At 37.5% G+C, this 56,952-nt stretch carries 55 protein-coding genes, 1 other RNA gene and 1 pseudogene (1 of these 57 cut by a window edge); 45 read left to right on the top strand and 12 right to left on the bottom strand.

What is annotated here, in order from left to right; all coding sequences use genetic code 11:
* Both ISS83_01405 and ISS83_01400 read left to right on the top strand, forming a co-directional pair.
* On the top strand, positions 1-521 hold a 521-nt coding region (locus ISS83_01405), incomplete at its 5' end, for a peptidoglycan-binding protein (protein MBL7142310.1).
* 78 nt (positions 522-599) lie between these two features.
* Positions 600-1,778 (top strand): tyrosine--tRNA ligase, encoded by a 1,179-nt coding sequence (locus ISS83_01400; protein MBL7142309.1) that lies wholly within the window; start codon positions 600-602, stop codon positions 1,776-1,778.
* Between the two features lie 322 nt (positions 1,779-2,100).
* Here ISS83_01400 and ISS83_01395 read toward each other — a convergent pair whose 3' ends face one another.
* The 4 genes from ISS83_01395 to ISS83_01380 all read right to left on the bottom strand — a co-directional run bounded on the left by ISS83_01395 (position 2,101) and on the right by ISS83_01380 (position 5,620).
* The gene (locus tag ISS83_01395) at positions 2,101-2,424 is read right to left on the bottom strand and encodes a hypothetical protein (GenBank protein ID MBL7142308.1); all 324 of its coding nucleotides are present in this window, start codon (positions 2,422-2,424) and stop codon (positions 2,101-2,103) included.
* Positions 2,425-2,482: 58 nt separating this feature from the next.
* Positions 2,483-3,220, bottom strand: a complete 738-nt coding sequence (locus ISS83_01390) for a YebC/PmpR family DNA-binding transcriptional regulator (protein MBL7142307.1) — start codon at positions 3,218-3,220, stop codon at positions 2,483-2,485.
* A 4-nt stretch (positions 3,221-3,224) separates the two neighbouring features.
* Entirely contained in the window at positions 3,225-4,148 is a 924-nt protein-coding gene (locus tag ISS83_01385; protein MBL7142306.1) for a lamin tail domain-containing protein, read from the bottom strand.
* Positions 4,149-4,312: 164 nt separating this feature from the next.
* On the bottom strand, positions 4,313-5,620 hold the full coding sequence (locus ISS83_01380) for a type II/IV secretion system protein (GenBank protein ID MBL7142305.1): 1,308 nt from the start codon (positions 5,618-5,620) through the stop codon (positions 4,313-4,315).
* A 216-nt stretch (positions 5,621-5,836) separates the two neighbouring features.
* Here ISS83_01380 and tsaE point away from each other — a divergent pair, with 216 nt between their 5' ends.
* The 11 genes and pseudogenes from tsaE to holA all read left to right on the top strand — a co-directional run bounded on the left by tsaE (position 5,837) and on the right by holA (position 13,317).
* A complete protein-coding gene (gene tsaE / locus ISS83_01375) occupies positions 5,837-6,289 on the top strand; it encodes a tRNA (adenosine(37)-N6)-threonylcarbamoyltransferase complex ATPase subunit type 1 TsaE (GenBank protein ID MBL7142304.1) in 453 nt (150 codons plus the stop codon).
* A gap of 113 nt (positions 6,290-6,402) precedes the next feature.
* Positions 6,403-7,380: a hypothetical protein gene (locus tag ISS83_01370; GenBank protein MBL7142303.1), complete on the top strand. Its 978-nt coding sequence runs from the start codon at positions 6,403-6,405 to the stop codon at positions 7,378-7,380.
* A gap of 23 nt (positions 7,381-7,403) precedes the next feature.
* Positions 7,404-8,264 (top strand): hypothetical protein, encoded by an 861-nt coding sequence (locus ISS83_01365; protein ID MBL7142302.1) that lies wholly within the window; start codon positions 7,404-7,406, stop codon positions 8,262-8,264.
* 56 nt (positions 8,265-8,320) lie between these two features.
* Entirely contained in the window at positions 8,321-8,929 is a 609-nt protein-coding gene (locus ISS83_01360; protein MBL7142301.1) for a hypothetical protein, read from the top strand.
* Entirely contained in the window at positions 8,920-9,525 is a 606-nt protein-coding gene (locus ISS83_01355) for a hypothetical protein (GenBank protein MBL7142300.1), read from the top strand. Before ISS83_01360 ends, ISS83_01355 begins: the two co-directional genes overlap by 10 nt.
* The gene (locus ISS83_01350) at positions 9,516-11,042 is read left to right on the top strand and encodes a PAS domain S-box protein (GenBank protein MBL7142299.1); all 1,527 of its coding nucleotides are present in this window, start codon (positions 9,516-9,518) and stop codon (positions 11,040-11,042) included. The genes ISS83_01355 and ISS83_01350 overlap by 10 nt, the downstream gene beginning before the upstream one ends.
* 39 nt (positions 11,043-11,081) lie before the next feature.
* Positions 11,082-11,450, top strand: coding sequence for a response regulator (locus ISS83_01345; GenBank protein ID MBL7142298.1), 369 nt, complete (start codon positions 11,082-11,084; stop codon positions 11,448-11,450).
* A gap of 3 nt (positions 11,451-11,453) precedes the next feature.
* Positions 11,454-11,822 (top strand): response regulator, encoded by a 369-nt coding sequence (locus tag ISS83_01340; GenBank protein MBL7142297.1) that lies wholly within the window; start codon positions 11,454-11,456, stop codon positions 11,820-11,822.
* A 6-nt stretch (positions 11,823-11,828) separates the two neighbouring features.
* The gene (locus ISS83_01335) at positions 11,829-12,281 is read left to right on the top strand and encodes a hypothetical protein (GenBank protein ID MBL7142296.1); all 453 of its coding nucleotides are present in this window, start codon (positions 11,829-11,831) and stop codon (positions 12,279-12,281) included.
* A gap of 12 nt (positions 12,282-12,293) precedes the next feature.
* Positions 12,294-12,380 (top strand): annotated as a pseudogene (locus ISS83_01330) (DNA-formamidopyrimidine glycosylase).
* A 1-nt stretch (position 12,381) separates the two neighbouring features.
* Positions 12,382-13,317: a DNA polymerase III subunit delta gene (gene holA, locus ISS83_01325; GenBank protein MBL7142295.1), complete on the top strand. Its 936-nt coding sequence runs from the start codon at positions 12,382-12,384 to the stop codon at positions 13,315-13,317.
* Here holA and rpsT read toward each other — a convergent pair.
* Positions 13,304-13,567 carry a 30S ribosomal protein S20 gene (gene rpsT / locus ISS83_01320; GenBank protein MBL7142294.1) on the bottom strand — a complete coding sequence of 88 codons (264 nt, stop codon included), beginning with the start codon at positions 13,565-13,567 and terminating at the stop codon, positions 13,304-13,306. The genes holA and rpsT overlap by 14 nt on opposite strands.
* Positions 13,568-13,648: 81 nt before the next feature.
* Here rpsT and ISS83_01315 point away from each other — a divergent pair, with 81 nt between their 5' ends.
* The 3 genes from ISS83_01315 (at position 13,649) to ISS83_01305 (ending at position 18,120) form a co-directional block, all read left to right on the top strand.
* Complete coding sequence (locus tag ISS83_01315) at positions 13,649-14,059, top strand: hypothetical protein (GenBank protein ID MBL7142293.1); 411 nt, start codon at positions 13,649-13,651, stop codon at positions 14,057-14,059.
* A 10-nt stretch (positions 14,060-14,069) separates the two neighbouring features.
* Positions 14,070-16,535, top strand: coding sequence for a type IV secretion system DNA-binding domain-containing protein (locus ISS83_01310; protein ID MBL7142292.1), 2,466 nt, complete (start codon positions 14,070-14,072; stop codon positions 16,533-16,535).
* 76 nt (positions 16,536-16,611) lie between these two features.
* The gene (locus tag ISS83_01305) at positions 16,612-18,120 is read left to right on the top strand and encodes a hypothetical protein (protein ID MBL7142291.1); all 1,509 of its coding nucleotides are present in this window, start codon (positions 16,612-16,614) and stop codon (positions 18,118-18,120) included.
* 33 nt (positions 18,121-18,153) lie between these two features.
* Here ISS83_01305 and uvrB read toward each other — a convergent pair whose 3' ends face one another.
* Positions 18,154-20,112, bottom strand: coding sequence for an excinuclease ABC subunit UvrB (gene uvrB, locus ISS83_01300; GenBank protein ID MBL7142290.1), 1,959 nt, complete (start codon positions 20,110-20,112; stop codon positions 18,154-18,156).
* 158 nt (positions 20,113-20,270) lie between these two features.
* Between uvrB and ISS83_01295 the strand changes: the two genes are divergently transcribed.
* On the top strand, positions 20,271-21,542 hold the full coding sequence (locus ISS83_01295; GenBank protein MBL7142289.1) for a UDP-N-acetylmuramoyl-L-alanyl-D-glutamate--2,6-diaminopimelate ligase: 1,272 nt from the start codon (positions 20,271-20,273) through the stop codon (positions 21,540-21,542).
* Between the two features lie 13 nt (positions 21,543-21,555).
* Positions 21,556-21,750: a hypothetical protein gene (locus ISS83_01290; GenBank protein MBL7142288.1), complete on the top strand. Its 195-nt coding sequence runs from the start codon at positions 21,556-21,558 to the stop codon at positions 21,748-21,750.
* Between the two features lie 44 nt (positions 21,751-21,794).
* Here the strand turns inward: ISS83_01290 and ISS83_01285 are convergent, their stop codons facing one another.
* Positions 21,795-23,327, bottom strand: a complete 1,533-nt coding sequence (locus ISS83_01285) for a tRNA uridine(34) 5-carboxymethylaminomethyl modification radical SAM/GNAT enzyme Elp3 (protein ID MBL7142287.1) — start codon at positions 23,325-23,327, stop codon at positions 21,795-21,797.
* On the opposite strand from ISS83_01285, the gene ISS83_01280 reads away from it, so the two are divergent.
* The 14 genes from ISS83_01280 (at position 23,326) to ISS83_01215 (ending at position 37,256) form a co-directional block, all read left to right on the top strand.
* Positions 23,326-24,048 carry a methyltransferase domain-containing protein gene (locus ISS83_01280; GenBank protein ID MBL7142286.1) on the top strand — a complete coding sequence of 241 codons (723 nt, stop codon included), beginning with the start codon at positions 23,326-23,328 and terminating at the stop codon, positions 24,046-24,048. The genes ISS83_01285 and ISS83_01280 overlap by 2 nt on opposite strands.
* 233 nt (positions 24,049-24,281) lie before the next feature.
* Positions 24,282-24,971 (top strand): class I SAM-dependent methyltransferase, encoded by a 690-nt coding sequence (locus tag ISS83_01275; GenBank protein ID MBL7142285.1) that lies wholly within the window; start codon positions 24,282-24,284, stop codon positions 24,969-24,971.
* A gap of 141 nt (positions 24,972-25,112) precedes the next feature.
* Positions 25,113-25,343 carry a hypothetical protein gene (locus tag ISS83_01270; protein MBL7142284.1) on the top strand — a complete coding sequence of 77 codons (231 nt, stop codon included), beginning with the start codon at positions 25,113-25,115 and terminating at the stop codon, positions 25,341-25,343.
* A gap of 709 nt (positions 25,344-26,052) precedes the next feature.
* The gene (locus ISS83_01265) at positions 26,053-26,619 is read left to right on the top strand and encodes a hypothetical protein (protein MBL7142283.1); all 567 of its coding nucleotides are present in this window, start codon (positions 26,053-26,055) and stop codon (positions 26,617-26,619) included.
* A gap of 39 nt (positions 26,620-26,658) precedes the next feature.
* Positions 26,659-26,922 (top strand): hypothetical protein, encoded by a 264-nt coding sequence (locus ISS83_01260; GenBank protein MBL7142282.1) that lies wholly within the window; start codon positions 26,659-26,661, stop codon positions 26,920-26,922.
* Positions 26,923-28,378: 1,456 nt separating this feature from the next.
* Complete coding sequence (locus ISS83_01255; GenBank protein ID MBL7142281.1) at positions 28,379-29,539, top strand: DNA helicase UvrD; 1,161 nt, start codon at positions 28,379-28,381, stop codon at positions 29,537-29,539.
* Positions 29,540-29,865: 326 nt separating this feature from the next.
* On the top strand, positions 29,866-30,342 hold the full coding sequence (locus ISS83_01250; protein MBL7142280.1) for a GreA/GreB family elongation factor: 477 nt from the start codon (positions 29,866-29,868) through the stop codon (positions 30,340-30,342).
* 62 nt (positions 30,343-30,404) lie between these two features.
* Positions 30,405-31,055: an HD domain-containing protein gene (locus ISS83_01245; GenBank protein ID MBL7142279.1), complete on the top strand. Its 651-nt coding sequence runs from the start codon at positions 30,405-30,407 to the stop codon at positions 31,053-31,055.
* Positions 31,052-31,795, top strand: a complete 744-nt coding sequence (locus ISS83_01240; protein MBL7142278.1) for a hypothetical protein — start codon at positions 31,052-31,054, stop codon at positions 31,793-31,795. The genes ISS83_01245 and ISS83_01240 overlap by 4 nt, the downstream gene beginning before the upstream one ends.
* Positions 31,796-31,800: 5 nt before the next feature.
* Complete coding sequence (locus ISS83_01235) at positions 31,801-32,814, top strand: flippase-like domain-containing protein (GenBank protein ID MBL7142277.1); 1,014 nt, start codon at positions 31,801-31,803, stop codon at positions 32,812-32,814.
* Positions 32,801-33,424, top strand: a complete 624-nt coding sequence (locus ISS83_01230; GenBank protein ID MBL7142276.1) for an MFS transporter — start codon at positions 32,801-32,803, stop codon at positions 33,422-33,424. Before ISS83_01235 ends, ISS83_01230 begins: the two co-directional genes overlap by 14 nt.
* A 136-nt stretch (positions 33,425-33,560) precedes the next feature.
* A complete protein-coding gene (gene polX / locus ISS83_01225; GenBank protein ID MBL7142275.1) occupies positions 33,561-35,333 on the top strand; it encodes a DNA polymerase/3'-5' exonuclease PolX in 1,773 nt (590 codons plus the stop codon).
* Positions 35,334-35,336: 3 nt separating this feature from the next.
* Positions 35,337-35,771, top strand: a complete 435-nt coding sequence (locus ISS83_01220) for an NUDIX domain-containing protein (GenBank protein ID MBL7142274.1) — start codon at positions 35,337-35,339, stop codon at positions 35,769-35,771.
* Between the two features lie 108 nt (positions 35,772-35,879).
* Positions 35,880-37,256, top strand: coding sequence for a hypothetical protein (locus ISS83_01215; GenBank protein MBL7142273.1), 1,377 nt, complete (start codon positions 35,880-35,882; stop codon positions 37,254-37,256).
* Between the two features lie 66 nt (positions 37,257-37,322).
* Here the strand turns inward: ISS83_01215 and rplT are convergent, their stop codons facing one another.
* The 5 genes from rplT to smpB all read right to left on the bottom strand — a co-directional run bounded on the left by rplT (position 37,323) and on the right by smpB (position 39,183).
* On the bottom strand, positions 37,323-37,670 hold the full coding sequence (gene rplT, locus ISS83_01210; GenBank protein MBL7142272.1) for a 50S ribosomal protein L20: 348 nt from the start codon (positions 37,668-37,670) through the stop codon (positions 37,323-37,325).
* 4 nt (positions 37,671-37,674) lie between these two features.
* The gene (gene rpmI, locus ISS83_01205; protein MBL7142271.1) at positions 37,675-37,860 is read right to left on the bottom strand and encodes a 50S ribosomal protein L35; all 186 of its coding nucleotides are present in this window, start codon (positions 37,858-37,860) and stop codon (positions 37,675-37,677) included.
* Positions 37,857-38,366, bottom strand: coding sequence for a translation initiation factor IF-3 (infC, locus tag ISS83_01200; protein ID MBL7142270.1), 510 nt, complete (start codon positions 38,364-38,366; stop codon positions 37,857-37,859). Before infC ends, rpmI begins: the two co-directional genes overlap by 4 nt.
* Before the next feature lie 17 nt (positions 38,367-38,383).
* Positions 38,384-38,741, bottom strand: a transfer-messenger RNA (tmRNA) gene (gene ssrA, locus ISS83_01195).
* Positions 38,734-39,183, bottom strand: a complete 450-nt coding sequence (gene smpB / locus ISS83_01190; protein ID MBL7142269.1) for an SsrA-binding protein SmpB — start codon at positions 39,181-39,183, stop codon at positions 38,734-38,736. The genes ssrA and smpB overlap by 8 nt, the downstream gene beginning before the upstream one ends.
* A 203-nt stretch (positions 39,184-39,386) precedes the next feature.
* Between smpB and ISS83_01185 the strand changes: the two genes are divergently transcribed.
* The 13 genes from ISS83_01185 to ISS83_01125 form a co-directional block, all read left to right on the top strand.
* Complete coding sequence (locus tag ISS83_01185) at positions 39,387-40,940, top strand: arginine--tRNA ligase (protein MBL7142268.1); 1,554 nt, start codon at positions 39,387-39,389, stop codon at positions 40,938-40,940.
* Positions 40,941-40,944: 4 nt separating this feature from the next.
* Entirely contained in the window at positions 40,945-41,520 is a 576-nt protein-coding gene (locus tag ISS83_01180) for a histidine phosphatase family protein (protein MBL7142267.1), read from the top strand.
* A gap of 116 nt (positions 41,521-41,636) precedes the next feature.
* Positions 41,637-44,531, top strand: coding sequence for an isoleucine--tRNA ligase (locus tag ISS83_01175; GenBank protein MBL7142266.1), 2,895 nt, complete (start codon positions 41,637-41,639; stop codon positions 44,529-44,531).
* A gap of 1 nt (position 44,532) precedes the next feature.
* The gene (locus tag ISS83_01170; protein ID MBL7142265.1) at positions 44,533-45,384 is read left to right on the top strand and encodes a hypothetical protein; all 852 of its coding nucleotides are present in this window, start codon (positions 44,533-44,535) and stop codon (positions 45,382-45,384) included.
* Positions 45,385-46,113, top strand: a complete 729-nt coding sequence (recO, locus tag ISS83_01165) for a DNA repair protein RecO (GenBank protein ID MBL7142264.1) — start codon at positions 45,385-45,387, stop codon at positions 46,111-46,113. It begins immediately after the preceding gene.
* A gap of 156 nt (positions 46,114-46,269) precedes the next feature.
* Positions 46,270-47,946, top strand: a complete 1,677-nt coding sequence (locus tag ISS83_01160) for a hypothetical protein (protein ID MBL7142263.1) — start codon at positions 46,270-46,272, stop codon at positions 47,944-47,946.
* Between the two features lies 1 nt (position 47,947).
* Complete coding sequence (locus tag ISS83_01155) at positions 47,948-49,312, top strand: glycine--tRNA ligase (GenBank protein MBL7142262.1); 1,365 nt, start codon at positions 47,948-47,950, stop codon at positions 49,310-49,312.
* 6 nt (positions 49,313-49,318) lie between these two features.
* On the top strand, positions 49,319-50,587 hold the full coding sequence (locus tag ISS83_01150) for an insulinase family protein (protein MBL7142261.1): 1,269 nt from the start codon (positions 49,319-49,321) through the stop codon (positions 50,585-50,587).
* A 132-nt stretch (positions 50,588-50,719) separates the two neighbouring features.
* Entirely contained in the window at positions 50,720-51,757 is a 1,038-nt protein-coding gene (locus tag ISS83_01145) for an AI-2E family transporter (GenBank protein MBL7142260.1), read from the top strand.
* Between the two features lies 1 nt (position 51,758).
* The gene (gene rsmI, locus ISS83_01140) at positions 51,759-52,427 is read left to right on the top strand and encodes a 16S rRNA (cytidine(1402)-2'-O)-methyltransferase (GenBank protein MBL7142259.1); all 669 of its coding nucleotides are present in this window, start codon (positions 51,759-51,761) and stop codon (positions 52,425-52,427) included.
* Positions 52,424-53,824, top strand: coding sequence for a methionine--tRNA ligase (locus ISS83_01135; protein ID MBL7142258.1), 1,401 nt, complete (start codon positions 52,424-52,426; stop codon positions 53,822-53,824). The genes rsmI and ISS83_01135 overlap by 4 nt, the downstream gene beginning before the upstream one ends.
* Positions 53,824-54,675 carry a TatD family hydrolase gene (locus ISS83_01130; protein ID MBL7142257.1) on the top strand — a complete coding sequence of 284 codons (852 nt, stop codon included), beginning with the start codon at positions 53,824-53,826 and terminating at the stop codon, positions 54,673-54,675. The genes ISS83_01135 and ISS83_01130 overlap by 1 nt, the downstream gene beginning before the upstream one ends.
* Before the next feature lie 2 nt (positions 54,676-54,677).
* Positions 54,678-56,952: the 5' portion of a leucine--tRNA ligase gene (locus ISS83_01125; protein ID MBL7142256.1), read on the top strand. The gene runs 146 nt beyond the window's last position; only the first 2,275 of its 2,421 coding nucleotides appear in the window; its start codon is at positions 54,678-54,680; the stop codon falls past the right edge of the window.

Genomic DNA, 56,952 nt, shown 5'->3' with positions numbered 1-56,952 from the left:
CAGGAACGTACAGCACAGGCAGTTTTACTAAATATCTTAGCGGCTTGACTCCGGGAGCCAAATACTACTACAAGGCCAAAGCCAGGAATTCAGCTGGCTGGGCATACGGCAGCCAATTAAGCTTTACGGCTGGGACAGCTAATATTGAAGATGAAGATGAAGTTATCCAGCAGCTATTATTGCAAATTCAGCTAATTATGGCACAAATTGCCCAACTACAAGCTCAAATAGCAGCGCTCACAGGAACTCCAATCTCTTGGTGCCATACTTTTAATACAAACTTAGCGATAGGAGTTTCCGGCCCAGAGGTTGAGGCTTTACAGAGTGCGCTAGAAAAGCAAGGATTTTATATAAAAGGAACAAAGCCTTCTTACTTTAATGAATCTCTTGCTTCAGCAGTGGTTGGGTTTCAGCAAAAATACAGCAGTGAAATTCTGACCCCCTGGAGGTTGAAGTACGGAACAGGTTTTGTCGGTAATACGACCAGAACCAAGCTGAATGCCTTGTATGGATGCAGATAAAAGATAATGATTTAAAAACGCGCCTTGCCGGGCGCGTTTTTAGTTGTTTTTTTGCTTTTTATATAGTAAATTAGAAGAATGAAAACTACTTCGCAAAAAATCAATGAAATTTTAGAAAGAGGGATAGAACAGATTATTGAAAAAGATAGTCTGTTGAAAAATCTGAAATCCGGCAAAAAGCTCCGTATAAAACACGGCATTGATCCGACCGGCCCCAAAATACATATAGGAAGAGCAATTCAATTCAGAAAACTGAAAAACTTTCAGGATTTAGGGCATAAGATAGTTCTGATTATCGGCGACTTTACAGCTTTAATCGGCGATGCTTCTGACAAACAGGCTATGAGAAAACCCTTATCAGAAAAAGAGATCAAAGAGAATATGAAAGATTATGAAAGGCAGATCGGAAAGATGTTAGATATGAAAAAGACTGAAATTCGCTATAACAGCGAATGGCTAAATAAGATAACCGTAAAAGAATTATTGTCTCTGGCAATGCATTTTTCCGCGCAGCAAATGATCCAAAGAAGAAACTTTAAAGAAAGATGGGAACAGGAAAAACCGATTGGCATTCATGAGTTAGTTTACCCTTTGTTCCAAGGATATGATTCATTTGCCGTGAAAGCAGACGTGGAAATCGGCGGCGCTGACCAGCTGTTTAATTTGAAGGTTGGAAGGGAAATACAAAAGATGTTCGGCCAGCCGCCTCAAGACATAATAACCTCAAAAATGCTTTCCGGCTTAGACGGCAGAAAAATGTCAACCAGCTGGGGAAATATGGTAACGATAGTCGACAAGCCGAACGAAATGTACGGGAAGATTATGTCGATGAAAGACGAGTTTATCTTTGAATATTTCGAGCTTTGCACGGACATTCCGCTATCAGAGATAAAAAATATGTCTTTTAAAAAAGCCAATCCCCGCGACCTGAAAGCAAAGCTGGCCAGGGAAATAGTTTCTATTTATCACGGCAAGGAATTGGTTCTAACTGCTGAAAAAGAATTTAATAAAGTCTTCAGAGAGAAAAAGTTGCCATCGTCAGTGTCTTCGATCAGAATCTCTCAAAAATCTCTGAATATTTTGGAATTATTATTTAAAGCAAAGTTGGTTTCATCAAAAGCTGAAGCCAAGAGGTTGATTAACCAAAAGGGGGTTAAGATCGGCGATGAGGTCCAGACTGATTGGCAGAAGCAAATTAAGATAAAAAAAGGCCTGGTTATCCAGGTCGGTAAAAGAAAATTCGCAAAGATAGCTTAAATGAAAATCCCGCTGAAAGCGGGATTCTCATTTTACTACTCAGAAGCTTCTTCTGTAGCTTCTGGAGTTTTTTCTGTAGCGTCTGGAGTTTCCTCTGCAGGAGCTTCAGTTGTTCCTTCGTCTTCGCTGACGAAAGGTTTTAAAGTTTTGTCTTCCATAGTATTTTTTGCCTTGTTATTTAATTACTTTACTCCGCTTGTGGCGGAGTAGTCTGTTATCTAAGGAATTCGACCTTTTCCAAACACGAAATCAAATTTCATGCTTAGTTGGTTCTACTCAGTATTATATTTTTTTTAAAAATGTTGTCAAGGGTAATCTTTTATCAAACGCTTTCTCTTATGCAATTATTTATTCCAATTTTTTCCTTTTTAAAGCATCTTTTTTTTTGGTTCCAGGCCCAGATTTCCACAATTAATTCAACTTTATGTTTTTTTATGAAACTTGCTATTTTTTTTCTTCTGGCTGAAACGTTTGACAATGTGGTAAGCTGTATGTTTTTTTTACTTTTTCCCCTTAGGGCCAGCAAATCTATTATTCCGAAAACATCAGTTTGCAGAAATTTAACCTTCGGGGCGAACCATGTTATCCAGCCATCAGCTTGAAGCTGTTCAATCGCTTTTTTTCTGATATCGGCTTCTTTTGCCATAGTGTTTTAATTCTTTTAAGCAAAGAGAACTACGTTCTCTTTTTTATTCGTTTTCATTTCATGAAAGCTTCATATTAGAATAGATTTCTTGAATCGCATCATTTTCGTCCAAAGCGTCAAAAAGCTTCTGGCAGGACTCTTTTATTTGTTCCTCTGCTTCAATATCTTCTTTCGCCAGCCAGTCCAGGGAAGCGGAATCTATTTTAATGTTTTTATCTTCTAATTCTTTTTTTGTCGTTTCTAAGGATTCGGGATTGGTATAAATGTTTAGAACATTATCTTGCCAGTTAACGTCTTTTGCCCCTGCTTCAATTGCTGCCATTTCCAGCTTTTCTTTGTTTTTTAATTCTTCATTCTGAGACGCCAAGTCAGCTGTGATAGCCCCATTTTTCTCAAAAAGCCATTTAACGGCGCCTTCGCCGACCAGTTTCCCGTTGTACTGGTTCAAAATCTGTTTTACTTCGCCTAGCGTTCTGTTTCTATTATCAGTAATGCCAGTAATAATTATGGCAATGTTGCCAGGACCATAAGCTTCAAATGAAACTTCTTCCAGAGTTTCTCCGGCTGGCTCGTTTGTCCCTCGCTTGATAGCTCTTTCAACGTTTTCTTTGGGCATATTCAGTTTTTTTGCCATTTCAAAAGCCAGTTTGAGCTTTGAGTTGGTTTCAACCTTAGTCCCTCCTTCTTTGACAGCAACCGAAATCAGCCTGGACATTTTTGAAAACATCTGGCCTCTTTTTTTATCAGTTATTTCTTTTTGGTGCTTGATTGTTTTAGCGTGGGAATGGCCTGACATATTTTTAAATTAATTTCTTCTTAGTAAGGACGATTATTGCTCCGGAAAGAACGGCAAAGCCCAAAGCAGTTAAGAAAACAGAGAAAGGAGTTTTTGGCATTTGCTGGCTGATAGCGGCCATCTGTCGGGTTTTAATTTGTTCTTCTTCTTGTTCGCTTTTATCTTGGCTGGTCGGCAATGAAACCATATTATCTTCACCCGGAGTTAAAACAGTGCTCCAAGTCCAGCTATTTTCCATTTTGCTGTACGATTGACCCTGCGGCGCTTTTTCGTAATTTACACTGTCTATTATGTTTCCGTTCGGCTGAATCAATGATAACCCATCTTGGCTGTTATTCAAAGTAATTTTAGTGGTTGGCCGATTAAACACTAAAAATCCTTTGGCTTTGATCATCGTATTAACAGGAAAAGTGTAAGTTTTTGTTTGGCCAATAGCATCGGTTATTTTCCAAAAAGAAAGATCTGTTGCAAAGTCATTCTGATTGAATATTTCAATCCATTCTTCTTTTTCGTCTTGGCCTTCAGGAGAGGGAAGGATCTCATTGATAATAATGCCGGAAGCATAGCTTTCTTGAGGCTGCTGCTTTGCGTTATTAACAACCGGCTCATATTCTTGAGCAATTGACTCAGTTTGTATTTCTCCCGATACCCAGGCTAGCCCTTGATCTATTATTTTTTGCAAAGTTATTTCGCCAATTCCCTTCACCTTTATTAAATCTTGGACAGAAATAAAGGGTCTTGCCTCTATTATCCTTTGGCCTATCACCGGCCCAACGCCGGTTATCTTTTGCAGCTCTTCTAGAGAAGCAGTATTGAGATCTATCTTTTCTGCGGTTTCGGCAGCTTGTACGCAAAATGCCGCCAAAGTAAACAAAAAGACTAAAAAGAATAGTCCGGGTTTTGCCTCAGCTCTTGACAAAAATAACATAATCTGTTACAATATATTTATTGGAAAATAGCTCTTGGGCTGGGGGACGGAACCTTTCTTCCTGACGGACCTCCTGGTTTCACTGGGAGAATCCTCAAAAAGGTTTCAAACTTTAGTCCCTAGTACTCTAGTCCCCCCAGCCCTGGGGCTATTTTTTTATCTTATTATTCAATTGATACTCTTTCCACTTCTTCAATTGTTGTCAGACCTTCCAAGACCTTGATCAGGCCGTCCTGGCGCATGGGAATCATGCCTCTTTTTATGGCTTCTTCTTTAAAAGCGGCTATTGACGGGTTTTTTAAAATAAAACCTTCCATTTCATCGTCAATCAGGATTGCTTCGAATATGCCAAGCCTTCCTTTATAGCCGGTGGAATTGCATTCTTTACATCCTTTGGCCTGGGGGATTTTTAACCCTTTGCTGATTGAGGGAATTTTTACGGTTTTCGGCAGGCTTTTCAGTTCTTTTTTGAATTTTTCCAAAATATGCGGAGAGGGAGTTATTAATTTGTTGCATTTTTTGCAGACTTTTCTGACCAATCTCTGGGCAACAGCCATATTAACAGCTGGTCCGATATTGGACAAAGATCCTTCTAAACTGGTAAGTCTGGCAATAGTGCCGGCTGCATCGTTTGTGTGCAGGGTTGAGAAAACTAAGTGGCCGGTCAAAGCAGCTTGCAGGGCTATTTGGCAGGTTTTCGGATCTCTGATTTCACCGACCAGGATGACGTCAGGGTCCTGTCTGACAATGGATTGGAGGCCTGAGGCAAAATCATATCCCTTTGACGGATTTACTTGGGTCTGGGAAATGCCATTGACATGGTATTCAATCGGGTCTTCAATGGTGATTATTTTTATTTCGGGCTTATTGATTTTTTTCAAAAAAGCGTAAAGAGTGGTCGTTTTACCGGAACCAGTGGGGCCGGTTACGATAATCATGCCGTTTGGTTTTTCAATTTCTTTTTTAAAAAGATTTAATAAGTCGCTTCTTAATCCCAGGGCTTCCAAATCAACCAGGGATTTTGGATTTAAAATTCTCAAAACAATTGATTCTCCGTGTTCGGCCGGCAAAGTGGATGTTCTTATTTCAATGGGCAGAGTCTCCAATAAAACACTAAATCGGCCGTCTTGTGGCCGATCGCTAATATTCATCTTGATTTCAGACAGGAGCTTTGTTCTTGAAAGCAGGCTTTCATACAGTTCGTATTCAATTACGGTTACGTCCTGCAGAAGACCATCAACCCTTGTTCTGATTTTAGCTTGGTCCTTTTCCGGTTCAACGTGGATGTCAGAGGCGCCCAAGTTGATGGCGCCAACCATAATTGTTTCTATGAGTTCGGAAACGTTCTCGATTGTCGCTTTTTCAATTTCCGTTTTTAAATCAGAAATATTTTTAATATTCTTTTTGAATTCACTGTTTTTTTCCGAAGAAATTTTCAATCCTTTGGTACTGTCTTTGAAGTTTTCTCCCATAAGGTTTACCAAGTGGTAGAATTTTGACTCGCTACGCGGTTTTTACAGCTTTTCTTTAGAAAAGCTCTGTCAAAATTTCACTACTTGGTTTAAAATTAAGTAAGTTAGTTTAATTTAGTTTAAAATCGCCCAAAAGTCAATGACCGAACCCCGCAGACAGCGGGGTGAAGGTGAAGATGAGGGAAATCTTTTCCATCATCGCCTATTGAAACATCAATGGAATCCATATTCATTACAAAAAGTCCGGCTCAGACAAAAAAGCTTGGACAAAGTTTGGCAAAGAGAATTTTAAAATCAAAAGCCTATGGAAAAGCAACTGTTTTAGGATTGGTGGGAGATTTGGGCGGAGGAAAAACCACTTTTTTGCAGGGCCTTGCCAAAGGCCTTGAGATAAAGGAAAGAGTTCTCAGTCCTACTTTCGTCCTGATTAAAAAGTTTTCCACTTCCCGAAGGTCGTTTATCCATATTGATTGTTATAGGATTAAAAAAGCTGGAGAATTGCTTGGTTTAGGATTCAAGGAGTTTGTTTCCGATCCCCGGAACATTATCGCTGTTGAATGGTCAGACAGAGTCAAAAAGATAATACCGAAGAACGCCATTCTGCTGAGGTTCGAATTCGTAAATAAAAATACGAGAAAAATCGTGATAGAATTAAAAAATGCCCCGTAATACAACTTCCAGTAAGGTGCGTTCTAAACAAACGCCGGGCATAACTCAAATGGTTGTAAATATGAAATTATTATTAAATAACCGCTTACAGGCTAAAACGCACCTAAAGGCGTTTGGTTCTGGAAGTTGATATACGGGGAATGGAAAAAGAACATAAAAGAATTTTAATCATTGACGCCAATTCCATAATCCACCGGGCTTTTCACGCTTTGCCCATTTTAACAACGGAAAAAGGCGAGACAACAAACGCTGTTTACGGATTTCTGCTGGTTTTTTTCAAAGCGATAAAGGATTTCCATCCTGATTACATGGCCGCCTGCTTTGATTTGCCTTCACCGACCTTCAGGCATAAAAAATACAAGCTATACAAGGCAAAAAGGCCGAAAGCTCCGGAGGAACTGTACCAGCAGATTCCGAGGATAAAAGAAGTTTTAAAATTATTCAATGTACCCATTTTTGAAAAGCAGGGGTTTGAAGCAGACGATATTATCGGAACCATTGCTGCTTTATCGCCGAGAAAGCAAATAGTTCCGCCGATTGAAACAATTATTGTCAGTGGCGACTTGGACGCTTTGCAGTTGGTTGATAAACAGACAAAGCTCTTCGCTTTAAGAAAGGGAGTGAAAGACGTTGTTCTGTATGACGAAAGCCTGGTTAAAGAAAAATTACAAGGTCTTTTACCCGAGCAAGTATTGGATTTTAAGGCGTTGAGGGGAGATGCTTCCGACAATATCCCGGGAGTTACCGGAATCGGAGAAAAAACAGCCATTGAGCTTCTTTTGAAGTTCAGCACTCTGGATAATTTGTATAAAGAACTTGAGGAAAATTCTGGAAAAGCCAAAAACCTTAAACCGAAGCAGAGAGAAACGCTTCTCAAATACAGGGAGCAGGCTTTTCTTTCCAGAGATTTGGCTCAAATTGAAAAAAACGTTCCTATAGATTTCAATTTGGAAAAATGCTCTTGGATAAATTACGATAAAGCAAAAGCAGCTGACATATTAAAAGAACTTGAATTTTACACCCTAGTCGGGAGGCTGCCCGATTTTGATAAGCCGCAGGAAAAAATTAAAGAAAACCTTAAATTGTGGTAGAATAATAAAAACGGTTGAAAATAATGGCAAACAAAGAAAAAACAAACTCGAAAGACATTCTATTCAAAGAATCTCTAAGGGGCGTCAAAAACGACATTCGTTTGACCTTGGCGGTTCTGGCTGCCTGTATGCTTTTGGCGTTGACTGCTAGATTTATTTTTGGCGTTCCTTTGTCTAACTTTATCTTTCTACTCTTTTCTGTTTGGATACTGTTTTATCTTTCTCATGGCTATTTCATAAAGCGCAAAAAAAACCATGAAGATTTATACAGTTTTCACTTTAAAAACAACATTTTTGACGTTTTATTTTTGACCGTTGTTATTCATCATCTTGGGGGAGTAGAGTGGATAGGAGCGGTTTTCTATTTATGTATTTTGGCTTGGGCCAGCAGCGTTTTGTCGAAAAAGAAGGTTTTTGTTCTTTGTCTCGCCTCCCTTTTCTGTTATTTTCAACTGGCCACCTTGGAATATTTTGGAATCTTGCCCCATAGAGAGGTATTCAGTATTTCCCAGGGCGCTTACCAAGATCCTGTTTTTATTCTGATTCAGACTTTGACGCTGACAATCGCTTTCCTTTTTATCGCCGAGAACTACGGGACTCTGTCAGAGAACCTTCGTAAAAAACAGGAAAAATTGATAAAGGCTCAAGAAGAAATTGAAGAGGCCAAAGACGTTCTGGAAATAAAAGTCGATGCCAGAACCAGAGAACTGCAAGAATTGACCAAGGAACAAGAAGGAACTATTCAAGAAAGAACCAGGGAAATTCAAGAAAAGCTAGAAGACATGGAAAGATTCCAAAAATTGTCTGTCGGCCGGGAATTGAAAATGATAGAGCTTAAAAAAGAAATTAAAAGGCTGGAAGAAAAGTTAAAAGAAATTCATTAAGTAAGATTTTTGGTTTCAAAAGGTCGTCAATTAAATATTAAATTACATTATTAAATATGAACCAGGCATCGATAAAAGAAACAGCAAAAAAGCTATTCGAAACCAAAGGCGAAGCAAGGGGCGTTGCTTTGAAAACCGACCTAGAGTTTATTCTAAAAGAAAAAGGAGAAAAGGGCCTTAAGCAGGTTGAGGATTACTTGAAGGAGATAGGCTTCCCTATCAAATACAAGGAAGTCAAAGTCATGAATTTTTACCCTATTGGATTAAGAATTATTTCTTTGTTAGCGATAAAAGAAGTTTTTAATTTTGACGATGAGAAAATAAAAAGTATTGGCGTTTTTGCCACAAAGGTCTCTTTAATAATCAAACTTTTCATCAAATACTTTTTTTCCACCCAAAGGGTGTTTTTAAAAGAAGCCCCGAAGATTTGGGACAAGCATTATACAATCAGTAAATTGCTGCCGGCTGAACTTAACGAAGAAAAGAAATACGCCATTGTTAAAATAGAGGATTTGGCTTTGGATCCTATCTTCTGTACGTATTTGGGCGGATATTTTTGTGGAATTTTAAAAATGCTTATTAAAACACAGAGTATAGACTTTGAAGAGACAGACTGTCCTTTTAGAGGAGGCAAATACCATGAATTTTTAATAAAATGGCAGTAGAACTGACGAAAGAGATTGCCCAAAAAATCATGGAAACCAAAGGAGAGGCGAGGGGGATCCATTTTAAAAACGATGCAGAATTTGTTTTAAGAGAAAAAGGGAAAGAAGGGTTGGCAATGATTGAAAAAGAATTAGAAGGACTGGGATATCCGATCAATTATAAAAAGATAAGTCAATTTGACTTTTATCCGATAGGCTTGAGAGCCCTTTCTTTATTAGCAATCAAAAAAACATTTGATTGGTCGGACGCAAAGATAAAAGAACTTTGTAAATACGCAATGAATTTTTCTTGGGTCATCAAGCTTCTAATGAAATATTTATCTTCAGTTGAAAAAGTCGCCAAAGAAACTCCAAAAACCTGGTCGCAGTATTTTACTGTCGGCCAGGCTGCAGTCCAAGAGTACGATTTGAAGAAAAAGTACGCAATTATAACTATAAAAGATTTCAGACTCCACCCGGTTTATTGCCGCTGCTTTGAAGGGGTGGTGCCCGGAGTTTTAAAGATGGTAATAGCCTCCAAGAAGATAGTTTGCGAAGAAATAGAATGCGTTTTTAATGGAGGGAAAGAACATAAATTTTTAATAAAATGGCAATAGAAAACAAAGAAACAGAGAAAATTTCTACCCTACTTGAGGATTTAGACTCTTTAGAAAATTATATAAGAGATCTTTTTAACTTTTTGCCTTTGCCGGTTTTTCTTTTGAGTCCGGCCAAGATTATTTTGGAAGTTAATCCTGCTTTTGAGAAAATTACTGGCTATGGGATAGAAGAAAGCATTGGCAAATCAATAGAAGACATATTTAATGCAGAAGAAATTGAGTATTTGGTAAAAGAAACTTTGGGCAAAGGATTCATCAAGGCAAAGGCGATTTCTCTTACGACAAAATCAGGAATAAAAGTTTCGGTCAGCGCTGCCACTATGCTGCGAAAAGGGGAAGAAGGAGACGTTGTCGGATATTTTTTCAGTCTTTTTGATTTGACCGATATCAAAAAGCAGGAGAATGAGCTGATCGATACCCAAAAGTCTCTTTTAAATATTCTTGAGGATACTGAGGGAGCAAGGAAAGAAGTTGAGACAGAGAGAAATAAAACCTTGTCAATCGTGAATAATTTTACTGACGGACTGCTAGTTTTTGACGGAAAAGGAAAACTTTCCCTGATTAATCTCCAGGCAGAAAAGTTTTTTAGCGTCAAAAAAAATGATGTTATCGGTTGTTCAGTGGCAGAGCTAATCTCTTTTCCGGAATTTCTTCCCTTGACTGAAATTTTAGGCGAAGAGATAAAAGAAGTTTTCAGGAAGGAACTGATAATCAAAGAGTATCTGAATTTAGAGGTGTCTTCTGTTTTAATGATGAGCGGGGAGAAGAGAATTGAAACTTTGATTATTTTGCATGATATCACTCGCGAAAAGATAGTAGAGAGGATGAAAACGGAATTTGTTTCTTTGGCTGCCCATCAGCTGAGAACTCCTTTGTCTGCCATAAAATGGACATTAAGAATGTTGTTGGACGGCGACCTCGGCCAAATCACCAAAGAACAAAGGGAATTTATCGATAAATCTTACGTAAGCAACGAGAGAATGATCAGTTTGATCAATGATCTTCTGGACGTAACCAGAATTGAAGAGGGAAGATATCTTTACAATCCTGTTTTGGCTGATATTGGGGGAATGGTCCAATTTGTGGTAAAATCATATAAGGAAGAGATAGCAAAGAAAAAGATTAAATTCAGCTTTGAGAAACCGGCTGGTAAGATGCCTAAAGTTTTGGTGGATGAAGAAAAGATAAAAGTGGCGATTGAAAACCTTCTTAATAATTCCATAAGGTATACTCCTTCTGGCGGCGAGGTAAGTATCAACCTTAAAAGTGATAAAAAGGAAGTGCAGCTTTCAGTAAAGGATTCTGGCGTAGGCGTTCCGAAAGACCAAACGGACAGGATTTTTACCAAGTTTTTCCGAGCGCCCAACGTGATAAGACTGGAGACAGAAGGCTCCGGGCTCGGACTTTTCATCACTAAAAACATTATCGAAGCTCACGGCGGCAAAATCTGGTTTGAATCAGAACTAAACAAAGGTAGCGTCTTTCACTTCACTTTGCCGGTGAAAGAAAATTAAAGGTTTTAGCATATTAAATAAAGTAGTATAATAAATTATATGGCACAAAAAATCGCAATCATGGAAGATGAGGAACTTATTCTTAATCTTCTGGAAAAAAAATTAATCAAAGAAGGGTATGAGCTTTTAGTTGCCAGGAACGGTGAAGAAGGGTTAAAGTTAATAAAAGAGAAAAAGCCAGACCTTCTTTTGCTGGATATCATCATGCCTTTAAAAGGAGGATTCGAAGTATTGGAGGAAATGCAGCAAGATGCGACCTTAAAGGATGTTCCGGTAATTATTATTTCAAATTCCGGACAACCCGTGGAAATTGACAGAGCCCAGAAGCTGGGAGCAAAAGACTGGCTGATTAAGACTGATTTTGACCCGCAAGAAGTAGTTGATAAAATAAAAAAACAAATCGGTTAATTTATGGCAAAGAAAATTTTAATAATTGAAGACGATAAATTCCTGAGGGATTTGATCAGCCAAAAACTGCTTAAAGAAGGTTTTGACATAGCCCAAGCAGTAGATGGGGAAGACGGAATCAAAAAAATCAAGGAAGAAAATCCAGATTTGATTTTATTGGACCTTATTCTGCCCGGTATTGACGGTTTTGAGGTTTTGACCCAGATGAAAGCAGACCAGAATCTAGCTTCGATTCCGGTAATTATTCTTTCCAATCTTGGCCAGAAAGAAGACATAGAAAAAGGATTAAAGCTGGGAGCGAATGATTTCTTGATCAAGGCGCATTTCACTCCCGGCGAGATTATCGAAAAGATAAAGAATGTTTTAAAATAGGAGAGTATGCCCGAACTCTCCGAAGTAGAAACCATCAGGCTTCAGTTGTCTCGCAAGATTGTCGGCAAAAGATTATCAGGGAAGGAAATTACTAAAGTACGGAGAAGGGCCAAGCTTTTAATAATTGATTTCAAAGACGGCAGCAGCCTGATTTTTCACTTGAAACTGACCGATCAATTGATTTTTAACGGAGAACCTTCGCGCCATACCCGCAAGGTTTTTAATTTTCAGGACGGTTCTCGCTTAGTTTTTAACGACCTGCGTAAATTCGGCTGGTTTAAAAACGTGAAAGAAAGTAAGATAATGGAAAAAGAGTTTGGTCCAGAGCCATTAACAATGGATTTGAAGACTTTTGAATCGCTTTTGAATAAAAGACCGAATGCTAAGATAAAGCCATTATTAATGGACCAGAAGATTATCGCTGGTATCGGAAATATTTATTCAGATGAAATTCTTTAAGCTTACCATAAGAAAAAGTGTTCTTCTTGTGGCGGGCAAATCACTAAAATGAAGATCAATAGCCGGTCAGCCCATTTTTGTCTCAAGTACCAGAAATAATATGATTATTTTGCTTTACGGCCCAAATACATACAGCAGCCGCCAGAAATTGCAAGAGATTATTGATAGTTATAAAAAAATCCACAAAAGCGGATTGAGTTTGATATATTTTGACGCCGGAAACTTGAAATTTGAAGAATTTAAAGACGCATTACAGCAAACTTCAATGTTTGACGAAAAAAAGATGATAGTTCTGTCAAATTCTTTTTCCAATAAAGATTTCAAAGAAGAATTATTGGAGAGCCTCAGCTTTTTCCTTGATACAAAAGACATTATTTTGCTTTATGAGGAAGTTAAGATTTTGGAAAGAGATAAGCTGTTAAAAACCCTGGAAAAACAAGCTAAAGTACAGGAATTCCAATTTTTGGAGGGAGCAAAGCTGAAGAACTGGATAAAACAGGAGTTTGCCAAGTTAAAAGCGGAAATCAGTCCGGAGGCCTTGGATAAAATCATTGATTTTGCCGGCAATGATCTTTGGCAGATATCCAATGAAGTGAAGAAATTAGCTGCTTTTAAAAAAGGCAAAAGAATTAATGTTGAAGACGTGGAGTTACTGGTAAAGCCGAAGATTGAAAGCGATATTTTTAAAACGATTGACGCTATCGCTGCTAAAAACAAAAAACAGGCTTTATTGTTAATCCACGAGCATTTGGAGAAGGGCGACAATCCTGTTTATCTTCTTTCAATGATTAATTTCCAATTTAGAAATCTTTTGATGGTAAAAGAGCTTATCGAAAAAGGCATGCCATATTACGCTATTTCAAAGGCAACGAAATTACATCCTTTTGTAGTTAGAAAAAGCTACCAGCAGGCAGCCAGGTTTTCTTTTGCTGAATTAAAAAAAATCTACCAGCAGTTATTTGAGGCAGATTTGGCGATAAAGACAGGCAAAATCGGTTCAGAAGTGGCTCTTGATTTATTCCTTAGCGGGATTTAGCGATCAATTTTGAGATTCTTGATTTTTTCCTGGAAGCAGTATTCTTTTTAATCAGTTTGGTTTTAGCTGCTTTATCTAAAGTTTTATAGATTTGCGGTAGAAGCTTTTTCGCTTCTTCAATTTTCTTTTCTGCTACCAAAACCCTCACCTCTTTTAAGAGGCTTTTTAGTTTTCTAGTTTTCGCGGCATTGATTGCTCTTCTTTTCTGGCTTTTGCGAAGAGCTTTTTTAGCTGATTTGATAATAGGCATAATGGTTTAATATAATATAAAAGGATAAAAAAAGCAAATCTGAAGCTTTGTTTTACGTTGTTGACGTGATAAGATAAAAAAATGACAGAAAAAGAATACAATTTTAATCCTGACGTTTCCAGAGAAAAGTTGCCTGAGATCGAGGGGCTAAGGGAAAGGGTTTCAGAGAGAGAGACTGAACTTGGTAATGAGGCGCCAGAACTCAGGAAGAGAATTATTAAAGAAGATGTTAAAGGGAAACTACGGGAATTACATTCTCTTTCGCCTTCTGACGTTCCTTTGTCGGGTAGAGACGAGGTCAAGGAGATAATAAAGCTTTCTTTTGAAAAACAGATAGAAGCTTTGGTATCTTTAGTTTTTGAAAAAGGATTAGAAGGAGCTGTTTCAGTTTCTAAAAGGATTGATAACCCCGCTGTTATTGATGGTTTCCATGATACTTTGGCTGATAAGTATTATGAAATGATGGTCAGCCAGGGCGTGATAAAAATTTAGTTTAAAACAGATGGAAATATTTTTAAATCCGCAAATCTTAGTTCTCATCTTGGCGGGAATCGCTTTCTTGGTGCTACTTTTGATTTTTAATTCTTTGCTCGGCAGAAAAAGGGAAAGATTTTTCCTTAATCAGGGCATGAATCTTTCTTTATTTTTGATTACCTTGCCTTATGAGGGGAAAATAGACAAAGAAAAAGAGATGCCTTTGCAGGATTATTTAAAACTCGGCGAACAGTTTTTTTCATCTTTGGCAGGCATTCGGGAGGAAAATGCATTCTCCCGTTTTTTGTTCGGCAACCCATATTTCGTTTTTGAAATTGCCGTTCATCACGCCAAAGAAGAAATATTCTTTTATGTTGCCTGCCCGCGCAAGTTTTCCCAAATAATGGAAAAGCAGATTCTCGGTTTTTGGCCGAGAGCCCAGGTCCAGTCGATTGAAGATTACAATATTTTTAATCCGGAGGGCGCTTCTGTCGGCAGCAAAGCTTCTTTGAGCAATTTAGCCATTTTGCCGATTAAAAGCTACAAGGACTTCCAGGTTGATCCTTTGTCATCAATAACCAGTACGCTTACCAAATTAAAGAAAGAAGGGGAGGGAGCGGCTGTCCAGATTCTTTTCAGGTCGAGTAAAAAATCAATCAAAAAGCAGGCTTTTGAAGCGGTACAATCTTTGCAATCGGGAAAAAACTTCGATACAGCTATGGCTGAGGCTAAAAAATCTGGATTTTTTGCTGACATGAGTAAAACTTTTGCTCCGAAAAACGATAAAAAACCGGAAGATGCCTTTAATAGAACGGAGATAGGTCCGGCCCAGCAGGAAGCCATTGCTTCAATTTCAACAAAAGCTTCCCAGTCTTTATTTGACGTCAATTTAAGGATTTTAGTTTCAGCCGAAAATGAGATAAGGGCTAAAAGCATGCTCGGAGAAATAGAAAGTTCTTTTGAACAATTCAACGCCCCTCTTTTAAATCAGTTTAAATTCAAGCACGCAGCTAAAAGAGAATTGAAAAAGCTTTTTTATAAATTTTCTTTCAGGCTTTTCAATGAGAGCGAAGCCATGGTTTTTTCTTCCGGAGAGTTGGCGACGATTTTTCATTTGCCTGCTTCAAGCCTTCATACTCCGAATATCAAATGGATTAAAATGAAGCAGGTAGCGCCTCCGGTCAACCTTCCAGAGCAAGGAATAAATATCGGAAAGAGCGCTTTCCGGGCAGAGGAAAGAATAGTAAGGGGTACAGACGAAGACAGACAAAGGCATTTTTACATTGTCGGTCAGACAGGTACGGGTAAATCCGTATTAATTCAGGAAATGCTTAGGCAGGATATTGAAGGCGGTCAGGGAGTAGCCCTGATTGATCCCCACGGGGATTTAGCTGAGCGCGTTTTAGGCCTAATTCCTGCTTCTAGGGCAGAAGACGTAATTTATTTTAATCCGGGAGATGTTGCCAAGCCTCTTGGTCTTAACATACTTGAATACGACCGGAATTACCCGGAATCAAAAACGTTCGTTGTCAATGAAATTCTGGAGATTTTTGAAAAGTTATATAATATGAAAGCCCAGGGGTTTGGCGGTCCTATATTCGAGCAGTATATGAGAAATGCTCTTTTACTGGTTATGGAAGATCCGGATTCAGGCACCACTTTAATCGAGGTGCCAAGGGTTTTAGCTGATACCAATTTCAGAAAGTACAAACTGTCCCGTTGCAAGAATATAGTGGTCAAGAATTTCTGGGAGCAGGAAGCGGAAAAAGCAGGGGGCGAGGCAGCCTTGGTGAATATGGTGCCTTACATTACCAGTAAAATGAACGTTTTTACGGCCAATGACCTTGTTCGTCCTATTATTTCCCAGCAGCAATCATCAATAAACTTCAGAGAAATTATGGACCAGGGCAAGATTCTTATCGTTAATCTTTCCAAGGGAAAATTAGGAGACATTAATTCGTACTTATTGGGTATGATTATCGTCGGCAAAATACTTATTGCTGCCATGTCCAGAGCTGATTTGAAAGAAGAGAAAAGAAAGCCTTTTTATCTGTATATAGACGAGTTTCATAACGTCACTACTGGCAGTATTGCTTCTGCTTTGGCTGAAGCAAGAAAATACAAGCTGGCCATGGTTTTGGCCCACCAGTTTATCGGCCAGATTGACGAGGACACTAGAAAGGCGATTTTCGGCAATGTCGGCTCCATTATCTGCTTCAGAGTGGGACCGGAAGACGCCAAATACTTGGTTACTCAGTTTGAGCCGGTTTTCGATGAGAATGATCTGGTTAATATTGATAACCGCAATGCCGCTATCAGGCTATTGATTGGCGGAGAAACTTCCAATCCTTTCAATATTGTTACTTTTCCTCCTAGCCAATCAAACGAAAAAGTGGCAGAATTGATTAAAGAGTTATCCAGGGTAAAATATGGAAGAGATTTGTCTGTCGTGGAAGACGAGCTTTCAAAAAGAATGCAGGAAGGGTTTTTCTAATATATTGACAAAATCAATTAATTTTGGTATAATTCAACAGAGAAATTATATTAATAATCATTAAATTTTTAAAAATATGGGAGAAAGAATAAAAAATAGGCCAGACCCAACAGAGGAAGAACCAATTGGAAAAAGGAAAAAAGTAGAGGAAGAAAAAAGAAAGAAAAAAATAACACCAGGAGATGAATCCCCTGATAATATTTCTACAACAGAACAAGTGGAACGAAAGCAACCAGGGGATAAAAGAATATTTAGCAAAGAAGGGGTAGAAGTAGACGCTTCTAGTTTAGGTCCAAAAGAAATAGCGGACCTCAAAAAGAATGGCTATAAAGAGAAAAGTGCTGTTGAAGAACCTAAACCCGACAGAAAACCTGAAAAAAGTATTGGTACAAAAAAAGCAGTTAAATCCCAGAAGGCGGAGACAATTACCAAGGCTAGTCCAGCCGAAGAAAAAAAAGAACAGAAGACTGAAACCAAAGAAAAAATTGAATTACATGCCCCCAAAAAGGAAGACATCTCATTTTATAAAGAAAGAATAAGGATAGGTAAAGAGAAAATTGAATATCTTAGAAGAAGATTGGCTGCAGTAAAAAAACCAGATGCAGGTATTGAGAAAAGACTTCACATGGAAGAAGCTGCAGTTAAAACAATTGAAGCAAAGTTAAAAATAGCTGAAGCAGGAGTGGAGACTATAAAGAAAAAAATAGAACAAAAGTTTTCTTCTCAAGAATGGGGAAAGAAGCGTCCAAAAAACGAAGAGTTCAAAAAAGCTGAGTCAATGTTGGCTAGACGCTATTTAGAAAAAGGATTGGCGGAAGATGAGATTAATGAAATGCGTAGATCAATGGGCTGGAGAAAGGAAGTGAATGATTTTTTGGCGGCCGAAAAAAGAACCCAAGAACCAACTCTTGCTGAACAGAAAACCGAGAAAACCAATAAACTCAAGGAAATCAAAGAGCAGCTTAAGGCAACGTATGGAGAGGCCCTAGACGGAAAGCATAGAAACCAATTTGAAGAATTTAAAGAAAGCATTGGAGATGTCCCAGGGAAAAAATATAATCATGAAGCAATTAGAGATAGTTATCTGGCAAAGCTTGGCTGGAAAGTAAAATACGACGCTTTCAACAGCAAGGCCTGGCTGGTAGATGGCGATAAGAATTTTATAGACAAAAACGGAGCAGCCACTAAAAATAAAAAAGAGAAAATAGAATTCAAAACACAGTGGAGATTTCCGACAGAAACTCCGTTTATTAAGTTTTTAATGGCGCAGGTTGAAAAGAAGCTAGGTGGAACGCAAAGTCCGGTTGAGGCAAAGGCGTCACCTGAAGAAAATATAAAACAATGGAAAGAGCATTTTGGACCTCTTGCAGAAGTGCAGGAAGAAATAGAAAAGGCAGAAAAAGAAGCAGGATCAGACAAGCGTACGGAAGAACAAAAAAAAGAAGATTACAAAAAGTGGAAAGAGTACCACGCTTCCAGCGGAATGGCGGAAGTGCAGGAAGAAATAGAAAGATCTCAAACGAAGAAGCCGAAATCGTTTTGGCAGAGATTGAAATCGTTTTTTAGCAGGGAAAAGAAATTTTAATTTATTAAAAAATCCCCCGAAAAGGGGGATTTTTCATTTTCGCAGCTTTTTAATTAGGTCGCGAATTTCAGCTGCTTTTTCAAAATCCAGGTTATTAGCAGCTGTTTTCATTTCTTTTTCCAAAAGCTTGATGTCTCTGATCGGGCCGAATTCCACAGCAGTATCTTCTTTTTTATTGAATGGCCAGTCTCTGATTGCTTTAACGATTGCTTCGGGGGTTATTTTGTGTTTTTCATTGTAATTTTCCTGGATTTTTCTCCTTCTTTCGATTTCTTTGATGGCTCTAGCCATGGAGCCGGTAATTTTATCGGCATAAAGAATAACATGTCCTTCAGAATGGCGGGCAGCTCTTCCCATTGTCTGGATTAAAGTAGTTTCTGACCTTAAAAAGCCTTCTTTGTCAGCGTCTAAAATGGCGATTAAGGATACTTCCGGCAAATCCAATCCTTCTCTTAAAAGATTAATACCGACCAGAACGTCGTATTTTCCTTCTCTCAGGTTTTTAAGAATCTCTGGCCTTTCCATGGTTTTAATTTCCGAATGTAGCCATTTAGATTTAATTCCTTCTTCAGTCAAATAAGCAGAAACAGCTTCAGCCAGCCTTTTGGTAAGGGTTAAAACCAAAACTCTTTGCTTTTTTGTTATTCTTTTTTTTATTTCTTCGATTAAGTCTTTTACCTGATTTTTGGTCGGTTTTATTTCAATTGAGGGTTCTAATAGTCCTGTTGGCCTGACCAGCTGTTCAACCAGCAGTTTTGATTTATCGTTCCTTATTTTTAAATTCTCATATTCTCCTGGCGTAGCTGAAACATAGACTGTTCGATTAATACTTTTTTCGAATTCGGCGAATTTTAATGGCCGATTGTCGATGGCTGAAGGTAATCTGAATCCGTAATCAATTAAAGTTTTTTTCCTTATTCTGTCTTGAACAGCCATTGCTCGAAGCTGTGAGATAGTTATATGGGATTCGTCAATAAAAACCAAGAAGTCTTTCGGATAGTAATTAATTAAAGCATAAGGAGGGGATCCTGGTTTTCTAAATTCCAAATGGCTGGAATAATTTTCAATGCCGTGGCAAAAGCCGGTTTCTTTCATCATTTCCAGGTCGTAATTTGTCCTTTGATTTAGTTTTTGCCATTCAACTAATTTTTTCTGCTTTTTTAGTTTTTTTAATTGTTCCTGCAATTCTAATCTTATGTTTTCAATGGCGATATTCAGCTTTTCCTGGGGAGTAACCCAGAAATGAGCAGGGAACAATTTAAAAGAATTAATGTTTTTATACTTGGAATCAATAATGTTATTCTTGCTTTTTATACTTTCAATTCTGTCGCCTGAAAGCTCAATCTGTATGATTTCTTCTCCGGTTACAGAATAGATTTCGATTATGTTGCCTCTAATTCTGAAAGTGCCTGGTTTAAAATCAATATCATTTCTTTGGTATTGGAGAGAGGTTAAGCAGGAAAGCAGATCTTTTCTTTTTGATTTTTGGCCTGTTTTTATTTCTAAGGAAACCTGCTGGTAGTCTTCTGGCGAACCGATGTTATAAATACAGGAAACCGAAGCAATAATAATGATGTCTTTTCTTGATAACAGATCTTGGACAGCTGCATGCCTTAGTCTGTCTATTTCTTTGTTAATTTTGGCGTCTTTTTCAATGTATGTATCTGTTTGTGGAATATAGGCTTCTGGCTGATAATAGTCGTAATACGAAACAAAGTAATGGACAGCGTTTTTCGGGAAGAATTCTTTGAATTCCTGATATAATTGGGCAGCCAATGTTTTATTATGTGAAATAATTAATACCGGCTTTTGGATCTTTTCAATTGCTTTGGCCATGGTAAAGGTTTTGCCAGAGCCAGTAACACCCAAAAGCACCTGGTGTTTTATGCCAGTTTTTAAGTTTTTTACCAATTTCTTTATTGCTTCCGGCTGATCGCCGGTCGGTTTGAATTTTGAGACAATTTTAAACCCCGTTAGAAATTTTTGGCGCATAGTATTTCAGTATAACCCCATTCAGTTAAAATTTCTAAACGGGGTGAACATCCTGCTTATTTTTATCTTAAATTATCTTTATTTTCAAGCTGCTTACATTTTAGTTCGCCCCTTTTATTTTGGAGATAATTTGTCTAGAATATGAAGAGAAGAAAATTATGAAGGAATTGATCAAAAAAATTACACCTTCTTTTTTAATTGACTGGTATCATTTTTTACTCGCTTTTTTGGGTGCTCTTTTATATCGCTTTCCTGGGAAGAAAATGACGATTATCGGCATAACCGGTACTAAGGGCAAATCAACGGTTGTTGATTTTTGCCATCGCATTTTCCAAGAAGCCGGCCATAAAACCGCTTCCCTTTCCTCGATAAGGTTTAAGATAAACAGCAATGAAAGGCCTAACATGTTGAAAATGACAATGCCAGGCCGTTTTCAAATCCAGAGATTTTTAAGGGAGGCGTTGGATTACGGCTGCAAATACGCGATATTGGAGGTAACCTCAGAAGGTATTTTGCAGCATCGCCATAAGTTTATTGATTTTAAGACAGCGGTTTTTACCAATTTGGCGCCAGAACACATTGAAAGGCACGGCAGTTTTGAAAATTATCGCAGAACCAAGGGACAGCTTTTCAAAGCCGTTAGAAAAATACATATTATTAATTCAGATGATGAGAATAAAGACTATTTTTTAACATTTCCTGCCGAGAAAAAATATCTTTACGGGATCAAAAACAAAAAACAGGAGATAAAGCTTATTGATAAAAAAGCAAAAATTTTAAAAGAAATTAAAGATGTTAGAGTTGATTTGAAATTATTGGGGCAGTTTAATCTTTTTAACGCTTTGGCAGCTATTTGCGTAGGATTATCAGAAGAAATTAATTTGCCCTCCTGCAAAGCAATTTTAGAAAAGATTGAAAAAATGCCAGGCAGAATGGAAATTGTTATTGATGACCCTTTCAAAGTTATTGTTGACTATGCTCATACTCCCGATGCTCTCGAAAAAGTTTACCAGTCATTAAAAGGAAAAAGATTAATCTGTCTTCTCGGTTCAGCTGGCGGAGGTAGGGATAAATGGAAGAGGCCGAAAATGGGAGAAATTGCCGCCAAGTACTGCGACGAGATTATTCTGACTGATGAAGACCCGTATGATGAAGATCCGAAGAAAATTTTGGAAGAAGTTTTTTCCGGCATTGCAAGTTCAAAATCCAAAAAGCAAAAATCAAAAGTTTTTAAAGTTTTAGATCGCAGGAAAGCGATTAAGAAATCTTTGAAATTAGCTAAAGAAGGTGATACAGTAGTAATTACCGGTAAAGGCTGCGAACCGTGGATGTGCGTGGCTAGAGACGAGAAAATAGCCTGGGATGACAGGCAGATAGTCAGGGAAGAATTCGAGTTGTTAAATAAAAAGAAAAATAATAAAGGGGAATAATCTTATATATTTCATGAAAAAGAAACTGCCAAAATCACTGTGCAAATATATTCGTTTTGAAAAAGCCCGGATTCGCCGGGATAGTTTAAGTTCGAAAGAGCATGAAAGATTGATTGATGAACTGTACAAAAGTCTTGTAAAGCAAAAAAATGAAGAATTATTCATCAAAAAGAGCGAAAAGAGGGAAATTGGCTTACCGGACGCCTAGCAGGTTTATATATAAAAGCACGAAGAAAGCTGAAGAACGTAGGGTTAAAGAATCTTAACCATATAAGTGTTTTCCAGCTTATACCCTGATTTTTTGAAATAGTTTCTTGCTCCGACAGCGGCAATAACGCTGATTTTTTTTAAATTGAGTTCTTTTTTGGTAATTCTTTCAGCTTCTTTAATTAGTTTCTTGCCCAGTCCATGGTGCTGGGGGGATATTGAGCTTTGACGTTCGCTTATCGGTATTTGTTGCCCGAAAGTGTGGACTTCGCGGATAATTGCTTTGTTTTCTGAAGTTTTCCTTAAACGGAGTAAACTGTGAAGCTTTGTTCTATTTTTGTTTTCAAAGCTCAGAAATATTTCTTTGCCCTTGGAAGCTTTATATTCTTTTTTGAATAAATACAATTTTTCTTTTGTTTTGTAGTTATCTCTTACTTCCCTGCATCTTATGCATTTACAGTGTAGATTTTGGTTTTTTAGAATCTGGCGGATATTAGAGATTTTGGCCGGACCAGCGATAATGCGCGAAGAAGGAATATCCCTGCTTATCCTTTGAATTCTTATATATGAAGGGATTTTCTTTTTTATTGTTTTAATTAGATTTATTAGTTGTTTTTCTGTATATGGCTTATATTTTTTCTTTTTCCATAATTTATATAGAGGAGCTTCTTTTAAAAGTGCGCAAGGATATATCTTTAAGAGATCTGGCTGAAAATCTTGGTTTTTGAATAATTCTTTGAACATTGCTTCGTCTTTTTTGATGTTGGAACCTGGTAGATTGGGCATTATCTGGTAAAGAACCTTAAAACCAGCGTCTTTTAAAAGCTTTGTTGCTGAAATTGTTTCTTTTACTTTGTGTCCTCTTAGGTTTATGTCGAGAATGTCGTTATAAATCGTTTGCACTCCTAATTCAACCATTGTTGCTCCTAAGTCTCTTAAATGTGTGATTTCCTTTTCGTTTATGAAATCCGGCCTTGTTTCGATGGACAATCCGACTATTCTGTGTTTTGCTTTTTCATTGATTGTTTGAGCCTCTTTTAAGGTTTTGTTTTTTCTTTTATTACAGGCGTCAAAGCATCTTTTGACAAACCATTCCTGGTATTTTTTAGGGTAGAAAGACCAGGTGCCACCGACAATTCTCAGTTCGATTTTATCAGTGGGATGTCCTTCGTTTTCCAGCATCTCAATTCTTAATTTTGTTTGTAAATACGGGTCATAATGCAGTTTTTTAGCTCTTTCTACGGCTGGTTCCCCTGAAACATAGCTTTTGGGGATATTTACTTCTTGTGGGCAATAAAGGCATTTGCCAGGACAAGGGTAGGGTTTGGTGAGAACTGAAATGTTAACTATACCGGATAAAGAACGAATCGGCCTTGTTATTAATAAAAACTCCAAAAGTGGTGATTTTTTTATCTTTTTCTTTTTAGTTAATTCGTGGTAAGTTTTTAATAGAGAAATGTTATCTGGACAAGGGATTTTGTGGTTTTTGGCAGCTTTTCTCTTGATTTTAGCTAAATCATTTCGGTTTTTTACCCGATTTTTAATAATTTCTCTGATTATTAATTCTTTATAATCCATGGATAAAGATTTTGCTCAATATTTATTAAATAAAACTAAGGAAGATTATAACTTGATTGCTGAGGACTGGTCAAAGACTAGAAGTTTCGTTCCTCTTAAAGAGAAAGAATGGTTCTTGCGACACATTTTTGTCGGAGATAAAGTTTTAGATCTAGGTTGTGGAAATGGGAGATTTTTTGAAATATTTAACGACAAAAAAGTTGACTATACTGGAATAGATTTTTCAGAAAGATTAATTGAAATTGCGAAAAACAAGTATCCTAACGGTAATTTTCTAGTTTCGTCTGCTTTTAATTTACCATTTCCGGATAATCTTTTCGATAGAGTTTTATGTATTGCCGTATTGCATCATATTCCATCTAAAGAATTGCGCCTCAAATTTTTAGAAGAGATAAAAAGAATCATGAAGCCCAAAGGAACGTTAATTTTAACTGTTTGGAACTTAAATCCGATTGATATGATTCTAACCGGTCGGTACAAAAGATTTTTAAATTTTTTAAAATGTTTTGTCTTAAAAATTTTAGGAAAATCAAAGCTCGATTTTAAAGATTTTTTCATTCCTTGGCGCAATATTCTCTTGCGCTACGTTCACTTTTTTACGAAAAGCGAACTAAAAGAATTAGCTGAACAGTCGGGTTTAAAAACAAAGAAAATAGGCGGTTTTAGAAATAAAAAATCTAAAGAGGGTAATATTTATATAATCACTAAAAAGCCCCTATAGTTTAATGGATAGAACATGAGTTTCCGGAACTTAAAATGCAGGCCTGCCCCGCACCTTTATGTCCCCATAGCTTAATGGATAAAGCATAATCCTCCGGAGGTTATAATCTCCGTTCGAATCGGAGTGGGGACACATTAAAAAGGTGCGGGGTGAAATTCCTGCTGGGGGCACAAATAAAATCGCCAGTCAGGCGGTTTTTTGGTAAAATAATAAAAAGGTATTAATTTTTATCTATGTCAAAAAAAATTTGGGACAAATTCGCCAATAAGTATGAAGAAGAGGTACTTTCGTTGACGAAAGTACCTCAAAGGAAAAAACAAATCTTAGCAGTAATAAAGAAAGGCAGGGTTTTGAATTTAGGAACAGGCTCAGTGCCTTATTTGAATAGAGAGTTGATAAGACAAAAGAATAAAGTAACAGCTACAGATTTTAGTAAAAAAATGTTGGAAGTAGCTGTTCATTTATTTTCCCATCCGAATTTAGAATATAAACTTGCTGATAGCAGAAATCTTCCATTTAGTAAGGGTACTTTTGATACAGTAGTATCCGTTAATTCAATTCTTCCCGAAAAAAGAAAAGAGGTTTATAGAATAGTTAAAGAGGTATATAGAGTATTGAAACCTAAGGGCAGATTTGTGGCTTTTTTACCTTCTTTTGAAGCAGTTATAGAATTAATGAAGATTTATAATACGAAACCTCGATTTGATAAGAAAGAATTTAGAGTTTTTGATTCTGGCCAATGGCAATGTTTTCATACTAAAGAAACTATAAATAAAATAATGAAGGAGGTAGAATTTAAAAAATATAAAGTTAAAAAAGTTATTAATAAAACAAAAGAAGAAGTAAAACAGATAAAAAAGATATACGGAATAGATACGTTAAAATACCCTACTTATCACCACTTTTTAATTGCGGAGAAGTAGTTTGGTTCTAAAATTATCCGCTAGAACGAGTCGATATCCGCCGCTTCGCACAGAGGGCGGTTTTTTGAAAGAGGACTTGATTTTTTTATGGAATTTGATAATTTTGGAATATAGTACACTTTGTTAGGGAGGTAATAAGTTATGGCAGTTTCGACAAATATTGAGAGATGCGGTCTTGCAAGTGGAGAAAAGTTGTGCGTTCTCAAAAAGGAACATAATGGGCCTCATTGCTTTCAGGGAGTGCCAATTCCTGGAGATAGTTTATTATTTGAGGGCGGACCATTATGGAATGCATTTTGTCCTTTTTGCGGTTCACGTACAGCATTGGACGGACCAGGGTGTAAAGAGTGTGGCGGTGAAGATTTTTCCTAAGACCTAAAAGGAGGGTATTATGTCAGATTGTGGTTGTGAAGGAAGTTGTCCTGTTTGTCGTACCGGCGAGGTTGATGACCATGAATGTAACAGTTGCGGAGCAAAATTCTGCTCTAAATGTCACGGCACGCTAAACCCAGAAGCTTATGGCATCATGCCATCGTTGAATGTATTGCCGTGTAGGTGTAACAGCAATAATTGAATACGCTTGCGCGATACAGAAAATCAAAAAGAGCCGTATGGTTTGCCCAGCGGCCTTTTTTATTTTGCCAATAGGTTCTAACATCGTCCCATAGCCCCAGACGAGCAAATCAACAAAATCTTGACAAAAAACACCACTCAATTAAAATTAAAAGTGAGGGGGTGCGGGTTTTTTGCCCAAAAGGACAAATAGTTTTTGATGAAGGAGATAACAGCAGCTGCCTAACAATGTCCATTTAGACTCGGGTAAATAATCAAGTTCGCCAAGAGCTATTCCCCCTTATTAAACCCCGTTAGAGAACCTCTGGCGGGTTTTAGTTTAAAATAACCAATGATAAATTATTTGACATCTAATTCTCTAACGGGGTAAAGAATCCGGCTTGTGTGGGATTTTTTAATTTAAAGAGTTGTGTTAAAATAAGAATAGCTTATGCCCGGTAGTGAAAATTCGATCACTGCCGGAGCAGTGATAATAAACAAAGTTTAGTCGAATTTCTACTAACCGGGTATGAATTACAAAATCGTTGTTTCGGGCGCGGCCAGAACCAGCCATTGCTGCAGAAATATTAGAAAAGTGTCTGAAGAGGTTGGCCGGGAAATCGCCAAAAAAAAGTGCGTACTTGTTACCGGAGCCACTACCGGTGTTCCTTACTTTGCTGCTTTGGGTTGCAAGAAAGCTGGCGGGTTTAACGTTGGCTTTTCGCCGGCCACTTCAGAAGCCGCCCATTTGAAAACCTACAAGCTGCCTTTAGAGCCTTTTGACGTTATGATCTACACCGGAGCAGATTACGTGGGCAGAGACACTCTTATGACAAAGTCAGCAGATGCAGTAATCATCATCTGCGGCAGAATGGGCACGTTGCACGAATTTACCACTGCTTTTGAAATCCAAAAGCCGATAGGCATTTTAGAGGGAACAGGCGGAACAGCTGATAAGATAAGGTCAATTATTACCGGTCCCCACCGAAAAGTGGCAAAGATTGTTTATGATGAAGATCCTAAGAAACTGGTTGAAGAAGTCATTGCCTTGATAAAAAGAGAGAAAAAATCAAATCCAAAATACAAAGCTAAATAGCTTTTAAAGGTCGCATATATATAAATACATTTTAAAAATATGGCAGACGAAAAAAGAGAAGGAAAATTAATAGGCAGAATTACCCACTTTTTCGGCCACATCGGAGTAGCGGTGATTGAGGTTTCAGACAGATTAAGGATAGGAGACACTATCAGGATAGTCGGCGGAGACACTGATTTTGAACATAAGGTCGATTCCATGGAAGTGGACCACCAGAAAGTCAGGGAAGCCAGCAGAGGCAATTCTGTGGGAATTAAGGTTCCTCAGAGAGTCCACGAAGGATACAAGGTTTTCAGGCTATAGATAAAACATACTGGAAGCTATTTTTCCGTCTAGTTTTCGGATGCCTATTTTGGGCAGCTTTATTGGGATGAAGTTCATAGCGGATTTTCACATTCACAGCAAATATTCGAGAGCCACTTCTAGGGACATGGATTTGGAAAATCTTGATAAGTGGGCGAAGATCAAGGGCATTAAGGTTTTAGGGACTGGCGACTTCAGCCATCCGGAGTGGTTTAAATCTTTAAAAGATAAATTAGAGCCCGCAGAACTCGGGCTTTTTAAAATGAAAAAACAGGATAACGGTACGCGTTTTATCCTGACCAATGAAATAAGCTGCATTTATTCTAAAACCCGAGCCGCAGCGAAGGGTGAAAAAGAGGATTTATCCTCTTTGACTAACAACAGAGTCAGGAAAATTCATATTTTGATCTTAGCTCCTTCTTTTGAGGCAGTAGAAAAGATTAACGTTCAGTTGGGCTGGATCGGCAATTTAAAATCAGACGGCAGGCCGATTCTGGGACTGGATGCCAAAGAATTGGCAAAGATTGTTTTAAGCGCTTCAGAAGACTGCTTAGTTATACCTGCTCATTGTTTACCGCCTGATACTTTTTTACATAGCAATCTTGGGGTTAAACCGATAAAAGATATTTCTGTTGGTGATAAAGTTTATACTCACCAAGGAAGATTGAAGAAAGTTAAACAAATCTATACTAGACCTTATAAGGGACCAGTTTATAATATAAGACCGTATAATTTTAGAATTGGCCTGAAAACAACGAAAGAGCATCCATTCTATATAATTAAAAGTTATAAGGACTGTAAAAATTGTTCACATACTATCTGTAAGCCAAATTGTTCTTATCACAAAAGTAGAGGGTGCAAACATCCCTATTTTAAAGAATATAAACCGCAATGGGTCCAAGCGAAAGAAGTAAAAAAGGGCGATATCCTTATTTTTCCAAGGTTCAATAATATTACAAAAAACATAGAAGAGATTAAACTTAATAGTTATCTTTCTGGAAAATTATTTAAAGTTTATCAAGATAAAATAAGTTGTACTAAAGGAAGAGTTGACAAGAAATTAAACAATGTAATAAAGATAGATAAAGAATTTTGTAGATTAGTAGGATATTATCTTTCGGAGGGTTATGCAGATAATAGAGATTCGGTTTCGTTTTGTTTTCATTATAATGAGAATAAATATATTAAGGATGTAAAATTATTGATGAAGAAAGTTTTTGGCCTTTCTTCACCTCGTTTGTATAGAAGGAAAGATGTAAATGCTGTGGAAATTATCTATTTCTCAAAAATTTTAGCAAAAGTTTTTAGCCAGATTTTTTATAATAGTACTGAGTTTAGAAAAGCTTATACCAAGTGTTTGCCTTCTTGGATGTTAAATTTACCATTGGAAAAACAAGTAGAGGTTTTTAGGGGATGGTGGCGAGGCGATGGTGGCGTTACTTCTTCTAGGGAACTCATGAATCAAATGAAGATTATTCTGCTTCGACTAGGAATTATTCCTTCTATTTATGAACAAACCAAAGAAGTATTTAATAAAAAATATGCTCATTTATATAAAAAGGAAAATAGGATTATTAAAGCCCAACATTCTTCATTTATATTTAGGCAATTATCATTTTTTGAAGATTTGTTTGGATTGCTAAAAACTCTTGAATTCAAAAAATTCAATTATAAATTAGAACGAAGGCATTGCTGGATAGACAAGAAAAATATTTATTTACCAGTATTAGACATTAAAGTTAAAAAGTATAAAGGTAAAGTTTATAATTTAGAAGTTGAAGGAGACAATTCTTATCTTAGTGAGTTTGCTGCGGTTCATAATTGCATGACCCCATGGTTCGCCATTTTCGGTTCAAAATCAGGATTTGATTCAATTGAAGAATGTTTTGAAGATTTATCAAAATACATTTATGCAATGGAAACAGGTTTGAGCGCTTCTCCAGACATGCTTTGGCGTATGCCAGACGGCCGAAAAACAGCCCTTATCTCAAACAGCGATGCGCATAGTCCAAGGAAGATAGGCAGGGAAGCCAATGTTTTTGATACAGAGTTAAGCTATCAATCAATTGTCGAAGCGATTAAAACCAAAGATCCAAAGAAGTTTTTATACACTATTGAGTTTTTTCCGGAAGAAGGCAAATATCATTTTGACGGACACCGGAACTGCGAGGTCAGATTATCTCCCACAGAAACCAAAAAATACAACGGTATCTGTCCGGTTTGCGGCAAGCCGTTAACCGTCGGAGTTTTAAACAGGGTTGATGCGTTGTCTGATAAAAAAGAAGGATTTGAGCCGGAAAATGCAATACCTTTTAAAAGTTTAGTTCCCCTAGTAGAAATTGTTGCTGATACCTTGGGTATGACCGTAGCTAGCAAACAAGTAGAAAAAACATACCAAAGCCTGATTGAGGAATTCGGCTCTGAATTTGAGATTCTTCTCAATACTTCGCCAGAAAGGCTGAAATCAGCTGCTTTGCCTGAGATTGCAGAAGGAATATTAAGAGTAAGAGAGGGGAGGGTAAACAAAGAGCCAGGATATGACGGAGTTTTCGGCAAGATCAGGATTTTTGATCAGGGTGAAAGCAAGAAATTATTGAAGCAAAAAACATTATTCTAAGTAGGACATATAGGACAGGGGCCAGGGGTTGACAAGAATTCTGAATCTCCTATGATTAAAAGAGATAGTATTCGATAAAGAAAAATCATGACACATAATCCCTATAAAGTTTGGTCAATTTTAAAAAAGGTCTCTACTACCATTGTTTTGGCCTTTGGAAAAATTAACTGCTGAGAGGGGATTATTAGTAAATAACTTAACTTAAAACTACCTCCCCTCTCAACCAAGAGGGGTTTTTAAAAACATGTTCAATGAATTAATTTATTTCGATGTTCGATGAATTAAAATTCATCTCTCATCTCGTAAACAATTAATTATTTACTTCGATGCCAGAAGAAAAAAAGTTTTATCTAACCAAAGAAGGACTGAAAAAGATAAAGAATGAATACAAGAGCTTAAAAGAGCTTAAGCTTGCTAAAACCAGAGGAGAATCTCCTAAGGTTTTGCAGTCCGAAGATTTGAATCCCGAATATCTTGTTTTCCAGGAAGATGTCAGTTTTCTGGAGTCGAGGATATTAGAGATAGACAGCATTATTAAGAACGCTACTTTAATCAAATCTCCCCGCAAAGAAAAGCAAAATATTGTTGATTTGGGAGCGACCATTTCAGTTGAAGTTGGCGGGCAGACTGATGAATTCACTCTTGTCGGATCTCTGGAAGCCAATCCTTCTACCGGCAAAATTTCCAATGAATCACCTGTTGGCATAGCTCTTTTGGGGCACAAGGCCGGAGAAGCGGTTGTTGTTTCTTCTCCAATTCATACAACTTACAAGATTAAGAAGATAAAATACAGAATTAGCTGATAGAATTTTGTCTCATTTTGGTTTTGAGAGGGTTTTGACTCTCTTTTTTATTTAGCTGGAATATGATAAATTTAATTAGTATGAAAGACGTACTCAATTTTTTAATTAAAGTTGGCAAATTAAAGAGAAAAGATAGAAAAGGGTGGGTGATAAACCAGATTAAAAACCCGGAAAGCATTGCCGAGCATATTTTTCGCGCAGCCATATTAGGATGGATTTTGGGCAGGAAGAAAAAGGGCATTAATATGGAAAAGCTTATAAAAATTGCTCTTGTCCATGATTTGTGCGAAATATATGCTGGAGACACAACTCCATACGACTCAATCTTGCCGAAGAACAAAAAACAGCTTAAAAAGTTGATGAAAACCTGGCCGAGATTCTCAGATGCTGAAAAGGAAAAGATTGCTGCTGGCAAATATAAGAGAGAGAAAAAAGGATTGGAAAAACTTATCGCAAAATTGCCAGCCGATTTGAAAAACGAGATAAGGAATATCTGGTTGGATTACGAAAAAAAATTGACTCCGGAAGGAAGATTTTTCCATCAGGCAGACAGAATGGAAAACTTTTTACAGGCTTATGAATACTGGGAAAAGTACAAAAATCCTCCCTTGGCTCCTTGGTGGTTGTGGGCAAGAGAATTTTTTGACGATGATGTTTTATTGGAATTTATAGAAGTTTTGGAAAAAAGATTCCATAAAAAGAGAAAAAGATGAAGAAATTTATTTATCTTTTCGTAATTTTTATCGGTTTATTCATACTTTTTGGACCGGAAGTCATGCCGAATAATTTCCAGCCGCAGGAAGCTTTAGCGCTGTCTCAAAACAGCGATGTTATCATCATTTTTAATCCAGGAGGCTGGGGCAATGTACCCCTTGGGGAAGCAGATGATTTTGCCCCGATTATTGAAAAAATACAGCAGACTTTTGATCAGTGGGGGTACAGCACAGTGGTTATCCCCTATGTCAGAACAAAAGACGATTTGTTGGGTAAGGTGTCCGGTTTAAGAGAGTTATCAAACAATTTTAAAAATTCTTCAAAAGATTTGGCTGAAAAAATAGAAGAGATTAATAAAGTTTTTCCGGACAAGAAAATAATTATTACCGGGCTTTCTATCGGCGGAGCTTTTGTTACGAAAACTTACGAAAACATTTCCGAAGAAATCAAAGATTCAGTTTTTGCTATTGCCGTTGGCACTCCTTTTTGGGCAGATAATTTTGAAACAGACAATATCATCCAAGTGGACAACGAAGGAAAAGACAGTTTAGTTGGGGGCCAAGTCAGCCCTTTGTTTTTTTCTTTGATTGAAAGCCCTTTTAAGTGGCTAGCTGCTAAGATTAACGGACAGTATTTGTCTCTTTCCAGGGCTTTTCAAGCGCCAGGACATAATTATTTCTGGGAATCTCCCGAGGTCGGTCCTAAAATTGTCAGTTTTCTCAGCGATAAATTCCGCTGATTCATATGAAAAAACTTTTACTTTTCCTATTTTCTTTTTTAGTCGGTGCATTGATTTTCTTTTGGGTTTTAAAGATAGTCGGCTGGCAGGAGATTAAAAACGCGCTCTTGGTTTTTACCGGCTGGCAGGGGTTGGCCATTCTCTTTATCACTTTTCTTATGGCTGTATTCGGCACCTGGAAATGGAAAGAGATTCTGGATGGCAAGGGCCAGAAAATATCTTTTAGGGAGATGTGGCGAATTTATATTGCCACTTTTTCCATCAGGCTTTTAGCGCCGATATTGATTGTCGGAGCAGAAATTTTCCAGGGATATATGCTTAAAAAAAGGGATGAGGTACCCTGGCCGCAGGGCATGGCCTCAGTGATACTGGATAGGATTCTGGAATGGACGGTGAACTTGATAGTCATTCTGTTTGGGGCCGTCTTCTTTCTTTTGACTATCGGCATCCCGCCGATGAAGCTTCTTATATGCGTCGGTATTATCATTTTATTTTTTATCGCTGCTATTTCGTTCTTTTACGTTAAAGCTTTCAAAAAGCAGAGTATGACGAAGTTTTTGGGCAGATTTATGAACAATGGACAGGAAAACCATCTTTTTGAAATTGAAAAAGAAATATTTTCCTTTTTTAAGCCAAGAAAACAGAATATGTGGAAGGTTTTTATCCTGAATTTTTTAAGAACTGGTTTGATGATTTTGCGGACTTGGCTTTTAATCATTTTCTTGGGAGGAAAGATTGGTTTTTTGTCTGCTATATCAGTCCTCGGTTTTACCTATCTGGCAATGATTATTCCCATTCCTACTTCTCTCGGTTCCCATGAAGCAGTTCAGTCATTTGCCTTTAATTATCTGCACCTAAAGACGGCAACAGCCACTGCTTTCACCATGATTATCAGAGGTGCTGAATTGATGGTTGCTTTGCTCGGCATTTTCATTTTATTCCGTTTGGGAGTATCTTTGATAAAAAACATAATTTTTAAAAGAGCCAACAAAGCTTTAAACAACTATGACGGGGATTAATAAAGTTATCAAAACTCTCATTATTTCCGATTTTTTTCTTCAGTGCGGCTGGGGATTAATCGGCCCAATTTTTGCCATTTTCATAACCCAGCAAATTAATGGCGGCAACTTAGCTGCTGTTGGTCTTATTGCTGCCACTTTTTGGTTTGTTAAATCAGTTGCCCAGCCATTTATCGCCCATTACCTTGACGTCAAGAAAGGAGAGAAAGACGATTTTAACCTTTTGGTTTTCGGCATGTTTTTCGCCAATTTGATTCCTTTGGCATATATTTTTACCACGGAGCTTTGGCATATATTTTTACTGGAAGCGATAAGAGGACTGTGTATGGCCTGCGTTTTGCCCAGCTGGGCAGGTATTTTCACCAGGCATATTGATAGAGGATGGGAGGCGTTTTCCTGGAGTATTGAGAGCACTACCATTGGCTTTGCTTTCAGTTTTGCCGCTGCTTTCGGCGGAATATTAGCTACTTTCTTAGGCTTTAAGATTATTTTCGTTTTAATAAGTCTTTTTGGATTAGGAGCCACTTTCCTTTTGTTTTTTATGCGCAACCATCTTTTTCACAGAGATGGCTTTATTCCGAGAGTTCCGCCTACGGAAAAACCATTTTAATCAATGAACCCCGTTAGAAGTTTGCCACGGTTAAACATGCTAAAGATTAAACAATTACTTTATTTCGTTAAACTTCCGCCGAAAAAGAACCTTTGGTCTTTTTTGGCCAATAATACATATGCAAACTTCTAACGGGGTGAATAACCAAGAATTAGCCAAAGTCTTTTACGAAATTTCCGATTACTTGGAAATGGATAAAGTGGCTTTCAAACCTTATGCCTATCAAAAGGCAGCCATTGCTTTGGAGAGCATGGAAGAAGATGTTGAAGATATTTACAGACGGGGAGGAATTAAAGATCTTGAGGAAATTCCGGGAGTCGGCAAAAGTATCGCCGAAAAGATTGAAGAATATTTGAAAACAGGAAAAATACAATATTATCAGCAGTTCAAGAAACGTTTGCCCTTAGATCTGGAAGAGATAATTGCTGTTGAGGGAATGGGACCAAAAAGAGCAAAGTTGCTTTATCAGAAATTGGGAGTAAGAAACGTTAAGGAGCTGGAAAAAGCAGCTAAGGCTCACAAGATTGCTGCTTTGGAGGGATTCGGCGAGAAAACAGAGAAAAATCTTTTAGAAGGAATTGCTTTTTTGAAAAGATCAAAAGGAAGATTTCTGCTTGGTGAGATTCTGCCGAAAGTAAAAGAAATTTTAGACAAGCTAAAAGCCTTAAAAGAAGTGGAACAGATAAGCGAAGCTGGTTCTGTCAGAAGAAGGAAAGAAACCATTGGCGACGTTGATATTTTAATAACGGCGAAAAATCTTCACCCCGTTAGAAAAAAATCTTCTAATGGGGCAAAAAAAGTAATGGATTTTTTTGTTCAGCTGCCGAATATAACAAAAATATGGGGGAAAGGAACGACGAAATCTTCCATAAGGCTGAGAGAGGGGTTTGACGTTGATTTGAGAGTGGTTTCTAAAAAATCTTTCGGTTCAGCCTTGCAGTATTTTACCGGTTCCAAAGAGCATAATATTGTTTTAAGGAGAATTGCCATTAAAAAAGGAATGAAGCTGAACGAATACGGGCTTTTTAAAGGAAAGAAAATGATTGCTGGCTGGTATGAAAACGGCGTTTACAAGGCTTTAGGTCTTTCCTGGATTGAACCGGAACTGAGAGAAGACCAGGGTGAGTTGGAAGCAGCTCGAAATGGGGAATTGCCAAAAATTATTGGCTATAAAGATATTAAGGGTGATTTGCATTGTCATTCTGCTTGGGATGGTGGAACAAATACGATTGAAGTTATGGCAAAAGCGGCTCAGGACATGGGTTATCAATATATCGGCATTGCTGACCATACAAAGTTCTTAAGAATTGAGAACGGATTGGACGAAAAAGAATTAGAACAACAACGGAAAGAGATTGATAAATTAAATGAAAAACTTGCCCCGTACCGAACCAAAGGTTCTGATGCGGGGTTCCACATTCTCCAAGGGTGTGAAGCTAATATATTGTCTGACGGTTCGATTGATATTAAAGATAAAGCATTGGAAAAACTGGATTTTGTTATTGCCGGAATACATTCAGCTTTTAAAATGGAAAAATCAAAAATGACAGAAAGAATGATTAAAGCGATGAGAAATCCGAATGTAGATATAATTTCCCATCCAACAGGCAGGATTTTAAAGAAGAGAGACGAATATCAGATAGACTTTGATAAAATTCTGAAGGTGGCCAAGGAAACGAAAACGATTTTAGAAATCAATGCTTGGCCGGAAAGATTGGATTTGAACGAAAAGAATATTAAAAAAGCCAAAGAAGCTGGCGTGAAGATGGTAATTAATACCGATTCACACGATAAAAACCATATGCGATTCATGAATTTCGGCATTGCCCAGGCTCGTCGTGGTTGGGCAGAAAAAAGCGATATCATTAACAGCCAGCCATTAGCAAAATTATTGCAATATTTTAAATAAACTATGCCTGTTGAAAAGTCTGCCGGCGTCATCGTTTTCAGAAAATCAGAAGGTAAACTCTTTTACCTTCTTTTGCACTATCCCAGAGGGTCCAGAAGGCCAAAACCTTATTGGGATTTTCCTAAAGGACATATTGAAAAAGGTGAAAAGCTGATAATGACAGCCAGGAGAGAAACAACTGAGGAGACAGGATTGACTGATATTAGTTTTATTAAAGGGTTTGAAGAAAAAATTAAATATTTTTTTGAATTTAAAGGTAAAACAATCTTAAAATTCGTTGTTTTCTACTTAGCCGAAACAAAAACAAAAAGAGTAAAGATTTCGAAAGAGCATATGGGGTACAAATGGCTTCCTTTCGAGAGAGCATTAAAACAGCTGAAATTCCAAAATGCCAAAAGAATCCTCAAAAAAGCAAATAATTTCCTTGTTATTGAATAGTAAGATTGGACAAGGAAATCAGCGAATACAGATATGGGAAAATCTCTTTACTTAAAAAAGAAAGAATGATAGTAAAAAACAGGAGGGTTGTTATTTAACAACTCAATAATGAAAAAAGGAGGCCTAAAAATGGCAGGATTTTTTGCTCTAAGTGTTAACCCTAACCTATATAAAGGTAATTTCTTGGAGGATTTGTTCTGGGAGACTTTTTATCAACAACATCTGGGCGAAGTTTATGCCGGCTTAACGACCTTTGACGGAGAAAAAATAAAAATCCGTACTCATCGAGGATTATTTAGATCTACCTTCAGCAATGATTTAGCTGATATGAATGGAACTGAAGGCATTGGTTACTGCGGTGAAAACCGAGAGCCGATTTTAGTAGATTCAAGAATGGGAGAGCTTTGTACCTGTTTTTCCGGCAATCTCATTAACCATAACGAATTAATCGAAAGATTTAAGACCTTCGGCCATTCTTTTGCTTGGGGAGGAGCGGATATCGAGTTAATTGCCAAACTGATAGCTCAGGGAGACAATGTGGTTGACGGCATAAAACAAATGACCCAGGAGATAGAGGGCGCTTATTCTTTGGCAATTCTTACTCCACAGGGAATTTATGTTGTTTGTTGTCCGACTGGTCACTGGCCGTTAGTAGTTGGTGAAAAGCAAGGAGCAGTAGCAGTTGCTTCTGACCCTTGTGGTTTCGAAAATTTTGGGTTCAAACTCCAGCGAGACATAAACCCGGGAGAAATTGTCCTGCTCAAGGATGGCGTTTTAAAAACCCAAGACCGCATGCCGACCAAGAAGATACAGACTTGTACTTTCGTCTGGATTTACACTAATTATCCCAATGCGGTATTTAGGGGAATCCCCGCTTCTTTAGTTAGAAAACGATTATCAGCGCTTCTAGCTAAAAGAGATATTAAGAGGGGATTTATACCCGATGTGGTAATACCCGTTCCTCATTCTGGTCGGTTTCCCGCCATCGGATACCATCAAGAATTTTGCCGGCAGATAAACAGAGGAAAGATAACTAAGATACCAGAATACGATGAAGCCCTGCTTAAATATCAATATGCCGGTAGGAGCTATCCTCGTTTATCCAAAGAGGAAAGAGAGTTGGAGGCACACATTAAGCAACTATCGAGTGGTGAAGATTATTCAGGGAAAATTGTGGTTGTATGCGATGACTCAATTCGTCGAGGAACCCAAATTTCTGAAAATCTAATTCCAAAACTTAAAGCGATAGGTATCAAAGAAATTCATTTGCGAATTGCTAATCCAGAATCGTTTTCTTACTGTCTCTGGGCCAAAACGGTTCAACGAGGAGAACTGCTTGCCGCTCGGATTCCTTCTAAAGAAGAAAGAGTCGAATTCTTGGGAGTGGATAGTTTGGAACATCCAACGATTCAGGAATTAGCCGAGTCAATCGGGCTTCCTCTTGACACTTTATGCGTCGATTGCGATTTGCCAGTTTCAATATGAAAAAAGTCGCAAAAAGCCGTCTCATTAATGAGACGGCTTTTAAAATAAAATCAGGGTTTAGTTAGGCTAACTTTTAACTTCTTCAACAATCTTTTCAAAAATTTGAGGATGATTTTGGCACAGCTGGGACAATATTTTTCGGTCAATCTCAATCTTATTCTTCTTTAAATTGGCGATAAACTTTGAATAAGACAGGCCTTGTTTCCGGCAGGCGCCATTAATACTTGTCTGCCAAAGTTTCCTAAATTCTCTCTTTTTTGTTTTTCTGTCCCGATAAGAGTATTCCCAGGCATGGTAAAGAGCGTCTTTCGCTAATTTGTATTTTGATTTCCTTCCCCAGCGAAAGCCTTTAGTCTGTTTTAATACTTTTTTCCTGCGCTTGTGCGCCGTTGTTCCTCGTTTAACTCGAGCCATAATATTATATTCCTAATAACCTTTTAATTTTTTTGACTTCGCTCTTTGAAACTTCTTTCCATTTCCGGCTTTGTCTGCCTTTTTTGCCAGATTTTTTCGCCAAATAGTGGTTAAGCTGAGTTGGTTTTCTCAGAATCTTGCCGGATTTGGTAACCTTAAAGCGTTTTTTTACTGATTTTCTTGTTTTCATAATTTTGAAATTATCATTGTAAATCCTCTTGCTTCCCTTTTTAATTCCCGTTCTCTTTTTATCGGGACAAGTTCATTTAATGTGTTGAGGAATTTCTCTACTTTCTCTCTGGCAAAATCCTGGAGAGCTTTTTGCCTTCCCCTTAAGGGCAGATCTATTCTTACTTGGTCTCCTCTTTTCAGGAATTTTTCTGCCTGATGGGCCCGCGTTTCCAGATCGTGCTGGGAGATATTGAAAGTTAATCTTATTCCTTTCAAATCTCCGCCTTTATGTTTGTGTATTGCTTTTTCTTTTTTCTCTTCCCGATAAAGGTATTTTCCGTAATCTCCCAAACGGCAGACAGGCGGGTCTACTTTTTCTGTAACTTGAATTAAATCTAAATTGCGCTCACGAGCCATGCTGAGCGCTTCTTCCAAAGTAATCACTCCCACTTGTTTTTCAGCTTCATCAATCAGTCTTACCTCTCTCGCTCTTATTCGATTGTTGGCTAATAGTCTTTTAATCAAATTATATAATTTAATTTTTGTGGAGATGGCGGGATTTGGACCCGCGTCTGAGGAGTTCTCCCAAAACAATTCTACAGGCTTAGTCAGGTTTTAAAAAAGAATATAGAGTCAAAACCCGACAAAATATCTATACCCTGAATCCGATTTTTTTTTCAATAGTTTTCCCGGATTCAGAAAAACTATCTCATCTCGCTAATTTTGACACTCGATTTTGCTAAGCGAGAATCGGCAAAACGAATGGCTCTGCTACTTATGCGTAAGCAAGAGCAGGTTGTTTGAATAAGTTGGCACTTATCCTTTTTGCCAGTTTTTTACAAGTGCTGACAACTTGGCCTGCTTATTTCAGTCCGCTTCTCATCGAAGCATATCATCCCCGCATTTTTAATTCTCTTTCTATTTCTTTTGTAAGCGTTCTTTTTTTAATCGTTTCTCTCTTATCTGCCTTCTTTTTTCCCTTGGCTATGCCGAATTCAAGCTTTATCTTAGCTTTTTTAGTATATACCTTTAATGGCACTAAAGTCAATCCTTTTTCTTTGGTTTTACCGATTAAGTATTTGATTTCAGATCTTTTCAAAAGAAGTTTTCTTTGGCGTTCAGGCAGATAGTCAGCTGGAGCGTTTTTCGGCTGGTAGGGAGGAATATGAGCTCCGACCAGGAAGAGTTCATTATTGCTCAGAGTTACATAGGAGCCTGCCAGGTTTATCCTCCCTGTTTTTATTGATTTTACTTCCTGTCCGATTAAAGCAATGCCAGCCTCGATTTTCTCCAGGATTTCATAGTTAAAATATGCTTTTTTATTGTCTGATAATACCTTCATACCCGGTAGTAGAAATTCGACAAATTCTTATTTTTTTTCACTGCCGCGGCAGTGGTCGAATTTTCACTACCGGGTATAATTTAAGTTTACCCCGTTAGATAAAGTTGTAAACACCTAAGATTGATTCATTATTTTATTAATATCTAACGGGGTTTAACATTAAATCCTTTAATTTTTAAATGAAATAAGCTAAAATAACTAATATGACAGCCAGAAATGAGGTCAAAAATTTGCTTGAAAAAGCGATAAAAAAGCTGTACAAACAGGAAGTTGAAGTTAAAATAGACAGGCCAACAGAGCCTGCTTTTGGCGATTATACGAGCAACGTGGCAATGGTGCTAAAAAAGGATCCTCAGGAGATAGCTGACAATATAAAATCCGACATTTTAGATAGAATTGAAGTGAAAAACGGCTTTATCAATTTTTTTCTTTCAAAAGAGTATTTACAAAACAAAGCCGAAGAAATTTTAAAAAAGGAAGATAAATTCGGAAACTTAGAAATCGGCAAAAATAAAAAAATAGACATTGAATATATTTGCGCCAATCCCACAGGAGAATTGCATATCGGTCATGGTAGAGGCGCTTTTTTAGGTGAAACATTGGCCAATGTTTTTAAAAAGAGCGGGTTTAAGGTTTTTCGCTCTCACTATGCTAATGATGCCAAAAGCAGCTCCCAGATTAAGGAATTGGGCAAAACAGCTTTGGGAGAAGGGACAACTTATTTGAATGAATACCTTGAGAAAAAGATAAATAAATTAAAGCCAGAAATCAGCAAGTGCAAGAATGAAAGGGATGCGGGTTCTTTTTTGGCTCAGGCAGTCCAAAAAGACATTAAAGATTTTATTGAGAAGAAACTGAAGATTAGGTTTGATTTCTGGGTTTCTGAAGAAAAAGATTTATATCAAAAAGGAAAGATAACTAAGATATATGATTGGCTTAAAAAACAGCGCTTGGTCTACGAGAGAGACAACGCCCAATGGCTAAGAACTTCAGCTTTTGGCGATTCAAAAGACTGGGTTATTGTCAGGGAAACAGGAGACTTTACTTACCTTTTACCTGATATTGCCTATCACAAAGACAGGTTTGATAGGAAATACGACAAAATAATCAATATCTGGGGCGCTGACCATCAAGGGCACGTTAACAAGATAAAAGCAGTAAGTAGGATACTTGATTACAAAGGGGAGCTGGTTTTTCTGATAACCCAGGTTGTCAGGTTAAAAGGAGAAAAGATGTCCAAAAGAAAGGGGAAAGTGATAACCTTGGAATGGCTGATTAACGAAGCCGGCGCAGACGCAGTCAGATTCATATATTTAATGAAGTCGCCCGATACCCAGATGGAATTTGACGTAGCATTGGCCAAAGACCAGTCAGATAAAAACCCTGTTTATTATGTACAGTATGCTCATGCCAGAATTTGCAGTATTTTAAGGAAACTGAAAAATGAGAATCATAAATTAAAGCCAGCGATTAAGAACTTGAAACTTTTGAATCATCCGTCTGAATTAGGGCTTATCAAACAATTAATTAAGTTTCCGGAAATCATTGAAGATACGGCAAAAGATTATCAGGTTCAAAGGATTCCTCAATATGCTTTGGATTTAGCTGCTTCCTTCCATCAGTTTTACCATGATTGCCGGGTCATTTCAGAAGACGTTCATTTGTCTGAAGCTCGTTTGGGATTATCTTTGGCAACTAAAATAATCTTAAAGAGTGTTTTGTCTTTAATTGGCATTTCTGCTCCGGAAAAGATGTAATTATATGAATAACCATTATTTTATTATACGGCACGGAGAAAACGTTTATCAGGTTAAAAAAAAGAGATTTATTTATCCTTTGAGGGACAATTTCTCGATTAAAATGACACAAAAAGGGAAAGATCAGGTAAAAAGAAGTTTGAAAAGAATTAAAAAAGAAAAAATAGATTTCATTTATTCTTCTGATTTTTACAGGACAAAAGAAACCGCAAAAATCGCTTCAAGAGAATTAAATATTAAGAAAATAAATTTTGACAAAAGGCTTAGAGACGTAAATCTTGGCGTTTTTCACGGCAGACTTAAAGAAGAATATTACAAGTTTTTCAATTACAAGAAAAGAAAGTTTTCTAAAAGGCCCCCTGAGGGAGAGAGCTGGGCTGACCTTAAAAAGAGAATGCTCAGTTTTTTAAATGATATTGATAGAAAATACAAAAACAAGAAAATTTTAATTGTCGGTCACGGCGATCCTTTGTGGCTGTTTGAGGGCATAATCAAGAAGATAAGCAATCAGAAGCTTTTAAAAGAGGTTTTCTACAAAAAAAACTTTATCAAAGTGGGTGAATTAAGAAAGGTTAATTAATATGCCCCGTAATACAACATCCAGAATGCTTCGCATTAAAAGTTTAATTAAAGTTATTATGTTGAATATATTATTAAATAAAAACAATCTTCAGGATGTTTTCGCATTGAAAATGCCTGGATGTTGATATACAGGGTATGGAATTAAATTTCCCCCAAATAGAGCAGAAAATACTGAAATTTTGGCAGGAGAACAGGATTTTTGAAAAACTGAGAAAGAAAAACCAGGATAAGAAACGATGGTCTTTTTTGGACGGTCCGATAACCGCCAACAATCCGATGGGTGTTCATCATGCCTGGGGAAGGACTTACAAGGACGTTTTCCAGAGATACAAGGCTCTTCAGGGCTTTGATCAGAGGTTTCAGAACGGCTTTGACTGCCAGGGTCTTTGGGTTGAAGTAGAAGTGGAAAAAGAGCTCGGATTTAAAAACAAAAAAGACATTGAAAAATACGGCATAGCCAATTTTGTCAACAAATGTAAAGAAAGGGTCAGGAAGTATTCTAAAGTTCAAACAGAACAGTCAATCAGATTGGGCCAGTGGATGGATTGGGATAATTCATATTATACGATGTCTGATGATAACAACTACGCTATTTGGAATTTTTTAAAGAAATGCTGGAAAGACGAACTGCTCTACAAAGGAAGAGACGTTGTTCCCTGGTGCATTCGTTGTGGCACAGCCATTTCCCAGCACGAGATTTTAACAGAAGAATACCAGGAAATCACCCATAGATCAGTTTTTGTTAAGTTGCCTGTTATTGGGCAAGAAAAGACATATCTTTTGGTTTGGACAACTACTCCTTGGACGTTGCCAGCGAACGTGGCAATAGCTGTAAATCCGAAATTGATTTATACCGAAATTAAGAGTGAAGACAACGATATTCTCATTTTGCAAAAAGACAAAGCAGGAATTTTCGGGAAGTTAGAAATAATCAGAGAGTTTCCGGGAAAAGATTTGGAAGGGTTGGAGTACGGGGGAATGTTTGACGAATTGCCGGCAGTTAAAGAGACTTTAGGTAATTTTAAACATAAAGTCATACTGTGGGATGAAGTTTCAGAAGAAGAAGGAACGGGTATCGTCCATATTGCTCCTGGTTGTGGACAAGAGGACTTTCAGCTCGGCAAGAAATTCAATCTTCCTGTCATTGATCCTTTAAATGATGAAAGCAGATATAAAGAAGGATTCGGATTTTTAACCGGAAATCTGGCAGCAGAAGTTAATGAAATGATTTTTGATGATTTAAGAAACAAGAATGTTGTTTACCGAATTGAAAATTACAAGCACCGGTATCCGACCTGTTGGCGCTGTAAGGAAGATTTGATATTCCGTTTAGTTGATGAATGGTATATTTCCATGGAGAAACTGAGAAAGCCATTGATGCATATAGTTAAAAAGATAAAATGGTTGCCTTCTTTCGGTTTGGAAAGAGAGTTGGATTGGTTAAAGAATATGCAGGACTGGCTGATTTCTAAAAAAAGATATTGGGGATTAGCTTTGCCGATTTTTGAATGTTCCTGCGGACATTTTGAAGTTATTGGTTCAAAAGAAGAATTGAAAAAAAGAGCAGTTGAAGGCTGGCAGGATTTTGAGGGAAATTCTCCTCATCGGCCATGGGTGGATAAAGTTAAAATCAAATGTTCAAAATGCGGCAAATTAATTTCCCGTATTCCTGACGTCGGCAATCCGTGGCTGGATGCTGGAATTGTTTCCTTTTCCACCATGGGATATTCCACTGACAAGAATTATTGGAAAAAATGGTTTCCGGCTGATTTGATTTGCGAGTCTTTCCCCGGCCAATTCAAAAACTGGTTTTATTCTTTGATTGTTATGAGTATGGTTTTGGAAAAGAAAAATCCGACAAAAACGATTTTCGGATACGCGTTGGTTCGCGATGAAAAAGGGGAAGAGATGCACAAGTCCAAGGGTAATGCCATTTGGTTTGACGAAGCGGTTGAGAAGATAGGAGCAGATCCTATGAGATGGCTTTATGCCAAGCAGAATCCGGCTTATAATCTTAATTTTGGCTACAAGCTTGCCGAAGAGACGAAAAGGAAACTTTTGACTTTATACAATTCCATTGAATTCTTTACTACTTACATTTCTGCCGAAGAATATTCTGATAAAGAAAATATTGTTGAAAGCAAGAACTGCTTGGATACTTGGATTCTTTCCCGTTTGAACAATTTAATAGCCAAGGTGACAAAGGATTTGGATGGTTACGACGTAATGTCAGCGACCTTGGCCATTGAAGATTTTTTCATAAATGATTTGTCTTTGTGGTATATCCGCAGATCGAGAAAGCGCTTCCAAAAACCGGATAATCCGGAAGAAAAAAGAGAAGCTTCTCAAACCCTTTACTGTATTATTGTTAATTTATTGAACATAATAGCTCCGATAATGCCGTTTTTTGCCGAAGAAAACTACCAGAAGTTCAAAAAAGACGGAATGCCAGAATCAGTTCATTTAATCGAATGGCCAGGAGTTAATAAAAAATATATTATGAATGACCTTGAAGAGAAAATGCAAAAAGTTAGAGAGATAGTTGCTTTAACTTTGACAGAAAGAGCTTCGGTCGGCATTAAAACAAGACAGCCCTTACAGAGCTTGAAGGTAAAAAACGTGAAATTAAAATTTGATTCAGGATTACTGGATTTAATAAAAGAGGAGGTAAATGTAAAAGAAGTGGTTTTTGACAATAAGATAAAGAAAGAAGTGGAATTAGATACTGAGATTAGCGCGGAACTGAAAGAAGAAGGAACAGTCAGAGAATTGATCCGAAACATTCAGGAAATGAGAAAGAAAGCCGGCTTAAAACCGAAAGATGAAATCTTAGTAAGCTATTCTGGCAGTGGCGAACTTGGTAATATTTTAGCTAAAAATAGGGATTTTATTTTAAAGGAAGCTAGGGTAAAAGATTTGATTTCAGGAGAGGCACAAGAAGGTTTTGATATGGAAAAAGAAGTTGCAATTGGCGGGCAGAATATATTACTGGTGATTAAAAAAATATAATATGTTAGAAAAAGAACCACAACTTATAAAACCAACTCCTGAATTTGAGAAAAATGAGAGCGAAGTATTGGAAAAGCAGCAAGAACGGGGCGAAAAAAAAGACAGGATAAGAGAGTTAAAGGATTACATGAAGAAAATGTTTGAGGAATTGAGACAAGAGGGTATTCCTATTAACGAAAAAGCAAGGATTAATATGGATGATTTCAGAAAAACTCATGGGGATTCATTGGTTGAATCGCACAAGGCGCGCGTTAAAGATTTAAAAAAGAGATTTAAAGAAGCGGATATTGGCAGAAATTTATCGGCATGGGCTCATCCTAAAGAAGAAGCATTAAAGGGTGTATCTACGGGCGAGGTTTTTGAAATGTTGACAACTTCTATTTTTCATAAAAAATTAAGGAAAGATTTTATTGTAACCAGAACTTCAGAATATGATGACTTTGAAAATAATATAGACAATATAATTTTAGAAAGAGAAACCGGAAATATAGTTTGCGCCTTTGATGAGGTAGGAGTTAATAGTGGAGAAACGTTTGAAAAGAAAAAGAATAAAGTTTCTGAAATAAACCGGTATAAAGGCGGAGCCAACCTTAGATACGGCATTTTTTTAGAAAAAAAGGCTGGCAAAATGGAGTTAAAAAAGGGGAACATCAATAACATTCCGCTTTTTTATCTTTCAATGTCAGAAGAAGAAATAAAAAACAATTTGGATAATCCAGAAAGACAGGAAGAGTCGTTTTATAATTTTATCGACTCAGTCAAAAAACAGATAGAGGAACTTAAAAAATATCAGGTGCATCCAAAGCTGAAAGAGCGTTTGGATTCTTTTGAAGAAGTTATCGAGAAATTTTAAATGTTTACCCACTACCGGACACAAGGATTCATTTTAAAAAAGAAAGATGTCGGAGAAGCGGATCGTCTTTTCACTTTTTTTACCAAAGATTTCGGCAAATTGGAATTATTGGCCAGAGCGGAAAGGAAAATTACATCAAAGTTAAGAGCTGGCCTGGAACTTTTCTATCTTTCGGAAATTGAGTTTATTCAGGGCAAAGCTTATAAAACTTTGACAGATGCGATTTTGATTGAAAGTTTTGGCAAATTGAGAAAAAGCCTAAAATCTGTAGCTATTGCTTTCAAGATTGCTGAAATTTCAGATAGCTTGCTGAAGGGTCAGGAACCGGACGAAAAACTCTGGTGGTTAATTAAAGAAACTTTTGAAAAGCTGAATGATCGGAAGATAAAAACCGAAACACGCAATTTAGTTTATCATTATTTTCTTTGGAATTTTCTTTCTTTATTGGGCTATCAGATTGAATTTTATCGCTGCGCTTCTTGTAATAAAAAGCTAATTCCAGAGAAAATCTATTTCAGTTTTAAAAAAGGAGGGCTGATATGCAATAACTGCGGCAAAACTGAAAAACTGGAAAATCCGATAAGCCTGAATGCGATAAAATTAATCAGAATTTTGTTAAAAAAGGACTTATCAGCTTTACCAAGATTAAAAGTCGAAAAAGAAGATTTAGATTCATTAAAGGAAATATCTAATTATTATTTTTCCGAGATTTTGAAGGAAACCCAATAATTTGCTAATATAATTAAAGGCGAAGAGGCCTTAGTCCTCTTCTTCACCTTCGTTTGCTCAATGAAATATTTATTTCATTTCGCGTTCGAGAGATAAATATGAATTGAGTGAGAGATGAGATTTATCTCATCGAACTTATAAATAAAAACTCGGTATATGAGAAAACTTACTATTTTTATCATCGTTTTGGCGGTAGTCGTAGGGATTATCGGTTTTTATTATTACCAGAGAAACGTTTATTCGAAAGAAGTCTTGAAGTTTGAGATTCTGGGACCGGAAGAAACAGAATTGCTTCAGGAGATTGAATACGTTGTCAAATATAAGAACAACGGGAATGTTAATTTGGAAGAGCCCGAGTTAATTTTTGACTATCCTGAGTATGCTGTGCCCACAGACTATACCTCTTTAAGGGTGGTTAAAAAGTCAGAAGAACTGGGAGGAGCGATTTATCCCGGTCAGGAAAAAACTTTCATTTTTAAAGGACGGCTTATGGGTAAGGAAGGAGAAGTTAAGGAAGCTAAGGTTTCTCTGAGTTATTCTCCAAAGAATTTAAGAGCCCGCTATACATCAAAAACTTCATTCACGACAATAATCAAGAAAATTCCTCTTAATTTGGAATTTGATTTGCCGGCAAAAATTGAATCTGGTAAAATATTCAGCCTTAATTTGAATTATTTCTCGAATATCGATTATCCGCTTTCCGACTTGAGGATAATGGTTGAATATCCTTCGGGTTTTGAGTTTGTCGATTCTAACCCTAAGTCTCTGGAAAAAACAGAATGGGAAATCGGCCTTTTGAATAAAACCCAGGGAGGTAGAATCCAAATTTCAGGCAAGCTTTCCGGTACCATCGGAGAAGAAAAGATTTTTAGGGCGAAGCTGGGCAGCTGGAAAGACGGCAACTTCATTATTTTGAGGGATGTGTCAAAAGGAATATCTATTATTAAGCCCACTTTGTACATCACTCAGGAAATCAACGGTAATCCGAAGTTTGTCGCTAACCCGGGCGATTTGCTCCATTATGAGATTTTCTTCAAGAACATTGGCGAAGAAGCTTTGAACGATATGTTCATGCTGGTTACCTTAAGCGGCTCTTCGTTTGATTTTGTTACTACCAAGACTCTGGACGGCGATTTCACTTCGGGCGATAATTCCATAATTTGGGACTGGAGAAGAGTAAGCAAGCTTCAGTTCTTGCATCCGCAGGAAGAAGGCAAGGTTGAATTCTGGATAAAATTGAAAGACTTCCAGGAAATTAAAAGCCCGTCAGAGGCGAATCCGCAGATTACTTCAACGATCTTTTTGAGTCAGGTCAAAGAAATATTCACCAACAAAGTTAATTCAAAACTGGCTGTTTTCCAAAAAGGGTATTTTAATGATGAGGTTTTTGGAAACTCAGGCCCTCTTCCGCCGACTGTCGGACAATCAACCACCTACACAATCTCCTGGCAGGTTAAGAATTATTACAACGATATGAAAGACGTTAAGGTCAAAGCTACTTTACCTAGCAATGTCAGTTTGACGGGCAAGATGTTTCCGGAAGAACAAAAAAACAATTTCACTTTTGATTCCCAATCCAAGGAAATAGTTTGGAACATCGGAGATTTGTCAGCCGGCCAGGGAATTTTGAATCAAGCGCCAAATATTTCATTCCAGATTTCCTTTTGGCCGGATTCAAGCCAGATGGGCCAGACACCTGTCTTAATTAACGAAGCAAGGATCAGCGGTCAGGACCAGTGGACTGGCGAAACCTTGCAGACTACCAGCCCTTCAATTAATACTGGTTTGCCGGACGATTCAAGCGTTGGCTATGAAAAGAGCATTGTTCGCTAATATGGAAAATCTTTTGGAAAAAATCATTTCATTGACCAAGAGGCGTGGTTTTATCTTTCAATCTTCAGAGATTTACGGCGGTTTTGGTTCTTGCTATGATTTCGGGCCTTTGGGAACGGAAATGAAGAATAATATCAAGAAAGCTTGGTGGGATGAGATGACAAAAAAGCAGGAGAATATTGTCGGCTTGGATGCAGCTATTTTAATGTCTCCTCAAGTTTGGCAGGCTTCAGGCCATTTGAGTGCCGGATTTGCCGATGAGCTGGTTGAATGCAAGAAATGCCACAAGAGATTTAAATTAGATGAAATCCAGAATAAAAAGCCTGCCCCGTACCGAACCGAAGGTTCTGGTGCGGGGTGTCCAGAATGCGGCGGCGAACTGACAGAAGCGAAGAAATTCAATTTAATGATGAAAACTTTCGTCGGTTCTCTTGAAAATGAAGCAGTTGCTACTTATCTGAGGGCGGAAACCTGCCAGGGGATATATCTTAATTTTCTTAATGTTTTAAATTCGATGCGCCTGAAAGTTCCTTTTGGTATAGCTCAGATCGGCAAAGCTTTTAGGAATGAGATTACTCCGGGTAACTTCGTTTATAGAACTCGAGAATTTGAACAGATGGAAATGCAGTGGTTTTGCCATCCGAAAACAGCTGACAAATTCTTTGAAAACTGGAAAAAATCAAGAATGGATTGGTATTTAAAGCTTGGCGTGAAAAAAGAGAATTTGCGCTTTAGAGAAGTGGAAAAATCAGATCTGGCGCATTACGCCAAAAGAGCGGCTGACATTGAATATAAGTTTCCTTTCGGTTGGAAAGAAATTGAAGGTATCCACGACAGGGGGGATTGGGATTTATCAAACCACGCAAAGCATTCCAGGCAGGATTTGCGCTACTTTGACGAGGAAATAAAAGAAAAGTACTATCCTTACATCATTGAAACTTCAGCTGGCGCCGACAGAAGCTTTTTGACTTTTTTAATTGACGCTTATTCCGAAACAAAAGGCGGCAGGACGAAAACAACAGAATCGACAAAAGAAACGGAGGTGACACTTAAGCTGGATAAAAGTTTGGCGCCGGTGAAAATAGCAGTTCTTCCTTTGGTTAAAAACAAGCAGGAGTTAACCAAAAAAGCCAAAGAGATTTATCAACTTTTAAAGCCTCATTTTGTTTGTCAGTACGATGAATTAGGTTCAATAGGCAGAAGATATCGCCGTCAAGACGAGGTTGGTACGATTTTCTGTTTAACCATAGATTTTGAAACTTTAAAAAATGATGACTTGACCGTCCGTAACCGCGACACTATGAAACAAGAAAGAGTAAAAACAAAAGACTTAGTTGAGCTTTTTAAGAATAAGCTGGGAAAATAACTTTTTATGGCTTTAAAGAAAACCGTTTTAAAGAACGGATTACGCATTATTACTTACCCAATGGAAAATACGCGGGTTTTGACCTTACTTGTTTTATTTGGCGCTGGAACAAAATATGAAACTAAGAAAATTAACGGTATTTCTCATTTTTTGGAACATATAGTTTTTAAGGGGACAAAGAAACGGCCAAATCCCACAGATATTGCCAAAGAGATAGATAAGGTTGGCGGCATTATTAATGCTTATACTGGCAAGGAATTAATGGGTTTTTGGACAAAAGTTGATTCAAAGCACCTTGAACTTTCTTGCGATATCATTTCAGACATGATTTTCAATCCCCTTATTAAAGAGAAAGCCGTTGAAAAGGAAAAGAAGACAATTATTGAAGAAATTAACATGTCTCTTGATATGCCGCAGGCATATATTTTAGAGCTCTGGGAAAAACTTTTATATGGAGATCAGCCGGCTGGCTGGATGATTTCAGGAGAAAAAGAAACAGTAAGGCAAATCTCTCGAGAGGACGTAATAAAATATTCTAAAAATCAATTTAACGCAAAGAATGCAGTTATAGTTTTAGCTGGAAATTTTTCAGAAAAAGAAGCAATTTTTAAATTAAAGAAGTTTTTCGATAAATTTAAAAAGAATAAAACTTTGTCTAAAAAGCCCGTAGTTGAAAAGCAAAAAACTCCGCAAGTTCTGATTCAAACAAAAGAAACAGATCAGACTCACTTAGCTTTGGGCGTGAGAGCTTATAATATTTTTTCTCAAAAAAGATATCCTTTAGCAGTATTAGCCAATCTTTTGGGCGGGAATATGAGTTCCAGGCTTTTTACCGAAATCAGGGAAAAGAGGGGTATGGCTTACCATGTTAGAGCAATGGCTGAAGCATATACTGATTCAGGATATCTAATTACTCATACCGGACTCGACAATAAAAGAACAGTAGATGCAATTAAGGTCATTATTAAGGAATACCGAAAACTAAAAGAAAAAAAAGTATCAAAAGCAGAGCTTCAAAAAGCCAAAGACAATATAAAAGGTCATCTTTATTTGGGGTTAGAAACTTCTGAAGCTTGGGCAACATATTTTGGCGAACAGGAAATATTAAAGGGCAATATTGATACTCCGGAAAAACAATGCCAGATGATTGATAAAGTCAGCCAGAATGATATTCTGAAAGTAGCCAAAGAGATTTTCAGAAATGATAAGTTGAATCTGGCTTTAATCGGCCCCTTTAAAGACAAAGAAAAATTTCAAAAGTTGCTAAAATTATGAACCCCGTTAGAAGTCTTTGTCAGAAAAAATTTAAATTAAAATTTTTTCTGTTCTGCAATAACGGGGTATAATCAAAAAACAAAGGATGTCTGAAATTGGTTTAAAGCCATATAAAGACAGACTTCTAACGGGGTGAACAGCGAAAAACTATTGGATATTTCCTGGAGGAGCATTTTAAAGGTTGCTTTGGCCGCTCTTATCATTTATCTCCTTTATGAAATCAGGGATATTTTGATTTTGATCATTTTCGCTTTGATTATTTCGGTTTTGTTCAATCCGGCAATAGATTTCCTGCAAAGGAGAAGAGTTCACCGCGTTCTGGCTACCGGTTTGGTCTATGTTTTGATTTTCGGCTTTTTTGGGGGAGCAATATATTTGATATCTTTGTCTTTTATCCCTGAAATCAGGCAGTTCGCCGAACTTTTCTCGCAATACTTTGAAAAAATAACTCCGCCTTTAAAATGGCTGGGTATAGGAGCTTTTGAAAGCTTTGAAAGTTTCATTGCCTCTTCTGAAAATTGGTTATTAGGCGCTTCTTCGAATATTTTTACTGCTCTCTCAGCTGTTTTCGGTGGAATCTTTTCCGCTTTTACCATTTTTTCCCTTGCTTTTTTCTTTTCTCTGGAAGGCAAATGGGCAGAAAGAGCGATCAGGCTTTTTTTCCCGAAGAAAAACGAGGATTATGCAGTAAGCGTTTGGGAAAGATCTCAGCAGAAGATTTCAGGATGGTTCGGTACAAGGGTTTTATGCTGCTTTTTCGTGGGATTGGCTTCTTTTCTCGCTTTAAAACTGTTTAAGATTGATTACGCTTTCAGTTTGGGTTTGTTTGCCGGCATCACCAACATTATTCCCATTATTGGTCCGGTATTGGCTGGAGGAGTAATTGCTATTTTGGTTTTCTTGGAGGACTGGTTAAAAGCCATATTCATTCTGATTGTTTTCTTTCTGATCCAGCAGATAGAGGGAAATATTCTTACTCCGATTTTGAGCAAAAAATTCATCGGATTGCCGCCAGTTTTGGTTTTAATCGCTTTATTGATTGGCGGACAGCTTTGGGGATTGTTAGGCGCTATCCTGGCAATTCCTTTAGCCGGAATCTTTTTTGAATTCATCAGTGATTTTTTCAAAAAAAGAAAAGACCGCATAAGTTCAGAAGAAGCGGTTGCATAAAATGGCATTTCTTTACATTATTGCTACTCCCATCGGGAATTTAGAAGACGTTTCAAAAAGAGCCCTCCGCATTTTATCGGAGGTTGATTTAATTTTGTGCGAAGACACCAGGAAAACCAAAATATTATTGGATTCCTATGGCATTAAAAAACAAACAATAAGCTATCACCAGCATTCAAAACTCAATAAAACAGACTATATTGTTGATTTATTAAAGGCAGACAAGAATTTGGCCCTTGTTTCGGATGCTGGGACTCCTGGCATTTCTGATCCAGGAAATTTATTGATTGATGAAGTAGCAAAAAGCTTGGGGGATAAGGTTAAGATTATTCCTGTGCCCGGAGCTTCAGCTGTGATTGCAGCTGCTTCGGTTTCCGGATTTCCGACTGACAGATTCTTGTTTTTGGGCTTTCCGCCGGTAAAAAACAAACGAAAGAAGTTTTTTGAAGAAGCGGTCAATTCAAAATACCCGGTAATTCTTTATGAATCGCCTTACAGGATTATAAAAACATTGGAAGAATTGAAAAATATGGATAAAGGATTGAGGGTGGTGGTTTGCCGCGAACTGACCAAGAAATTTGAAACAATTTACCGCGGGAACATCGAAAAAGTGATAAAAGACGTTCAAAATGATAAAATAAAAGGAGAATTCGTTATTATTGTACGATGAAGAATAAATTTTATATCACAACCAGTATTGCCTACACAAATGCTTTGCCGCATATCGGCTTTGCTTTAGAATTGGTCCAGACAGACGTACTGGCTCGCTATCAGAGAATTTTGGGAAAGGATGTTTTCTTTCTGACCGGGACGGACGAGCACGGGTTAAAAATTGAAAGGAAGGCTGAAGAACAAGGGAAAGCGCCAATTGTTTTTGTTGATGAAATTTCTGAGAGATATAGGGCTTTAACAAAAGTTTTAAATATTTCCAACAATGATTTCATCAGGACGACTGATAGGAAAAGGCACTGGCCGACAGTTGAAAAGTTTTGGAATCAACTGGTCAAAAAGGGAGATATTTATAAAAAGAAATACAAGGGGCTTTATTGCGTTGGCTGCGAAGCTTTTGTTAAAGAAAAAGATTTGGTAAATGGAAAATGCCCTAACCACGATAATAAGCCGGAACCGGTTGAGGAAGAGAATTATTTTTTCAAACTTTCAAAATATGCTTCTTTAGTGAAAAAAGAGATAGAGAAAGATAAAATTAAAATTATTCCGGAAAGCAGAAAGAATGAAATTTTAAGTTTCATCAACCAGGGGATAGAAGATATCAGTGTTTCCCGGTCTAAAGACAGTTCAAAATGGGGGATACCAGTGCCTGATGATCCCGATCAAATAACATATGTTTGGTTTGAGGCTTTGCTTAATTATCTTTTTCCTCATCGATATTGGCCAGCTGATGTCCACTGCCTTGGCAAGGATATATTCCGTTTCCACGCTTTAATGTGGCCAGCCATGCTTTTTGCTGCTGGCTTGGAAAGGCCGAAGAATATATTCGTCCACGGCTTTATCACTGCTGACGGAAAAAAAATGTCAAAAAGCCTGGGAAATGTTATTGGTCCCTTTGAATTAGTCGGAAAATATAGCGTAGATGCTGTCAGATATTTTCTTTTGCGCGAGATTCCTTCGACCGAGGACGGCGATTTTACCTATGATAAGTTTGAACAGAGATATAATTCGGATTTAGCCAGCGGTATAGGTAATTTGGTGGCCAGAGTGGTTAAAATCGCACAGAGCCTGAAATTATCTGTTCCTGGCAAGCTTTCAGACAAAGGTTTTCAGAAAGCAATCGATAGAAGCAAGAAAGAATACAAGAAAGCGCTAGACGAATTCAAATTTAATGAAGCCTTGGCCGTTATTTGGGAATTAATCAGTTTTTGCGACAAATATATTGAAAAAGAAAGGCCTTGGGAGCAGTCTGATAACCAAAAAGCGATATTAAACAACCTGCTGTTTACTATTAACGAAATCGCTTCTTTATTGAAACCATTTTTGCCAGAAACTTCTGAAAAGATACTTGAGCATTTAAAAAGTGAAAAAAGCATACCTTTATTTCCGAGAATATAATGATGATTGACACCCACGCTCATCTTAATTTTAATGCTTACAAAGATGATGCCGACGAAGTGATTCGTCGGTCTTTAGATAACGATGTTTGGATAATAAACGTCGGCTCAACTTACGAAACGTCAAAAAGAGCGGTTGAAATGGCTGAAAAGCATGAACAAGGCGTATATGCCGCTATCGGTCTTCATCCGATTCATTTAGCTGAAGGAATCTTTAAGACAAAGCTAGATACGGAAGAAATAGCTTTTAAGACGCAAAACGAAGATTTTGATTACGAGAAGTATAAAGCATTAGCAAAATCAGAAAGCCGCCTCATCGGCGGCCCGTCGAAGAGACGGGTGGTCGCTATCGGCGAAATAGGCCTGGATTATTATTATCGGCCGAAGACCAAAACAAAGCTGGAAGTATTTAAAGAAAAACAGAGAGAAACGTTTTTAAAAGAGATTGATTTGGCTAAAGAATTGAATCTTCCGATAATTTTCCATTGCCGCACGGCACACGATGAACTTATTGAAATACTCGGGCAGTATGGCGGTAAATTGCAAGGAGTTATTCATTGTTTTTCTGGGGATTGGCAGCAAGCTGAAAAATATCTTGATATGGGTTTTTATCTCGGATTCAACGGAATAATTTTTAAGTTGAATTTGGACGAAGTTATTGAGAAAATTTCGCTTAATAAGATTTTGGTTGAGACAGATTGCCCCTACTTGACGCCGCCTCCCATGATCGGCCGCAATGAGCCAATATATGTAAAATACGTTGCTGAAAGAATTGCTAAAATTAGGAAATTGAGCTATGAAGAAATATTGGAAGTAACTACTGAAAATGCTAAGAAATTATTCAATATTTAACAATGGAAGCTTATAATCATCAGAAAATTGAGAAAAAATGGCAGGAATATTGGGAAGAAAGTGGCTTTTATAAGGCAGTGGATTCTTCGAAAAAGCCAAAACAATACATTCTAATTGAATTTCCTTATCCTTCGGGAGACGGCCTTCATGTTGGCCACTGCCGCAGCTATTCTGCGTTAGATGCAGTAGCTAGAAAAAAGAGAATGGAGGGTTTTAATGTTTTATATCCCATTGGCTGGGATGCTTTTGGTCTGCCGACTGAAAACTATGCCATAAAAACAGGCGTTCACCCGAAAACAGCCACTGAAAAGAACATTGCCAATTTCAAAAGGCAGTTGAAATCTTTGGGTCTTTCTTTTGATTGGAGTCGGGAAATAAATACCACCGACCCAAAATATTACAAGTGGACTCAGTGGATATTTTTACAACTATTCAAAAAGGGATTGGCTTACCAGGCAGAAATTCCTATTAATTGGTGTCCTTCTTGTAAAATCGGTTTGGCTCACGAGGAAGTGATAGGTGGTAAGTGTGAGCGTTGCGGCGCGCAAACCGAGCAGAAAACGATTAAACAATGGTTATTGAAGATAACAAAATATGCCGATCGATTGATTGAGGATTTGGATAAGGTTGATTACCTTGAAAAAATCAAAATCCAGCAGATTAACTGGATTGGCAAGAGTTACGGGACTGAAGTTGATTTTAAAATTGAAAAATTCGATAAAACGGTAACGGTTTTTACCACTCGTGTTGACACTATCTTTTCTGGCACATATTTAATTTTAGCCCCTGAGAGCAAGCTGGTAAAAGAAATTACTACAGAGGAGCAAAAAGCAGAGGTGGAAAGATATATTAAAGAAACAGCCAAGAAAAACGAATTAGAGCGTATCGAGCTGGAAAAAGAGAGAAATGGCGCATTTACTGGCGCATATGCAATTAATCCTGCTACTGATGAAAGAATACCGATATGGATAGCAGATTTTGTGTTGGCGCATTACGGGACTGGTGCTGTTTTTGCCGATGCCCATGATCAAAGAGATTTTGAAATGGCTAAAAAATATAATATTCCCTTGAAAGTTTCTTTAAGGCCGGAAGACGATGAACTTTGGGGAAAAGTAAAAAACTTGGAAGTATGTTGTCCGGAAGAGGGAATCTTAGTGAACTCTGGGAAATTTGATGGCCTGACGTCGAGGGAAGCAATAAAAAAAATTACTGAGTGGTTTGAGAAAAGGAAAGTCGGCAGAAAAGCAATAAATTACAAACTACGTGATTGGGTTTTTTCCAGGCAGCATTACTGGGGAGAGCCGATTCCGATTATCCATTGTGAAAAATGCGGAGCAGTTCCTGTCTCAGAAAAGGAATTGCCGATTGAACTCCCATATGTTGAAAAATACCAGCCAACAGGAACAGGAGAATCACCTTTATCCAAAATTGAAGAATGGGTTAATGTAAAATGTCCGAAATGCAAAGGGCCCGCCAAACGAGAAACAGATACCATGCCTAACTGGGCAGGTTCTAATTGGTATTACATTCGCTATACTGATCCTGGAAATGATAAAAAAATAGCCGATAAAAAGAAATTGAAACATTGGTTGCCGGTTGACTGGTACGATGGAGGGTTTGAACATACTACCTTGCATTTGCTGTATTCTCGTTTTTGGTACAAATTTCTTTACGATATCGACGTCGTTCCAGGACCTGAACCGTACAAAAAAAGGACTTCGCACGGCATAGTCTTGGCTGAAGACAGCAGAAAAATGTCAAAGTCTTTCGGTAACGTTATTAATCCCGATGACATTGTTAAAAGCTTTGGCGCTGACAGCTTGAGACTTTATGAAATGTTTATGGGACCATTTGATCAGGCGATCAATTGGAATATTAATGGGCTGAAGGGTTGTTATAGGTTTTTAGATAAAATATGGAAATTAAGTTTTAAAGTGAATCAGGAAAAAGGAATTAATAGCCAAGAATTGGAGAAGCTGGTTCACAAAACAATTAAAAAAATAAATGAGGATTTGGAAGATTTCAAATTCAATACAGCAGTTTCAGCTTTAATGATATTAGCCAATCGTTTTGAAATAGAAGAAAAGATTTCTCTTTCTTATTATTCTTTATTCCTGGTTATTTTAGCTCCTTTTGCGCCGCATATTACTGAAGAGCTTTGGGGGCAGTTAGGGAATAAGGATTCAATCCATAAGCAATCTTGGCCGAAATACGACAAGAAACTGATTAAAGACGATATGATAACTTTAGTTGTTCAGGTTAACGGTAGAGTCAGAG

The sequence above is a fragment of the Candidatus Paceibacterota bacterium genome, from assembly GCA_016782605.1.
GTDB lineage: Bacteria > Patescibacteriota > Minisyncoccia > Minisyncoccales > RBG-13-42-11 > BS750m-G71.
The sequence above is the reverse complement of the archived record's forward strand: the minus strand, read 5'-3'. Positions and strand labels throughout refer to the sequence as shown.

Coding starts and splice junctions, on each gene's coding strand:
- ISS83_01290 (MBL7142288.1), top strand. CDS start 21,556: ATGAAAAAGAAACTGCCAAAATCACTGTGCAAATATATTCGTTTTGAA.
- ISS83_01150 (MBL7142261.1), top strand. CDS start 49,319: ATGGCTTTAAAGAAAACCGTTTTAAAGAACGGATTACGCATTATTACT.
- ISS83_01180 (MBL7142267.1), top strand. CDS start 40,945: ATGAATAACCATTATTTTATTATACGGCACGGAGAAAACGTTTATCAG.
- rsmI (MBL7142259.1), top strand. CDS start 51,759: ATGGCATTTCTTTACATTATTGCTACTCCCATCGGGAATTTAGAAGAC.
- ISS83_01355 (MBL7142300.1), top strand. CDS start 8,920: ATGGCAGTAGAACTGACGAAAGAGATTGCCCAAAAAATCATGGAAACC.
- ISS83_01155 (MBL7142262.1), top strand. CDS start 47,948: ATGGAAAATCTTTTGGAAAAAATCATTTCATTGACCAAGAGGCGTGGT.
- ISS83_01385 (MBL7142306.1), bottom strand. CDS start 4,148: ATGTTATTTTTGTCAAGAGCTGAGGCAAAACCCGGACTATTCTTTTTA.
- ISS83_01240 (MBL7142278.1), top strand. CDS start 31,052: ATGAAGAAATTTATTTATCTTTTCGTAATTTTTATCGGTTTATTCATA.
- ISS83_01265 (MBL7142283.1), top strand. CDS start 26,053: ATGAATTACAAAATCGTTGTTTCGGGCGCGGCCAGAACCAGCCATTGC.
- recO (MBL7142264.1), top strand. CDS start 45,385: ATGTTTACCCACTACCGGACACAAGGATTCATTTTAAAAAAGAAAGAT.
- ISS83_01160 (MBL7142263.1), top strand. CDS start 46,270: ATGAGAAAACTTACTATTTTTATCATCGTTTTGGCGGTAGTCGTAGGG.
- ISS83_01220 (MBL7142274.1), top strand. CDS start 35,337: ATGCCTGTTGAAAAGTCTGCCGGCGTCATCGTTTTCAGAAAATCAGAA.
- ISS83_01235 (MBL7142277.1), top strand. CDS start 31,801: ATGAAAAAACTTTTACTTTTCCTATTTTCTTTTTTAGTCGGTGCATTG.
- ISS83_01335 (MBL7142296.1), top strand. CDS start 11,829: ATGCCCGAACTCTCCGAAGTAGAAACCATCAGGCTTCAGTTGTCTCGC.
- ISS83_01310 (MBL7142292.1), top strand. CDS start 14,070: ATGGAAATATTTTTAAATCCGCAAATCTTAGTTCTCATCTTGGCGGGA.
- ISS83_01400 (MBL7142309.1), top strand. CDS start 600: ATGAAAACTACTTCGCAAAAAATCAATGAAATTTTAGAAAGAGGGATA.
- ISS83_01260 (MBL7142282.1), top strand. CDS start 26,659: ATGGCAGACGAAAAAAGAGAAGGAAAATTAATAGGCAGAATTACCCAC.
- ISS83_01365 (MBL7142302.1), top strand. CDS start 7,404: ATGGCAAACAAAGAAAAAACAAACTCGAAAGACATTCTATTCAAAGAA.
- rpsT (MBL7142294.1), bottom strand. CDS start 13,567: ATGCCTATTATCAAATCAGCTAAAAAAGCTCTTCGCAAAAGCCAGAAA.
- ISS83_01270 (MBL7142284.1), top strand. CDS start 25,113: ATGGCAGTTTCGACAAATATTGAGAGATGCGGTCTTGCAAGTGGAGAA.
- ISS83_01230 (MBL7142276.1), top strand. CDS start 32,801: ATGACGGGGATTAATAAAGTTATCAAAACTCTCATTATTTCCGATTTT.
- uvrB (MBL7142290.1), bottom strand. CDS start 20,112: ATGCGCCAAAAATTTCTAACGGGGTTTAAAATTGTCTCAAAATTCAAA.
- ISS83_01390 (MBL7142307.1), bottom strand. CDS start 3,220: ATGTCAGGCCATTCCCACGCTAAAACAATCAAGCACCAAAAAGAAATA.
- ISS83_01255 (MBL7142281.1), top strand. CDS start 28,379: ATGAATCAAATGAAGATTATTCTGCTTCGACTAGGAATTATTCCTTCT.
- ISS83_01315 (MBL7142293.1), top strand. CDS start 13,649: ATGACAGAAAAAGAATACAATTTTAATCCTGACGTTTCCAGAGAAAAG.
- tsaE (MBL7142304.1), top strand. CDS start 5,837: ATGGAATCCATATTCATTACAAAAAGTCCGGCTCAGACAAAAAAGCTT.
- ISS83_01185 (MBL7142268.1), top strand. CDS start 39,387: ATGACAGCCAGAAATGAGGTCAAAAATTTGCTTGAAAAAGCGATAAAA.
- ISS83_01345 (MBL7142298.1), top strand. CDS start 11,082: ATGGCACAAAAAATCGCAATCATGGAAGATGAGGAACTTATTCTTAAT.
- ISS83_01135 (MBL7142258.1), top strand. CDS start 52,424: ATGAAGAATAAATTTTATATCACAACCAGTATTGCCTACACAAATGCT.
- ISS83_01395 (MBL7142308.1), bottom strand. CDS start 2,424: ATGGCAAAAGAAGCCGATATCAGAAAAAAAGCGATTGAACAGCTTCAA.
- ISS83_01275 (MBL7142285.1), top strand. CDS start 24,282: ATGTCAAAAAAAATTTGGGACAAATTCGCCAATAAGTATGAAGAAGAG.
- ISS83_01215 (MBL7142273.1), top strand. CDS start 35,880: ATGAAAAAAGGAGGCCTAAAAATGGCAGGATTTTTTGCTCTAAGTGTT.
- ISS83_01360 (MBL7142301.1), top strand. CDS start 8,321: ATGAACCAGGCATCGATAAAAGAAACAGCAAAAAAGCTATTCGAAACC.
- ISS83_01340 (MBL7142297.1), top strand. CDS start 11,454: ATGGCAAAGAAAATTTTAATAATTGAAGACGATAAATTCCTGAGGGAT.
- ISS83_01350 (MBL7142299.1), top strand. CDS start 9,516: ATGGCAATAGAAAACAAAGAAACAGAGAAAATTTCTACCCTACTTGAG.
- ISS83_01285 (MBL7142287.1), bottom strand. CDS start 23,327: ATGGATTATAAAGAATTAATAATCAGAGAAATTATTAAAAATCGGGTA.
- smpB (MBL7142269.1), bottom strand. CDS start 39,183: ATGAAGGTATTATCAGACAATAAAAAAGCATATTTTAACTATGAAATC.
- ISS83_01305 (MBL7142291.1), top strand. CDS start 16,612: ATGGGAGAAAGAATAAAAAATAGGCCAGACCCAACAGAGGAAGAACCA.
- ISS83_01245 (MBL7142279.1), top strand. CDS start 30,405: ATGATAAATTTAATTAGTATGAAAGACGTACTCAATTTTTTAATTAAA.
- ISS83_01295 (MBL7142289.1), top strand. CDS start 20,271: ATGAAGGAATTGATCAAAAAAATTACACCTTCTTTTTTAATTGACTGG.
- ISS83_01250 (MBL7142280.1), top strand. CDS start 29,866: ATGCCAGAAGAAAAAAAGTTTTATCTAACCAAAGAAGGACTGAAAAAG.
- rpmI (MBL7142271.1), bottom strand. CDS start 37,860: ATGAAAACAAGAAAATCAGTAAAAAAACGCTTTAAGGTTACCAAATCC.
- ISS83_01130 (MBL7142257.1), top strand. CDS start 53,824: ATGATGATTGACACCCACGCTCATCTTAATTTTAATGCTTACAAAGAT.
- ISS83_01380 (MBL7142305.1), bottom strand. CDS start 5,620: ATGGGAGAAAACTTCAAAGACAGTACCAAAGGATTGAAAATTTCTTCG.
- ISS83_01280 (MBL7142286.1), top strand. CDS start 23,326: ATGGATAAAGATTTTGCTCAATATTTATTAAATAAAACTAAGGAAGAT.
- ISS83_01170 (MBL7142265.1), top strand. CDS start 44,533: ATGTTAGAAAAAGAACCACAACTTATAAAACCAACTCCTGAATTTGAG.
- rplT (MBL7142272.1), bottom strand. CDS start 37,670: ATGGCTCGAGTTAAACGAGGAACAACGGCGCACAAGCGCAGGAAAAAA.
- holA (MBL7142295.1), top strand. CDS start 12,382: ATGATTATTTTGCTTTACGGCCCAAATACATACAGCAGCCGCCAGAAA.